At 68.8% G+C, this 57671-nt stretch carries 46 protein-coding genes (1 of these 46 cut by a window edge); 15 read left to right on the top strand and 31 right to left on the bottom strand.

Annotated elements, in window-relative coordinates; translation table 11 throughout:
• Positions 1-273 precede the first annotated feature (273 nt).
• Positions 274-693: a DUF6640 family protein gene (locus tag HNQ61_RS10050; RefSeq protein WP_338088113.1), complete on the top strand. Its 420-nt coding sequence runs from the start codon at positions 274-276 to the stop codon at positions 691-693.
• A 107-nt stretch (positions 694-800) separates the two neighbouring features.
• Here HNQ61_RS10050 and HNQ61_RS10045 read toward each other — a convergent pair whose 3' ends face one another.
• A complete protein-coding gene (locus HNQ61_RS10045) occupies positions 801-1235 on the bottom strand; it encodes a winged helix-turn-helix transcriptional regulator (RefSeq protein WP_170035812.1) in 435 nt (144 codons plus the stop codon).
• Between the two features lie 143 nt (positions 1236-1378).
• Here HNQ61_RS10045 and HNQ61_RS10040 point away from each other — a divergent pair, with 143 nt between their 5' ends.
• The 5 genes from HNQ61_RS10040 (at position 1379) to HNQ61_RS10020 (ending at position 5455) form a co-directional block, all read left to right on the top strand.
• Positions 1379-2314, top strand: coding sequence for an NADP-dependent oxidoreductase (locus HNQ61_RS10040; protein WP_205761696.1), 936 nt, complete (start codon positions 1379-1381; stop codon positions 2312-2314).
• Between the two features lie 20 nt (positions 2315-2334).
• Positions 2335-2997 (top strand): NAD(P)-dependent oxidoreductase, encoded by a 663-nt coding sequence (locus tag HNQ61_RS10035; protein ID WP_205761694.1) that lies wholly within the window; start codon positions 2335-2337, stop codon positions 2995-2997.
• A gap of 4 nt (positions 2998-3001) precedes the next feature.
• Positions 3002-4060: an LLM class flavin-dependent oxidoreductase gene (locus HNQ61_RS10030; protein ID WP_170035811.1), complete on the top strand. Its 1059-nt coding sequence runs from the start codon at positions 3002-3004 to the stop codon at positions 4058-4060.
• Positions 4061-4133: 73 nt separating this feature from the next.
• Complete coding sequence (locus tag HNQ61_RS10025; RefSeq protein ID WP_170035810.1) at positions 4134-4571, top strand: DoxX family protein; 438 nt, start codon at positions 4134-4136, stop codon at positions 4569-4571.
• A 32-nt stretch (positions 4572-4603) separates the two neighbouring features.
• Complete coding sequence (locus HNQ61_RS10020; RefSeq protein WP_170035809.1) at positions 4604-5455, top strand: SDR family oxidoreductase; 852 nt, start codon at positions 4604-4606, stop codon at positions 5453-5455.
• A gap of 367 nt (positions 5456-5822) precedes the next feature.
• On the opposite strand, the gene HNQ61_RS10015 is transcribed toward HNQ61_RS10020, so the two are convergent.
• From HNQ61_RS10015 to HNQ61_RS09970, 10 genes are all read right to left on the bottom strand, one after another.
• Complete coding sequence (locus HNQ61_RS10015; protein WP_170035808.1) at positions 5823-7844, bottom strand: type IV secretory system conjugative DNA transfer family protein; 2022 nt, start codon at positions 7842-7844, stop codon at positions 5823-5825.
• A gap of 3 nt (positions 7845-7847) precedes the next feature.
• On the bottom strand, positions 7848-9176 hold the full coding sequence (locus tag HNQ61_RS10010; RefSeq protein ID WP_170035807.1) for a TraB/TrbI/VirB10 family type IV secretion system protein: 1329 nt from the start codon (positions 9174-9176) through the stop codon (positions 7848-7850).
• 122 nt (positions 9177-9298) lie between these two features.
• Positions 9299-10204 carry a TrbG/VirB9 family P-type conjugative transfer protein gene (locus HNQ61_RS10005; protein WP_170035806.1) on the bottom strand — a complete coding sequence of 302 codons (906 nt, stop codon included), beginning with the start codon at positions 10202-10204 and terminating at the stop codon, positions 9299-9301.
• The gene (locus HNQ61_RS10000; RefSeq protein ID WP_170035805.1) at positions 10201-10986 is read right to left on the bottom strand and encodes a VirB8/TrbF family protein; all 786 of its coding nucleotides are present in this window, start codon (positions 10984-10986) and stop codon (positions 10201-10203) included. Before HNQ61_RS10000 ends, HNQ61_RS10005 begins: the two co-directional genes overlap by 4 nt.
• Before the next feature lie 26 nt (positions 10987-11012).
• Positions 11013-12128: a type IV secretion system protein gene (locus tag HNQ61_RS09995; RefSeq protein WP_170035804.1), complete on the bottom strand. Its 1116-nt coding sequence runs from the start codon at positions 12126-12128 to the stop codon at positions 11013-11015.
• A 97-nt stretch (positions 12129-12225) separates the two neighbouring features.
• Complete coding sequence (locus HNQ61_RS09990; protein ID WP_183685620.1) at positions 12226-13404, bottom strand: hypothetical protein; 1179 nt, start codon at positions 13402-13404, stop codon at positions 12226-12228.
• The gene (locus HNQ61_RS09985) at positions 13401-15926 is read right to left on the bottom strand and encodes a hypothetical protein (protein WP_170035802.1); all 2526 of its coding nucleotides are present in this window, start codon (positions 15924-15926) and stop codon (positions 13401-13403) included. The genes HNQ61_RS09990 and HNQ61_RS09985 overlap by 4 nt, the downstream gene beginning before the upstream one ends.
• Positions 15927-15935: 9 nt before the next feature.
• Positions 15936-16250 (bottom strand): VirB3 family type IV secretion system protein, encoded by a 315-nt coding sequence (locus tag HNQ61_RS09980; RefSeq protein WP_170035801.1) that lies wholly within the window; start codon positions 16248-16250, stop codon positions 15936-15938.
• Positions 16250-16591: a hypothetical protein gene (locus tag HNQ61_RS09975; protein ID WP_170035800.1), complete on the bottom strand. Its 342-nt coding sequence runs from the start codon at positions 16589-16591 to the stop codon at positions 16250-16252. The genes HNQ61_RS09980 and HNQ61_RS09975 overlap by 1 nt, the downstream gene beginning before the upstream one ends.
• Complete coding sequence (locus HNQ61_RS09970; protein ID WP_170035799.1) at positions 16588-17592, bottom strand: ATPase, T2SS/T4P/T4SS family; 1005 nt, start codon at positions 17590-17592, stop codon at positions 16588-16590. Before HNQ61_RS09970 ends, HNQ61_RS09975 begins: the two co-directional genes overlap by 4 nt.
• Positions 17593-18209: 617 nt before the next feature.
• On the opposite strand from HNQ61_RS09970, the gene HNQ61_RS09965 reads away from it, so the two are divergent.
• Both HNQ61_RS09965 and HNQ61_RS09960 read left to right on the top strand, forming a co-directional pair.
• Complete coding sequence (locus tag HNQ61_RS09965) at positions 18210-18839, top strand: RNA polymerase sigma factor (protein ID WP_183685618.1); 630 nt, start codon at positions 18210-18212, stop codon at positions 18837-18839.
• 207 nt (positions 18840-19046) lie between these two features.
• A complete protein-coding gene (locus HNQ61_RS09960; RefSeq protein ID WP_170035797.1) occupies positions 19047-20909 on the top strand; it encodes a hypothetical protein in 1863 nt (620 codons plus the stop codon).
• 487 nt (positions 20910-21396) lie between these two features.
• On the opposite strand, the gene HNQ61_RS09955 is transcribed toward HNQ61_RS09960, so the two are convergent.
• The 3 genes from HNQ61_RS09955 to HNQ61_RS09945 form a co-directional block, all read right to left on the bottom strand.
• Complete coding sequence (locus tag HNQ61_RS09955) at positions 21397-25218, bottom strand: COG1470 family protein (RefSeq protein WP_183685616.1); 3822 nt, start codon at positions 25216-25218, stop codon at positions 21397-21399.
• A gap of 299 nt (positions 25219-25517) precedes the next feature.
• The gene (locus HNQ61_RS09950; RefSeq protein WP_244973938.1) at positions 25518-25970 is read right to left on the bottom strand and encodes a M23 family metallopeptidase; all 453 of its coding nucleotides are present in this window, start codon (positions 25968-25970) and stop codon (positions 25518-25520) included.
• A 326-nt stretch (positions 25971-26296) separates the two neighbouring features.
• On the bottom strand, positions 26297-27622 hold the full coding sequence (locus tag HNQ61_RS09945; RefSeq protein WP_170035795.1) for a hypothetical protein: 1326 nt from the start codon (positions 27620-27622) through the stop codon (positions 26297-26299).
• 135 nt (positions 27623-27757) lie between these two features.
• On the opposite strand from HNQ61_RS09945, the gene HNQ61_RS09940 reads away from it, so the two are divergent.
• Entirely contained in the window at positions 27758-28843 is a 1086-nt protein-coding gene (locus HNQ61_RS09940; protein WP_170035794.1) for a type IV pilus twitching motility protein PilT, read from the top strand.
• A gap of 236 nt (positions 28844-29079) precedes the next feature.
• Here HNQ61_RS09940 and HNQ61_RS09935 read toward each other — a convergent pair whose 3' ends face one another.
• From HNQ61_RS09935 to HNQ61_RS09900, 9 genes are all read right to left on the bottom strand, one after another.
• The gene (locus tag HNQ61_RS09935; protein WP_170035793.1) at positions 29080-30945 is read right to left on the bottom strand and encodes a caspase family protein; all 1866 of its coding nucleotides are present in this window, start codon (positions 30943-30945) and stop codon (positions 29080-29082) included.
• A gap of 2 nt (positions 30946-30947) precedes the next feature.
• Positions 30948-31367 carry a hypothetical protein gene (locus HNQ61_RS28275; protein WP_221305263.1) on the bottom strand — a complete coding sequence of 140 codons (420 nt, stop codon included), beginning with the start codon at positions 31365-31367 and terminating at the stop codon, positions 30948-30950.
• Positions 31368-31410: 43 nt separating this feature from the next.
• Positions 31411-32109, bottom strand: coding sequence for a hypothetical protein (locus tag HNQ61_RS09930; RefSeq protein WP_170035792.1), 699 nt, complete (start codon positions 32107-32109; stop codon positions 31411-31413).
• A gap of 250 nt (positions 32110-32359) precedes the next feature.
• Complete coding sequence (locus HNQ61_RS09925; protein WP_170035791.1) at positions 32360-33226, bottom strand: hypothetical protein; 867 nt, start codon at positions 33224-33226, stop codon at positions 32360-32362.
• Entirely contained in the window at positions 33223-34359 is a 1137-nt protein-coding gene (locus HNQ61_RS09920) for a tetratricopeptide repeat protein (RefSeq protein ID WP_170035790.1), read from the bottom strand. The genes HNQ61_RS09925 and HNQ61_RS09920 overlap by 4 nt, the downstream gene beginning before the upstream one ends.
• Positions 34360-34388: 29 nt before the next feature.
• Entirely contained in the window at positions 34389-35636 is a 1248-nt protein-coding gene (locus tag HNQ61_RS09915; RefSeq protein ID WP_170035789.1) for a hypothetical protein, read from the bottom strand.
• 115 nt (positions 35637-35751) lie between these two features.
• Positions 35752-36342 carry a hypothetical protein gene (locus HNQ61_RS09910; RefSeq protein ID WP_170035788.1) on the bottom strand — a complete coding sequence of 197 codons (591 nt, stop codon included), beginning with the start codon at positions 36340-36342 and terminating at the stop codon, positions 35752-35754.
• 386 nt (positions 36343-36728) lie between these two features.
• Positions 36729-37538: a hypothetical protein gene (locus HNQ61_RS09905; RefSeq protein ID WP_170035787.1), complete on the bottom strand. Its 810-nt coding sequence runs from the start codon at positions 37536-37538 to the stop codon at positions 36729-36731.
• The gene (locus HNQ61_RS09900; RefSeq protein ID WP_170035786.1) at positions 37535-39220 is read right to left on the bottom strand and encodes a hypothetical protein; all 1686 of its coding nucleotides are present in this window, start codon (positions 39218-39220) and stop codon (positions 37535-37537) included. Before HNQ61_RS09900 ends, HNQ61_RS09905 begins: the two co-directional genes overlap by 4 nt.
• 196 nt (positions 39221-39416) lie before the next feature.
• Here HNQ61_RS09900 and HNQ61_RS09895 point away from each other — a divergent pair, with 196 nt between their 5' ends.
• The 4 genes from HNQ61_RS09895 to HNQ61_RS09880 all read left to right on the top strand — a co-directional run bounded on the left by HNQ61_RS09895 (position 39417) and on the right by HNQ61_RS09880 (position 43990).
• Positions 39417-40100 carry an HD-GYP domain-containing protein gene (locus HNQ61_RS09895; protein WP_170035785.1) on the top strand — a complete coding sequence of 228 codons (684 nt, stop codon included), beginning with the start codon at positions 39417-39419 and terminating at the stop codon, positions 40098-40100.
• Complete coding sequence (locus tag HNQ61_RS09890; RefSeq protein WP_170035784.1) at positions 40067-41029, top strand: lytic transglycosylase domain-containing protein; 963 nt, start codon at positions 40067-40069, stop codon at positions 41027-41029. Before HNQ61_RS09895 ends, HNQ61_RS09890 begins: the two co-directional genes overlap by 34 nt.
• On the top strand, positions 41026-42780 hold the full coding sequence (locus HNQ61_RS09885) for a GspE/PulE family protein (protein ID WP_170035783.1): 1755 nt from the start codon (positions 41026-41028) through the stop codon (positions 42778-42780). The genes HNQ61_RS09890 and HNQ61_RS09885 overlap by 4 nt, the downstream gene beginning before the upstream one ends.
• 91 nt (positions 42781-42871) lie before the next feature.
• Positions 42872-43990 carry a type II secretion system F family protein gene (locus HNQ61_RS09880; protein ID WP_183685610.1) on the top strand — a complete coding sequence of 373 codons (1119 nt, stop codon included), beginning with the start codon at positions 42872-42874 and terminating at the stop codon, positions 43988-43990.
• A gap of 556 nt (positions 43991-44546) precedes the next feature.
• Here HNQ61_RS09880 and HNQ61_RS09875 read toward each other — a convergent pair.
• Positions 44547-45164: a hypothetical protein gene (locus HNQ61_RS09875; RefSeq protein WP_183685608.1), complete on the bottom strand. Its 618-nt coding sequence runs from the start codon at positions 45162-45164 to the stop codon at positions 44547-44549.
• Positions 45165-46186: 1022 nt separating this feature from the next.
• Entirely contained in the window at positions 46187-46942 is a 756-nt protein-coding gene (locus HNQ61_RS09870; RefSeq protein WP_170035780.1) for a UPF0489 family protein, read from the bottom strand.
• A 256-nt stretch (positions 46943-47198) separates the two neighbouring features.
• Here HNQ61_RS09870 and HNQ61_RS29850 point away from each other — a divergent pair, with 256 nt between their 5' ends.
• Positions 47199-47588 carry a type II secretion system F family protein gene (locus HNQ61_RS29850; RefSeq protein WP_170036007.1) on the top strand — a complete coding sequence of 130 codons (390 nt, stop codon included), beginning with the start codon at positions 47199-47201 and terminating at the stop codon, positions 47586-47588.
• A 965-nt stretch (positions 47589-48553) separates the two neighbouring features.
• On the opposite strand, the gene HNQ61_RS09860 is transcribed toward HNQ61_RS29850, so the two are convergent.
• Both HNQ61_RS09860 and HNQ61_RS09855 read right to left on the bottom strand, forming a co-directional pair.
• Positions 48554-49864, bottom strand: a complete 1311-nt coding sequence (locus tag HNQ61_RS09860; protein WP_170035779.1) for a hypothetical protein — start codon at positions 49862-49864, stop codon at positions 48554-48556.
• Positions 49861-50799 carry an alpha/beta hydrolase family protein gene (locus tag HNQ61_RS09855; RefSeq protein ID WP_170035778.1) on the bottom strand — a complete coding sequence of 313 codons (939 nt, stop codon included), beginning with the start codon at positions 50797-50799 and terminating at the stop codon, positions 49861-49863. Before HNQ61_RS09855 ends, HNQ61_RS09860 begins: the two co-directional genes overlap by 4 nt.
• Before the next feature lie 1014 nt (positions 50800-51813).
• On the opposite strand from HNQ61_RS09855, the gene HNQ61_RS09850 reads away from it, so the two are divergent.
• Entirely contained in the window at positions 51814-54483 is a 2670-nt protein-coding gene (locus HNQ61_RS09850; RefSeq protein WP_170035777.1) for a tetratricopeptide repeat protein, read from the top strand.
• Positions 54484-54717: 234 nt separating this feature from the next.
• Here the strand turns inward: HNQ61_RS09850 and HNQ61_RS09845 are convergent, their stop codons facing one another.
• The 4 genes in view from HNQ61_RS09845 to HNQ61_RS09830 are tightly spaced (at most 51 nt apart) and all read right to left on the bottom strand, a layout consistent with a single transcriptional unit that may run on beyond the window.
• Positions 54718-55152: a type II secretion system protein gene (locus tag HNQ61_RS09845; protein WP_170035776.1), complete on the bottom strand. Its 435-nt coding sequence runs from the start codon at positions 55150-55152 to the stop codon at positions 54718-54720.
• Between the two features lie 51 nt (positions 55153-55203).
• On the bottom strand, positions 55204-55821 hold the full coding sequence (locus HNQ61_RS09840) for a GTP-binding protein (RefSeq protein ID WP_205761689.1): 618 nt from the start codon (positions 55819-55821) through the stop codon (positions 55204-55206).
• Positions 55814-56467: a hypothetical protein gene (locus tag HNQ61_RS09835; RefSeq protein WP_170035775.1), complete on the bottom strand. Its 654-nt coding sequence runs from the start codon at positions 56465-56467 to the stop codon at positions 55814-55816. Before HNQ61_RS09835 ends, HNQ61_RS09840 begins: the two co-directional genes overlap by 8 nt.
• A gap of 39 nt (positions 56468-56506) precedes the next feature.
• Positions 56507-57671 carry the 3' portion of a hypothetical protein gene (locus HNQ61_RS09830; RefSeq protein WP_170035774.1) on the bottom strand. It continues 470 nt past the right edge of the window, so 1165 of the gene's 1635 nt are visible here — the last part of the coding sequence; its start codon lies off the right edge, out of view; the stop codon is at positions 56507-56509.

Genomic DNA, 57671 nt, shown 5'->3' with positions numbered 1-57671 from the left:
GAGTGGTACGTCCACCCCTGCCCTTCAGCGCCGGCGCAGATCACCGCGCGCACCGCGCACGATTGTCCAGGACGACTGTAGGAACATGGCCGCGATCTCTCCGGCGACCATGAGGTGGGCCAGGCAGAGCGCTTCAGCGCACTACGGTTGCAGGGTGTTGCTCTCGGCGTCGGCCTGGTACAAGAGCACCGTGATTCCTTGGTCCACACATTGCTCGCGTGCCGCGGTCCGCAGCCCGGCATTGTATGGAGACTGTATCCCAGCGGAGGCAAGATGGGGAGTGCCGATCGGATAGGCCGAAGGATTCTGTACGGTGTAGCCGTTCTGACTGCCAGCGGCCCCTACCTGATGGACTGGAACCGCACGCACTTGCTGAACCCGCAGTGGACCGCCCACGCGCGATTCCATGACGCGATGACGATCGCGCTGGGCACTGGCCTCGGCGCTCTGGCACTCCGCGCCTTGTTGCAAGCGGAGCCGGACGTTGAACAGGCCGCTCTCCTCACCGCCCTTTTCTGGGGCTCGCAGGGTGCCGCATACGCCTTTCCCGGTACCGACGGGGCCGCAGCCGACGTCCCGGAGCTTGCCGGCCGTCTGGGGATCTCACCTCGCGCCGAGATGGTGTCGAGCGCGGGGATGCTGGCCGTCATCGGAGTGGGGTACCTGCTCGCACGCCAGCAACGCTCATCGTGAACGCCCTGCCGCAGCGACGGCACCTTCTACCCGCGGTCGCAGATCACCGCACCGCACGGTTCACGACTGATTGACGGTCCCGTAATCGGTCGAACCCGGAGTTCAGATCAATCCTCAGCAGGTGCCCACCCCGGCACCTGCGCGTCGTAGCGAGCCCGCGCCCCATCGATCGCGGGGAGGTTGGCCTGCGACCATTCGACGAGTTGGCCGACGATGCCGCGGAGCGTCATCGCGAGCGGCGTGAGGGCGTACTCGACGCGTGGGGGCATTTCGGGATACATCGCCCGCGAGACCAGCCCATCCCGCTCCAGGCTCCGCAGCGTCACCGTCAGCATCCGCTGGCTGATCCCCTCGACGCAGCGCTTCAACTCGCCAAACCGCAGCGTCCCCGCCTCACCGAGAACGTGGATGATGTAGACCGACCACTTGTCTCCCACCCGCGCGAGGACCTCGTGGGCACGGCAGCCAAGGGGCTCGTGCGCGCGTGTGAGTTGCGGCGCCGCGCGCTGCGGAACCACGGGAGGCGTACTGGTGATGCTCATGGTTCCCTCCATGTGACTGGGGCACGTTGGCGTGCGTTCTTCCACGCGTCCCCAAACCTTCATAGTTTTCGTTCAGTTCCTTTTAGGAACCGACTACGATCCCGGAACCAACGCACGGTGGGAATATGGCATCGAACGCGCCCATGATGAAGGCCGTCGTCCTCCCCGACTTCGACTCGGCGCCGGAGCTCCGGCGGATCCCCGTGCCCGAGCCGGTCGAAGGAGAGGTGCGGGTCCGCGTGCACGCCGCCTCCATCAACGGCTTCGACGTCTCGGTCGCCGCCGGCCGGGCCAAGGGGATGATGGAGCACCGATTCCCTGTGGTCCTCGGGAAGGACTTTGCGGGAACGGTCGAATCCGTCGGGGCCGGGGTGGCCGCTTTCTCGGCGGGCGACCGCGTCTTCGGCGTGGTCACCAAGCCGTATCTCGGCGACGGCTCCCTGGGCGAGTTCGTCACCGTGCCGGTGGCGGTCGGCATCGCCCGGCTGCCCGACACGATCAGCTTCGAGACCGGCGGTGCGCTCGGCCTCGCGGGCACGACCGCCCGCCTCGCGGTGGATGCCGCCGAGTTGTCGGCGGGACAGACCGTGCTCATCGCGGGCGCCACGGGCGGCGTCGGCACCATCGCCGTGCAACTCGCGGCACAGGCCGGCGCACGCGTGATCGCGACCGCGCACGGCGACGAAGAGCGGCGCCTGGTTTCCGACCTCGGCGCGGCCGAGGTGGTCGACTACCGGGAGGACCTCAGAGCGCAGATCCGTGCGGTGCACCCCGAGGGCATCGACACGGTGCTGCACTTCGCGGGCGACCCGGGCGCGGTGCTGCCCCTCGTCCGCGCCGGCGGCCGGCTGGCCTCCACGCTGATCATGTCGGCGGACCAGATCCCGAGCGGCACGGTCACGGTGAAGGCCATCTACGCCGTCCCCGCGGCCGAGCTGCTGGACGGCTTGGCGGACGCGGTGGCGAGCGCGAGCCTCACGATCCCCGTCCAGCGCGCGTATGCGCTCGAGGAGGTTCCGGCGGCCCTGCGCGACTTCGCGCGGGGCGTGCTCGGCAAGCTCGCCATCACGGTGCGCTGATCCACAGCCCAAAGAAAACCATGGCGACAACATTCACACAGCCGCTGCGGGTTGCGGTGTTCGGGGCGACCGGCAAGATCGGCCAGCACGTGGTCAACCAGCTTCTTGCCGCCGGCCACTCCGTGACCGCCTACGTCCGGAACGCCGCCAAGCTCACCACCGTCCACCCGGACCTGAACATCGTGGAAGGGGAACTCGACCAGCCGCCCGCCATCACCCGCGCGCTCGAGGGTGCCGACGCGGTGATCAGCGCGCTGGGGCCGGCGCTGCGGCGGGGAGCGGCCGGCACCCCGGTCACCAACGGCACCCGCAACATCGTCGACGCGATGAGGGCCGCCGGCGTCCACCGCTACATCGGCCTGGCCACCCCCGCCGTCGCCGACCCGCGCGATCGGCCGACCCTGCAGGCGAAGCTCTTCCGGCTGATGCCGCGGCTGGCGTTTCCCAACGCCCTCGTGGAGATCGACGGAATGACCAGGGCGGTGACCAGCTCGGACCTCGACTGGACGATCGCGCGCATCATCAGTCCGAACGACCGCCCGGCCACGGGGGTCATCCGGTCCGGGTTCCTCGGACGGGACAAGGTCGGCACGGCGATGTCCCGCGCCGACATCGCCGCCTTCCTCGTCAGCCAGCTCACAACCGAACGGTACCGCCGCATGGCGCCCGTGATCAGCAACTGAAACGATGACCCAGGAATCCGGGAAGGCGTTCGAGCTTGGCGTCTACACGTTCGGCAACACACCCCGAACCGCGGACGGCGGCTCCGGCAGCACCGCACAGGCGATCCGCGACGCGCTCGAAGCAGTGCACCTCGCCGAGGAGGTCGGCCTCGACTTCTTCGGCTTCGGCGAGCACCACACGCGCTCGATGCCGATTTCCTCACCGACGTCGCTCGTCAACGCCGCGGCTGCGTCGACCCGCAGGATCAAGCTCGGCACCACGGTCACGGTCCTGTCCACCGACGAGCCCGTCCGGGTGTTTCAGCAGCTGGCGACGGCGGCGGCCATCGCGCCCGGCCGCATCGAGGTCGTGGCCGGCCGCGGATCGTCCGCGATCACCTTTCCGATCTTCGATTTCGAAGAGCGCGACTACGACGTGCTCTTCAGTTCCAAGCTCGAGTTGCTGCTCGCGCTCAACCGCGACGATCGCGTGACTTGGAGCGGCGCGCACCGGCGCCGCCCGCTCGAAGACGTGCTCATCGTCCCCCGTCCGGAGCAGCCGCTGCGGATCTGGCTGGGAACCGGCGGCAGCCCGGAGTCGGTGATGCGCGCCGTCGAGCTCGGGGTGCCCATGTTCCTCGGCATCCTGGGCGGGACCCCGGAGCACTGGGCGCAATACGGCCGCGCCTACCGCGCGGCCTGGACCGAGGCGGGCCACCCCGCGGATGCGGCGGCCGTCGCCGTGGCGGTGCACGGGTTCGTCGGCGAGAACGATCGCGAGGCGAAGGCAACGTATCTCGAACACGAACTCCGGATGTTCCAGACGGGTTCGGCGGAGATCGGGCGCCCGGGACGGGCACCGGCGGGGCGGGGGCGCGACATGGAGCGGGGCGGGATGGTGTTCGCCGGCGGACCGGACGAGGTCGCCGAGCGCATCCTTCACCTGCATGACCTCCTCGGCCACTCGCGGCAGATCCTGCAGATGGACGTCGGGGGCATGCCGCACGCCACCTTTCTCAAGAGCATCGAGCTGCTCGGCACCCGGGTCCTCCCGCTGGTCCGCAAAGCGCTCGAAGGGCGATGATGCAGGTCGCCCGCTCCTGCGGACCACACGATCGGTGCACTGAAATCCTTCAACCACGTCGACGGACACGATCATGCCCGCTGTCACGCTGAACGTACCCGCTCGCCGGAGCCGCGCGCTCCATGTCACGCTCTGGATCGTCCAGGTGCTCCTGGCGGTCTTCTTCCTGATGGCCGGCGCCAATCACGGCCTGAAGCCAATCGCCGAGGCCGCACAGTCGTCGCCGTGGATCACGGGTGTTCCCGTGTGGCTCGCCCGCTTCATCGGGTTCGCGGAGCTCGCCGGGGCCGTCGGCCTCGTACTTCCCGCGGCCACGCGGGTGATGCCGTGGCTCACGCCGCTGGCGGCGGCCGGTCTGGCCGTGATCATGGCGCTTGCGGTGCCCTTCCACGTGACGCGCGGCGAGGCCGGCGTCATCGCCTTCAACATCATCCCCGCGCTGCTCGCCGCCTTCGTGGCGTGGGGACGCACCACGCGGGTGCCGATCGCGCCGCGGTCATCACGCGCCTGACCAACACACACCTGCACGAAAGAGAGACTCAGATGCGGATCGGAATCAGCGGCGCCAGCGGGCAGCTCGGCGCATCCACGGTAGCGGAACTGGTTCGCCGGGGCGGGCACGAGGTCGTCGGGATCACGCGGTCGCCGGAGCGGGTCACCGCCCCCGTCGAGGGACGCCTGGGCGACTACGACCGGCCGGAGACGCTCGCCGCCGCCTACGAGGGGCTGGACCGGCTGCTGCTCATCCCGAGTTCGGAGATGGGCCCCGGCCGGCGCGCGAGCCAGTCGCTGGCCGCCATCGACGCGGCGGTCGCGGCTGGCGTCGGGCACATCGTGCTCATGTCGTCTGCGGGCACGCGCGCGGCGGAGGAGCCGGACATCTACGCGTCGTACTGGGCCGCCGAGCAGCGGTTGATCCGGACCGCGCCGCGCTGGACGATCCTGCGCATGAATTACTATGCCGAGTCGTTCCTGCAGGAGGCGCAGATGTCGCTCGCCGGAGGCGTGCTGACCGGCCTGGGCGAGAATCGCGTGGCGTTCGTCTCACGCGAGGACGTGGCCGCGGCTGCGGCCGGCGTCCTGACGAGCGAAGGCCACGCAGGTGCGATATACAACGCGACCGGGCCGGAGAGCCTCACGGGCGCGGAGCGGGCCGCTCTGGTGGCTGAGGCGTCGGGGCAGCCGTTCTCGTTCCTGATGCTGCCCGAGGCCGTGCTCCGCCAGGGGTTGGAGGGGGCGGGGCTGCCGGGTGCAATCGTCGGAACGATCCTGTCCATCCAGGAGAAGTTCGTGCAGGGCGGCTTCGACATCGTTACCGGCGACGTCGAGCGCCTGGCGGGGCGGAAGCCACGGGCGCTTCGGGAGCTTGTTGCGGGTGCGTTCGGGGGGCGCTGAAGCCTCACCGGGGGATGCGGGTCGCGCTCACACCAGTCGCCCGCTGTGTTCGTGGTGGGCGATGAGGCCCCTTGGCGCTTCTCGGGCCGGGGCGTGCCAGCCTGCATTGGTCCAGCACGAGAACAACGTATACCCGGCTGGATGGCCAGCCGGGTATACGCGCGTTTATGCACGTTATTGAGACAGCTGCCTTATGCCAGCGTCTGGGCGCACGAGCGGTGGTTGGAGGGCGCGGGTCCGTCGGCTCATCGAAGTACCCGAAAGCTACACCACGTGTAGCATATCTTGATGTCCGATGCGACAAAACTCATGTCTGACGTGAGACGAAATCCATGTCGCCCAACAGGCGTTCTGTACGATATACCGTTCAGTACATCGGATTTGGAGCGTACAACCCACGCACTTCCGGCATATCCAAGTAGTCCAGCTTATCCACGTAGAGCGGCCGATGCCCGCGAACAAGAAGCAATTGCTTGCTGCGCGCCATGCCCAGAACTTCGTCCGGGAGCAGAAGCTTCCGTCCTTTCTCCGCCATGTTGCTGCCGAAGCTCTTGCCCTTCCCGATCCAGCCGGCGCTGTCCGTGCTCCTACCCTCATTCCCGCTGTCGCTGTAGATCGTAGCGTCGCCGGTCAGCTCCGAGAGCTCCTTGGCGGTCCGGAGGTCGGACGTGCCGAACAGCTGCTTCACCGACGCGTTGGCAAACATCGTCCCCCACGCCTTCCCATACACGTCCTCGACCTGCTGCAGATCCTGCACGATCAGCCAGTACCGAATGCCGTAGCCGCCAACCAGCGACACGCCCCGCCGGACCGCGTCAATCTTCCCCCAGTTCGCGAACTCGTCCAGAATCGCCACGACCGGAAGATCAGGCGGCGCGGTCGTCCGCGTGACGATGTCGTTGATCGCCACGATCATCAGCCGTCCCCAGCCAGCGTACGCTTCCAGGAACGACGGGGGAATGACCAGATACACGGTCATCCGCACCCCGGGCATCTTGATCCGCGACAGGTCCGCGTGCGGGAGCGGATTAGGGCGAGAGTGACGCCCCAGCGTGTCGGGAACGAACTCGGCGAGAACCTCCGCCATCTGGGGCGCGTCCAGAAACGCGAGCTGCGACTGCACGCTGGTCATGATGTTCTGGCGCGTGCGTTCATCCGCCCCGAGAAGGACGTTGGCGACCCTGCGCACCTCCGGGTGATCGGAGATGCTCATGTGCGCCAGCACGGCCTGAAAGTCATCCGACGAGAGCGAGGTCAGGAACCGAAGCGTCAGCAAATCCCGTCCGAACGGCGTCACCACGGGAAAGGCGTTCTCCTGAGTCCGCTTGGAATCGAACTGTACGGCGATGTAGAGGATGAACCCGGTGCCCACCTGCCGTGCCAGCCGGTCCCAGAAGGCGTTCTCCCCCTTGGATTCCAGGATCAGCGTTTCGGTGAGCACGCGGGCCCGCACGAGCGCCAGTCGGCCCTCGGGTCCGAAAGTCGGGATCATCCGCATGGGATTGAAGAACGCCCGCATCCCGTGCGGGTTCTGTCCCTCCAGCAGCGTGACCCCGAAGGGATCGAACACATGGACCGCGTGCCCCAGCCGGTTTCGGCGGTGCTCGGCGGTGACGAAGAAGCACTCCGCCTTCGGATCGGTAAACAGCATCGATCCGGCGTACCCGAGCCCGTTGGTCAGCACCGTGCCGATGCCCTTCCCTGAGCGCGTCGTGGCGACCGTCAGGAGATGACCGCTGGTTTCGGAATGCACGAGCAGCGAGCCGTCGTCGTGCCGGCCCAGCAGGAGCTTGGCCCCGAGCCCGCCCCCGCGGTGAAGCTCCTCGGCTTCGGCTTCGGTGGCGCGGAATTCATCCCCGGTTCCCCAGGCGGCAGAGCCGTGCGAATCGCTGGCGGCTCGAACCCGCGCCGGCCGTACCGCGACGAATCCGGCCGCGCCAACGAAGGCCGAGAGCAACGCGGCAATGACGCGGGCCTGGAGGAGGACGGGCTCGGACTCCGGCCGGCTTCGGAGCTGCGGCCACCACTCGAGGATCCGCGCGGGGTGATAGAGAGGCCCCTCCCACAGCACGGCGAGAAGCCCGGCGGCGAGCAGCAGCATCGGAACCCGCGGCCAGGCCTCGCGATTCTTCAGCATCCGGAGCGCCAGCCCGAGCACGAGCAGGGCGGCCCACCCGAACCAGATCCGCTCTTCCTCGGGCACCGCGAAGATGGGCCGGCCGAGCCGCGGATCGTATCCGAACCCGGAGGCGATCCACTGCGTGGTCCCCATCATCGCCCCGAGCACGGTGAGCATGCCGACCATGACCAGCGCATGCAGCGGCGTCGGCCCGCCTGCCGCCCGTTCCCGGGTCAGGAGGGGTGCCCGGCCGTTGGGTTCCGCGCTCATGGGTCAGGCATCCGCCGCGGCCGGCGCCGCGCGGCTCACCGCGGAGTCCGCCGGCGGCGGTGCGGCCGGACGGTCCAGATCCACGTTGCGGGGAACGATGACGGTGATGGGCTCACCCGGACCCGTCCCGAGCACCGGCCGGATCCCGGCCGCCCGGTCCAGCAGCCGCGTGCCCGCATTTCGGAAGGGCTCCGTGGCCGCGCTCGTGGCCCGGTCCCCGGCGGACGGCGCCGCCGGATATCCACCGGGCCCTCCCCCCGCAGCCTGACCCTCGGCGGGCGACGCGTAGGCGATCGCGGCTCCGAAGGCGGAAAGAAGCGCGGCGGCCTCCAGAATCTCACGCGTTCGCCGGTCCACGTCGCCCGCGATCCCCATCCGCCCCTGCCGGTCGGCGGCCGGGAGCGACGGGAGCATCCACGTGCGCCCGTCGCCGAGCACGACCTGCTCCCACACCACGACGAGTCGCTCCCCACCCGGGCCCAAGCCTTCCGGATAGCGCCCCACGAGCAGCGAGCCCGCGGGCAGGATCACGCAGCGCAGGGCCGCGTCGTAGACGTCCCGGCCAATCCGGGCCAGCACCGGCCCGGCGGCCTCGCTGTTGATGCTGCTGGCGAGCGTAGCGGTGATCACCATTCCGGCCGAGAGCACGCGCTCGCCCCGCCGGCACGGCCGGGTGGAGAAAGAGGCGAACGTCGCCCGCGCTGCCCCGTCCGGCACGGAGCCGGCTCGAGCGGCCGGCTCGCTCAGCTGTTCCCCTGCTTTTTCGGCAGCGCGGCGGTCCTCCTCGATCTCGGCCGCGCCGTAGGGCCGCAGCTCCCCCGCGGCGCCTTCCCCGACCTGCTCCGAACCGCTCCCGCTCCACGGCGCCGGGCTTGTAGCCGTGGTGTCTCCGGATTCCGCTCCCGCGGACTCCGCGCGGGCACCGACCCGCAGGCGGCGTGACGCCACCGCGCGCTGGTACGCCGCCCGGCGGACGTCCGCCGGCGTAAGGGGCGGGGCATCCGTGATCGCGCCTACCGGCGCGGCTGCCCCGGATCCCTCGGCAACGGGGAATGATACGTCACCGCCGCTCCCCCGACCGTCGCGCTCGCCATTCTCTGCATCTTCCCCGGATTGCAGCTCCCGCCCGAGCGGCACGTACTCTCCCGCGTCGACAGCGGTGGGTGTCCCGGGCACCGCGGGAAGCGTGTCGCCGGCCAGCTGGCGCGCCTGCACGGGATCCGCCCACGCGGCGCGCTCCGGGGCGGGCTCGTCGCGGGCATCGATCGCGACGGCGGTCGAGTCCTCGCCCTCCGCCGGCATCGTCTGGCGAGCCCGAGCGCGCTGGTTCATGACGGAAAGCGAGATCAGGAGCAGGCCCCCGAGCGCCGCCCCGGCGAGGTAGGTTCTCCGCCGATGGATGCCGTACCGCTCCACGAACCGCGCAACCGGGGATTCCGCTTTCTCCTCCGCGCTCATCGTGCACCTCGCCGCGATTCGCGCCGTACGATCAGCAGGCGGAGCGGGTCGCCGTCCTGGCCCCCCGCAATTAGCAGGACCATGCGGCGCATGACGCGGTCGGTCAGGATGCATCCATCGCGGACGGCGTAGTGGACCAGCTCGTACCCGCCCCGGGCATCCACCTCGTAGAGCACGGCGAGGTCGCTGTGATACGCCTCTGCGGGAAGCCGGATACAGATCTGCTGGCCGTTGTCGTAGACCACGCGCGGCACCCATGGGAAGCGGCGGTCAGGGATGACCTGGTAGTCGAAGTGCAGGTCGGCGAGGTCGCCCGCGGGCATCCCCGGTTCGGCCTCCTCGAGCTCGACCCCACCCGCGTCAGCCTGCGCGGCGGAGGCGGCTGGCCCGGAATGGTGCCTCACCAGCCGGTCGTCGGGATAATAGAACTTCACATGGCGGTGGTATGGCTGGTCGGGGTTCGTGCTTCCGCCCTGGCCGGAGCACGGCGGCGAGTCCAGGGTCACGTGATAGATCCGCCGCGATGTCGTCACGACCAGATTGGTGGTCTGGTCGCAGGCGTCCGGAAGCGCCACCGGCTTGGTCACGACCAGCGGGGTGGAATCCGGTCCCGCCGCGAAGTCCACGACCCACCGCTCGGGGTCGCCGACCACGGAGTCGATGACGCGCTCCCCCGCCTCGAGCTCGATGGTGCAGACCCGGAGCGCGGCGCAGCGGAGGGTCGGCTGCACGTGGCCATAGGGCACCATCGAGTAGGTGCCGGCATGGACCACGCGCGCGCTGCCCGTCCGCTGATACTCCGCGGTGGCTGCCTGCGCGTTCGCGGAGTCCAGCGCCGGGCGCTGGGCGTGGAGCGCGCCGCTGGCGGCGAGCGCGAGGGCGATTGTGAGGATGCGCATCATGGCGTGGGGCTCGCGGAGTCGGGGCGGGGGGCGCGCTCGGCCCGCCATGCCTCGCGGAGGCGCTGGTCGGCGGCGGCGTCCATCGCGCCCCGCGCGTCGCGCAGGTCGATCTTCTCGCCCTCGCCGATCGGTGCCCAGCTGAGGTCGGTGATGTAGATGCTGAACTCGTTCGCGAGGAGCTCCGGCTCATCCTTCGGCGGAATGACCGCCGTGCGCGCGGTGCCCTGCCACGCGCGCACGGTCGCGGTGCCGCCCCGGAGGGGCACCTCGGACTCCTCCCACCCGATCTCCCAGGTATTCGTGCTTCCGGCCATCCGCCGCACCGTGCGGACGTTCACGCGGCGGATCAGATGGCGGGAGATCGCATGCGGGCTGTTCCCCGGCACGGAGAAGTACTCGTCCACGTAGCTTCGCGCCGCGCCGCGCGTGAAGGTGAAGCTCCGGTCGATCAGGGCGTTCTGCGCGACCGGGTCCGTGGTCACCGTCCTCATCGCTTCCACGAACCGGGCGAGATCGCGCCGGATGTGCCGCTCCGCCGGCGGGGGCACCTCCTCGACCCGGCCGATGGCCCGCGTCTGCCCGAGACGGTCGACCTCGACGATGTAGGGGACGATCCGCGACTGCCTGGCGAGGGTTACCGCGCCATGCACCCCGATGGCGGTGACCGCCACCAGGATGAAGACGAGCGCCCGCAGGTACCGGATCCGGTTCTCCAGCTCCTCCACGTGCCGGTCCCGAGCCCACCGGGCCGCGTGGTACGGCGACAGTGGGGCGGCGTTCACGACCGGTTCAGTCCCCGCGTCCACCATCAGGCAGCCTTGCCGGCGACCGCGGCGGCCAGGTTGAGCCGGACATCGGCGATCTTCGAGGCGTACCGGGCCGGGAAGGCCCAGACCAGATAGACGTAGAAGCAGACCGAGATCAGGACGAGCACCACCGTGATCGGGTTCATGTAGACCACCTCGATCGCGAGCCGAACCGGGCGGCCGTCGATCACCACTTCGGGGCGGAGAGTTCGCCGGGTGACGCCCGCGAGCAGGTTGTTCGACCAGAAGTCGGCCATCTTCACCCCGAGCGCGGCGAGCGGCAGGGTCAGGAAGAGGCGCAGGCCGAGCACGAACGCCTGCTTGAGGTAGGCTTCCGTCATCCCCGCGGTGACCCGGAACGAGGCGAAGCCGGCGAAGAAGACGCCGAACCCGATCAGCAGGATCGCCTCGATCTCCACGAGCACGACCTGCAGGGCGATGAACGCGAATCCCGCCTCCAGCACCACCACGCCGACGCCGACCACGAGGACCGCGAAGACGGCCTCCAGGAGCACCGTCGCGGCGAGAATGCGTAGCGCATGAAGGTGCGCGACCAGGACGCCGACTCCGAGGAAGCCCTCCTCCACGGCGCCCTGCTCGATCAGGTTCCTGGAGATCTCCCACCACGCCGTCATCAGTTCCGCGATCGCCTGATTGGCCGCCCGGAGGAGCACGTCGGCGAGCGCGAAGCCTTGCAGCACGAGATCGCCAGGGAGCGCGCCCGGGTCACGGACACCCGCAACGGTTCCGGCGATGTTCCGGAACAGGGCGATCACCTGGTCGGGCCCGAGAAGCGGATTTATAAAGAAAGCCCACACCAGGGCGATGACGCCGAGCTTCCGCACGGCCTCGCCCACCATTCTCTCCATCCCGATCTGGCGCGTCTGCCAGTCGGCCCAGGACAGGTATCCCTCCAGGGTGAGCAGCGCCGCCAGCAGCATCTCCGCCCACGGGCGGAAGAGCTGCGGCCACTCGGACGCCGCCTGGCGGAACTGCTCGACGATTCCGACCACCACACGCTCGTCCGGGCCGGTCTGAGCCGCGAGCAGCGTCGGAAGCAGCACGGCGACGCCGAGGCCCAGAACTTCGACGGCGGACCTCCCCACCATGCGCTTCATCGGGAACTCCACGGAGTGAGAACAGAGGAGGGGAGGGCCGCTTGGGCCCTCCCCTCCTGATACCCCGCCGCCATGGCGCGGGGACGCGCCTGCCGGGTCACTGCTGCTGCACCACCCCGCCAGGCTGCCCGGCACCCGCACCGCCGACCGGGGGATGCGACGGCGTCTCTTCGGCGGGCTCGGTCCGGCCGCCGCCGCCCGTCGCGGGCTGCGTGAAGATCGGCTGGCCACCCGCCTGCGGATTCCACGGGTCGACGGGCGGTGCCGCCTCCTCCGGCACGGTGGGATCCCACTCCCGCGGACCCTGGCCCGCTTCCGTCCCGCTCATCCCTCCCGCGCCCGCCCCTGCCCCGGCGCCGCCTGACGGGGGACCGTACTCCCACCCGATGCCCTGCGCCCGGCGAGCGCCCAGATCGCGCGGGTCACGAGCCTCGCCGCGCACTCCAGGTCCGCCGCGCACGCCGGCACGCCGCCGGATCGCATCCAGGGAGCGGTCGCGGCCGGACAGGTTCTCCCCGTAAGCGCCGACCACCGCCTCCTCCCAGGCCCTCCAGCGTCCGTCCGCCTGGGCGCCGCGTACCGCGTCCTGCATCTGCCGCTGCGCCTCGCGCGCGTTTGCGGCGGCCAGCTGCTGGTTGAGAGACAGGAGCGTGTGCCGCATCAGCAGGTCCTGCTCGGCCGCGAACGTCTGGACCGCCGCCTGCGCCTGCTGCAGCTGCCGCTCCGTGCCCGCGCCCGTGACGCCGCGCCGCAGCGCGTCGAGGGCCTGCTCGGCCACGCCGATCTGCGCGCCCTGCATCTGCGCGCCCATGACGGCCGCGAACGCCAGGTCCCGCACGGAGTTGAGCTGGTCGGCGTGCGGAATCCGCATTCCGTCCGCGACCCGCGGGACGCGAGGAAAATGCTGACGAAACAGGTTTCCGAGCTCCGGGTTTCCGTAGCCCAGCGCGACGCCCTCCCCCATCGTGCGGCCCGTCTCGCGAAACACGCCGCGGAAGTCGGCGAGCCGGAACTGGCTCCAGCCGCGCGACTGGTCACGGAGGTGCCGTGCCTGGTCGTAGGCGTACTCGATCTGCCGGACCTGTCCCCTTGCCTGCTGGTAGAGTTGCCGGTAGCGCGCGACGGCGCTCGCGTAGTTCACGGGGTCGTAGACCACGCTCGGCAGCCCCGGGATGAGCGACGCGCCCACGGGCTGATGGAGCGCCAGAACCAGCCCGGCGGCCAGTGTGGCCGCGGTCAGTCTCCGGCCCACAGAACCTGCGCGTATCCGTGTCATGATTCCCTCCCGTGCGAATGGTCCCTGATCCACGCGGCGGCCTCCGCCGCGCCCGTCTCGCTGAGCCACACCGCGACCCAGCCCGTTCCGAACTCCGCCTCGAGCTCCCTCGCCCGCCGAACCGTGCCTTCCATCCCCATCCCTTCGCGCGGGAAGTACAGCGCCCGCGCCGCGGGACCGAGCGCGAGCTCGAAACGCCGTGCTCCCGACGGATTCTTGAAGTAGTAGTGGCGTTTGCGGGTCGAGCGGGCGATGAGCGAGATCTCCTGCTCGTTCAGCCCGGCGCCCTCGTAGACGCCCCGGTCCCGCTCGCCCGCCGCTTCTGCGTGGGGGATGAAGATGCGGGTCGGGCAGCTGCTCAGGATGGTCGCGGCGCCTGCGAGTTCCCAGAACTGGTGGAGATCCTGGAATGCCAGCGCCAGCACCACGTTCTTCTTGCGGACCTCCACCGCGTACCGCTTGAACCGCCCTCCCAGAAGGGGGTGCGCGAGGGAGTTCTTTGCCTCGTCCACCACCAGGTACGTGGGCCGTCCGTCGAAGCGCCGCTCGAGCCGGTGCAGCACCAGGAGCAGGACCGGCAGCGTGATGACCTCGCTCAGTTCGAGCAGGCCCTCCATCTCGTGCACGATGAAGTCACTTTCCGAGAGGGGGTCGGCGTCGCCGTCCAGAACGCCGCCGTAGGGGCCCGTCGCCGTGTACAGCTCGAGGGCCTGTCCCATCTCGGGATCCGCCGCGCTGATCTGGGTGACGAAGTCCGTCATCGTCCGATGGCGCGGCAGATCGGCGGCAAGCAGCCCCAGCACACGGTTCAGCGCGTCACGCCGGCCGGGGGTCACGTCCAGCTTCTGCAGGCCGAGGAGGACCTCCAGCCAGTCGACCGCCCAGGCCCGCTCCGCCGGCTCGTCGACGCGCGCCAGAGGCTGGAGCGCGAAGCCCGCCGCTCCGGGGGTGAGGTCCAGATGCTCGCCCCCGGCGGCGCGGCACAGCAACTCGAAGCTCCGCCCCCGGTCCAGCACGAACACCTGGGCTCCTCTGTATCGGAACGCCTGCGCCGCGATGTGCTCCAGGAGGATCGACTTGCCCGCGCCGGTGGGGCCGATGACGAGCGTGTGGCCGACGTCCCCGGCGTGAAGGGCCACCCGGAACGGCGTCGCGCCGTCCGTATCGCCCCAGAACAGCGGCGGCGAGTCCGGCGGGTACAGATCACACGGGTTCCGCGCGGGTCCCGCCCACGCGGAGGCAATGGGCAGGATGCAGGAGATGTTGTCCGTGGAGAGCAGAGGCCGCTGAACGTTCGCCTCCCCGTGGCCGGGCAGCGTTCCGACGAACGACTCCATGGCGTGGATCGTTTCCGCCTGGGCGGTGAAGCCCTGGTCGCGCAGCACGCGCGCGATCTCCCGCCCATCCCGCTCCGCCTCCGCTTCATCCGTGCGGTGGAGCACGACGTAGGAGTTGAACTCGCAGTAGCGGACCCGGCCGCCGGAGTTCAGCGCGATCGCCTCGGAGACGCCCTGCGCCAGGGTGCGCGCGTGCTCGTCCTCCTGCATGCGGTCCCACTCGGGGTTGCCCGGATCGTCCTTTCCGCGGGCCATCTGCGCGGCGAAGCTCTGTGCCCCGTGACGCTTCTCGTAGTGGTGTCGCTGCGCTTCGCGGAGGCGCGCCTCCGCCCGCTCGGGGGAAAGCGGCCGGATGCGGCTGCTCCAGCGGTACTCCATCGCCTGCTCGGTGAGCGCGGCCAGGATCGCGGGCCGCACCTTCGCCGGGTACCCCTGGAACCCGACCACGCGGATCTCGGTCGGCCCGAGACGGGGCGCGAAATCGCCCACGAAGGTTTCGTGGCCGAGGATGGCGTCCAGCCCCGCGCCGTGATGCGGGACCAGCACCTCCTGCCTGCGTCCGGTGAGGGAGCGGTAGAGGTGGGCCAGGAGCTCTTCGGAAGCGAGACGGTCCAGGCGGAGAACGCCCTGGAGCCGATCCTCCAGATCGACCAGCGAGCGCTGGTACCGATCCCACTCCCCGCTCCAGTCCATTGCCGCGCCGCCGGTGGCGAACACGCGGGCCAGGCGGTTCTTGCTCCCGCGTGGCGGCCGGTACGCCGCGGTGACGAAGCACTCCGTCTCCCACTTCCCTCCGCCCTCGTAGCTCAGCCGCCGCTCGTGGTCGATCGCGGCCAGGGCCGGACTCGGGAAGGCGCCCGGTGGCGCGTAGCCCGAAGCGGGCCTGCGGTACAGGTCGACGTGGAACGTCCAGTCGTCCGTAAACGGCACCAACGCCTCGCCCACCCGGTCCGCGATGCGGTTCAGCTCCGCGTTCGGGGCGGCGGTGGGGTCCGGCCCCCGGAAGCGGAAGCCCGCGAGGAAGGACCCGTCCTTCTGCAGCACCACGCCGGGATAGGGGAGGCGGCTCCAGTTCAGTTGATCGGCAATGGGCGGATAGGGGCGCGGCCGCGCCGGCCGGGACAGCCCGGCCAGGAACCGCGCGCCCAGCGCACCCGCCGCGAGCGACAGCAGAGAGGCGAGCATCGCCGGCCTTCAAGGATGCGCGCGGGAAGGGCGGCCGGACGGCCCTCCCAGCATCTGGCGGTTGCCGTACAGGACGGGGCGGCGGATGTACGAGATGAACATCGCCACCGCCCAGGGGTTGTCGCGCGACTTCCACGCGACGAACGGGTGAAGGAGCAGGAACACCACGCCCGTGACCACCCAGCTGGACCAGTGCATCCCCGCACCCATCCACGCGCAGACGATCAGTACGAGTTCCACGGACAGGAACCAGCGCGGCACGCCCAGGAAGAGCGGCGGCCGGAGCAGCGCCTGGACGACGGACGACTCCTTCAGGTTCTCCATCAGAGCACCGCCGCCCCGATGCCCAGGAACGAGCCGGAGCTCAGGATGAAGCCGGCGACGCCGAATGCCGCGACGACGGGCCCCAGCTTCTTCATCACGCCTTCATTTCCCCCTCCGATCCCCCACATGATGATCCCGCCCACGATCGCGAGCGTGGAGAGCATCGGAATGACGCCCATCGCCATGCTGTACAGCTCCTGGAGCCAGTTGAAGTGCTGCCTAGCCTGCTGGTTCCGCAGGCTGCTCGCCGCCGCCGAGGAGGGGAGCGAGAGCAGGAGCAGCAGTACCATCCACGCGCGCGCGCGCACGCGAAGCACGCGTTCCGACCGGTTCGTGTTCATCGTTCCGTTCTCCTGAATGGGGCCCCCGCCCGGGGGCGTGTGAGGCGAAACCGGCCCCGGCTGTCGAGGCCGTCCATCAGGGCGAGGTCGGCGACGCGCCCGCCGACCTCGCCTCTCTTCAGCACCACGACGGCGTCTACCGCGCGTGCGATCAGCTTCGCGTACGAGCCCCTGCGTCCGTCGAGCATCAGGAGCTCCATCCTTTCGAGCGCACCCTCGGCGGTGCCGGCGTGCATGGTGGCCGCGCCCCCGTCGTGGCCAGTCGTCCAGAGGTCCGCCGCGTAGTAGGCGGCGCGGTCCCGGAACTCGCCGCACACGATCCGGTCGGGAGACAGGCGCATCGCCTCCCGGTTGATCACCGGCCCCATCGCCTCCCCCGGACGCGTGCGGTAGAGCACCACGTCGGGAGCGGAGCAGCGGATCTCCGGCGTGTCCTCCACGATCAGGAGGCGCTCCGCGGGCCAGCGCCGGGTGATCGCGTCGATCAGGGCTACGAGGAAGGTCGTCTTCCCCGTCGCCGTCCCTCCCGCGATCAGGACGTTCCGCCGGAGGTCGATCGACTCCAGCAGGAGGTCGTAGTCCGCGAACGAGATCGCCCCCCGCTCCAGGTAGCTTTCCAGCGGGAACACCTCACCCGCGTGCTTCCGCAGGTTGAAGCCGGGTCCGGGTGCGCGCGGCGGGATGTAGCCCTGGAGGCGGGCGCCGTGGAAGCGGACGTCGGGCATGGCGCCCTGGAGGGAGGGCCGCTCGGACGTCAGGGTCTCCTTCCGGAAGGCCGCGATGACGCCGAGGAACTTGAGAACCGCCACTTCCCCGAGGATGAGCCCCGTCGCCTGCCGGCCCGCGCCGCCGCGATCCATCCACACCCGGCCGTCCGCGTTTACGTAGAGCTCGCGCACGCCGGGATCGTCCCACAGGGCCATGAACGCCTCCCCGAGGATCCGCTGCGCGCGGATGCTGGCCGATTCGTCGGCCTGAACCCGCAGTGGATCGCGAACCACCCGCCCCCTCCCTCGGAAATCATCTCCTTCCCCGCTTGCTGGATTGTACCCCGGACGCGCCGCCCGGGAACGCGCCGGGTCGCGCTGGGCGGTCAGATCCCGGAGACCGCACCCGGGTGCAATACCCGCGATTCACAAACGTGACGACCCGCGCCATGTGACCCGCCACTTTGCGGTGTTCCGTGCTCCCCAACCGTCCGTAGTACGCGAATCAGGAGAGTGGCGGCAGACGCGTCACCGCTGAGGCGCACGGGTGCGCACGCACCGCTCCCATGCAGCCACCAAGGCTGCAACTGCTCTGATGTACGACGTGGGGGTGCCTCAAAACGTACCCACCTGCGCCTTACGGCAGGTCGAGGACGGACGTGAGATTATTGCATCTCGTCACGGCGGATAAGACGCGCTCCACGATTGCATTCGAGTGTCATAAGTGCATGTTTTACGGCGTTACTCCTGGAAGAATTCCGAAAACTTCCAGCGATTCCGCGCTATTTTGCCCTGCTCCGAGCCGTCTGAGGTGGCATTCCTGACCGGGGGCTCAGCTGAGCGGCACGGAGTCGCCCTTCCGGGCGTAGTTGCGACGCGCCCCTCACGCACTCTTTGTCATTGTAAAAATGATGACGGGAAATCCGCGTATCCTCGATTCGTCCGTGCGCCCGCACGCCGCGATGACCGATGAACAACTCTGGGCCCGGTTCACGACGATCGGCTGCGAGGCGAGTCTCGCGATTCTCCACGACCGCTACTTCGACCCGCTGCATGCCTGGATCCGGCGCTGCGGCGTACGCGATGAGGCGCGCGCCGCGGACCTGTTTCAGGACGTCTGGGTCCGGCTGACGAACAACCGCGACCGGTTCGATCCATCCAAGAAGTGGGGCACCTGGGCGTTCCACATCGCCAAGAACATCGCGAAGAACGAGGGCCGGCGGCTGAAGCGGCGCTTCGTCGCTCCCGAGGCCGACTTCCGATTGAAGGACGACGAGACGGCGCAGGTCCGAAGCGCCGTCTCGACGAGCCTGCCGGAGGAGATGATGCGAGAGCGCCAGCTCGAGGAGAAGCTGGCGTCCGTCGTCGCGGAGCTGACGCCCGAGCAGCGCACGATCTTCACGCTCCGTTTCGTGGAGGGCCGCTCGAACGAGGAAGTGTCCACCCTGCTGGGCATCCCGCTGAGCGCCCTTAAGGCCAAAGCCAAGCGGGTGCGCCTCAAGGTGCTCACCCAGATGGGCGATTTTCTGGATGGGGCGTAGCAAGGTTGCGTGCCCCGGAGCCCCTTTTCAGATTCAGACCGGATCTGGGGCTTTCATGACGAGGCGTGCGCGCCTCGAGCGCCCGACCGGGAAAGAAGGGTCGGGCGCCCGGGGCAGGCATGGTCTCCCTCCCCCACTCCCCTGCCCTCCGGCATCCACCCAGGCCACGGCCCTGGTCACTGACCTCTTCTTTTCCCCGCAGACGCCATGAACGCCCACACCCGCCTGATCACCGGTGTCGTGCTGCTCTGCGCCGCCGTCTCCTGCGGCAGCCCCACCGGCGGACGGCCGCCACCCGAGCCCCCGACGCCGGCCATCACGGAAAGCCTGCTGATCGCGGGCGGAGAAGGCGTGCTCCGAGGGTCACACCTGGAGACGCTCACCGCCGGTATCACCGTGGACGGAGTGCCGGTGTCCCCCTCGGTTCGCTCATCCGGCGAAATCCGTTTCGTGATGCCGCCCGGCCGCGCCTGCGAGGTGGACGGGCGACCCGTCGCCGTGCAGGCGGGCACGCTGTCGCACGTGGGCCAGCTGGAGGTCACCGGCACGGTGGCGCTCGCGGTCGGAGAAAGCAGGGTCCTCGACCGGGAGCAGATGAGAACCCTCTGCCTTCAGCTCCCCGCCGGCAACGAGGCTTTCGTAGTCACCGCCCTGAACCCGAGCACAGAGCCCGCGGCCTCGCCCGACCCGCTCTTCACCGTGCGGAGCTGGACGGGAACGGCGGGGCCGGCCATGGTCCGCGCCGAACCCGTGGGCGCAGGCGCCCGTCAGCTCGCGGTGCACGCACCCCCGGGTGCGCGCGGGCTGCCGACCGCGGTGGAGGCCCCTCAGCGGTACGCCGATAATCCTTCACCCTTCGATCCGCGCTACGCCGCGGCGACGGTCGGCGACACCCTTCCCTGGGTCGACTGGTGGGGGAGCAGCTTCCCGAACTGCGCGGGTGCGAGAGAGCGCATTCCCACGATCAACATCGTCGTCGCGGCCCTCTCACGGTCGGGGAAGACCGTGATCGCGTATGACGCGCGATCACCGCGGGGCGCGGCCTGGAGGGCTCCGGCCGTCGTGGCGCGGCTCGGACGCATGGCGGAGATCATGGAGCGATGGGCCGTCCCGGCGGTTCGGGAAGCGATGCACCGCGGCTATGAGCCGCTGCGCGGCGCGGGCGGCCGATGGTTCCATGTATTCCGGACGGATGTTCCGGGGTGGACGATCGACAACAACGACGCCCCGCAGACCGCCTGCAGGTACTCCTCCGAAGTGCCCTCCACCATCGGGCCGGACGTGCCGCTGGAGTACGACGCACAGGTCGAGTACGTGGCGGCGCTGGCGATCCACGAGTACGCGCACCATGCCGAAACGGTGTACCGGGTGCGTCGCTGGGGGAGCTACACCGCCCCGATGCGGGTCAGCACCGGGTGGGGTGCGGCGGGGGAGTCGTGGGCACAGACGGTTCAGGAAACGGCCGCGCGCCTGGCCAGCAATCAGGTGACCGCCGCACGATATGCAGCGCTGGGTGGCACGGGCAGCAACATCCCGTCCCCGGATTTCTACTTGAACGGGTATGGAGAACATCCGGAGCAGAGCCTGTGGGCCATCACGCCGGGATCCCGCGGGGGATACTACGACCAGGGGACTCGCTTCCTGATGTACCTTCGCGAGCGGTGGGGGGATGCGCCGCTCGGTGCACCCGGAGATCGCTTCTTTGAGCGCGCGCAGGAGCTCCCCCGCTACGACGTCGCATCCATGGCCGGGCTCGTGGGCCTGAGCGCCACGTCGGCACTCGACCAGTGGAGCCTGGCCGAAGCGACCGACGACCTGGTTGATCCCCAGGCCGCGGATGCGCGTGGCTTGCCGCAGCTCAAGACATGGGTGCCGGACAGTCCACGTCCGCTGCCATCCGTGCGCGTCTCCCGATCAGCCCCGATGGTGCGGATGCTGAACGTGGGCCGCGGCAACTATGGAGCAGTTTACATCCTCAGCGAAGAGGGAGAAGCCGGGAAAGGGATCTCGCTCACCTTCGAAAACTTCGGTTCGGTACCCTTTATCGCGAGGCTGACTCGGGTTCACTGAGCAGCACCGCCACAGCGGGACGGGTTCGCCTGCGCAGTGGAGCAAAGGAGGGCAGGAGTGCCAACGTGGCACCCTGCCCTCCTTTCTTTTCTCTCCGACTTTCCAACGCCGCTGCATCCGGTGACGCTCGAATGGGAGCGCTTTCACCCAATGACGTTCGCCGCGGCTCACGGCCTCGGCGCCAGCCGGGCTGCGGCGGCACGGTCCGGGTTTGCCCGAGCCCAGGCCTCCAGCCAACGGGCAAACGCCGGCATTACAGAGTCAGGGGGGAAGCCGTCCCGGCTCATCGCAAGAACGTATTCGTTCATCTTGCGGTTGACCTCTGCATCCGCGATCAAACCTCGATCGTACAAAAGCTCAGAAACTCGGGCAGACGCCTCCGCGGACGCGAGCGCTTGGCCATTCACTACCGTGCCTCGATCGCACGCAGCGAGGGCCAAGCAGCACGTCGTCGCCCAGCGAATTCCCAGCCAAGCCATCCGCGCCCTCATAGGGGGACCGCCACGATGCATTCCTCCGCTTCGCCACGCACCACCCGGTCCAGCGCGTGGCCGCGCTGGCCACGATCATCGACGTACACGAGCGCGACGTCCACGATTTCGCACGTGCGCGGGCGCACCTCCAGCACCGGTTCGCGCGACGTCCGGGTTTCATACGTGCCCGCCGAATACGAAGAAACCGTCGTCTCCCACCACCAGTCGACCACACGCCCGTCCGGGCTCGATCCCGAGCCCGTGTACCGGTACACCCAATCGCCGAGGTCTTCCTTGCTCATCACCACCCGCGGCTCCTCGCGCGGGGGCGACAGGCGCTCGTAGCCCTCGATGCACCCCCATCCCGAGGTGCCGCCCAGGCACTCGCCGCCACGCCACTCGGCTCGTGCATGGTCGAGCGACGCGGTCTGGCTCGTCACCCCCCCGTGTGCGTCTTCCACGAACAGAGTGATCCAGGCCGTGTTCGGGACCCAATGCGGCCCTGTGTCCCAGACGCCGGTCGCGCTCCCCAGATTGACGTTCAGCACCAGGGGGTGGAGATCCAGGCCGGGTGGACGCGGCCAGCCGAGCGCACTCGTCCCATTCGTGTCCAGCACCCGCCAGCGCCCGCTTTCCACCGAGCCGGACGCCTTGTGGCGGTTCGACATGAAATCGTACGCGAGGGTTTGCCCGCCTGAGACGAGCGTGTACGGGAGCGTCTCCACGTTCCCCGCGTAGCTGAACGCCCGCGCGAAGCGGTCGTCAGTCTGCCAGAATTCGACGCGCACCGATGCCCATGCCCGCCGGATCGGAACGTCGCCCTGCGACTGATTCAAAAGAATCTCCCACCGAGCGTTGCCGTGCGCGTCGGGGCACTGGTTGTCCCACGGCGCATCGAAGCAGAAGTCCGACGGATCGTACCACCAGCCGCGATACCGGAACGCCAGCCGGGCACGGGACTCCATGAGGGTCCTGACCTCCTCGCAGGCGGGTCGGCTGCGACGGCCCGCATCGTCCTCAACCACGAGGCAGACCTGAAAAGCACCGCGATAATCCCATGCGCGCCGCGTGGTGGCCGTGCTCAGTTCGTCCGTTGCCACCCCGCTGCCGCCGGGTTCGAACCGCGTGCCCGTCCACCGCTGGTTGATGAGCCCCCAGGACCAAACATATTTCACGATCCGCGCGCCGACCGGGCTGGACGATTGACCTCCATCGAACTCGGCCCATTTCCGCACGTAGACCGGCGACGGAGGCGTCCATCTCGCGATCGGAGCGGCATCCACGACGGTGGCGAGAAATGCTCCTTCCGCATGACGCGCGGGCTCGTGCCGGTCGTACACCCGCACGGTGGTGCGGACATCTCCAGCCCTGTCCCCACGGAGCGTGTGCCGGAATGAAAACGGCTGCCTCGCGCCCACCGTGGCGCATTGCTCAGCCGGCGACACACCCGCCAACTCCGCGCCGGTCACGACCGTGAGGCAGAGATCGCGGGGCGCGTTGCTCTCGTTGGTGACCGGGTACTCGACCGTCCGCTCCTGGCCCGCCATCCAGATCAGGGGCGGCGGGGTCGCCGGGACGACCAGCGTCGGATCGACCAGCACCAGCGCCGCCGCGACCAGGAACCGCTGCTCCGAGGCGAGCGCCGTTCGCGCGGCGTCGTAGGCGCGCACCGAAACCTCGTTGCTCCAGTTGTGCTCGGCGCCCGGAGCCCCGGTGACCAGCTGCCGCACCGTCGCGCTTCCGTACGGCGCAATCGCGATGCACTCCGGCGCCGCGGGAGACGGAGCCACCACCTTCCCCGGTTCGGCCGTCCCCGCGTGCACCGAGGATTCGAAGCAATAGTCGGCCGCGACATTGCTCCGGCTGGTCAGCACCGCCGAACTCGCGGCAACGTCCCCTGGCATGATGGTTTGTCCCGCAAACGCCGAGAGCACAGGCGGGAGAGGCACGACCGCCACGACCGCGCGGAACGCACTCGCGGCGGCGAGCGCCGGGCGTTGTTCGTCCTCCACGCGGAACGCCAGATCCGAAACCGCCGCGCCGGTCGCAAGCGGGGGGACGACGTACGTGAATGCGACATCGCGCGTGGAGAACGCGGGGATCGTCATGCCGGCCGGATCCGCGGGATCCGGCACGGCTCCCGGATTCGCCGACGCCGCGCGAAACGAGAAGACACGCGGGGCGTTCGAGCAGTTCGAGACGCGGTGGACCACCGTTGCGCCGGTCCCCGGCTGCTGCGGCTGCGGCGGCACCCCGATCGGGCCGGCCACCGTGGGCGCGCAGAGCGCCAGCGCCGTCGTGGTCACGAACGTCTGCGTGGTCGCTTGCCCCGGCGCCGCCGCGTCCGCCGCACGAAGGGCGGGGCGGCTTTCCGCCTGGTACAGGGACGCGCCGCGCACTCGGTACGTGACCTCGGCCGCCCGCCGCTCGAACGGCTGCAGGCGGACGATGCCGACCCCTGTGGCGGAGACCACCTCGACGTCTCCGGCGGGCAGAGCCTCCACCTGGATCTCGCGCTCGCAGTTGCTGGCGTTGGTCACCTGCCAGGTTGCGGTGAAAGACGTACCCGGCCCGTCCGAGCGAGAGCCTGGGGGAGCAACCACGGGCGCGGCCAGAACGGTCGCGGCGCGTACCTCTCCCGATCCGCTTGCCGCGAGCGCGGGTGCGCCCGCGTCCTCCGCCCGCAGGCTCACCCCATGGATGCTCTGGCAGGTGGTGCGCGGCGCAAGGCGGTAGGTCACCGGAAAGCTCGCCGTCGCGCCGCGGGCAATCGTCCGGGAAACGGACCCGGCCGGGGTCACCGCGGCGAGATCCGGGGACACCGACCCGGCCGTGAGGCGGATCTCCCGGGGTGCGTTGCTCCGGTTCGCGATCTGCCACACGATGGTGAACTCCGCCCCAGGCACCTCTGTCCGCCCGGGGACGCCGCTCACCACCGGCGGTTCGAGAGCCAGGCGGGCGGTGACGTGGAACGGCGTGCTCGTCTCGGCGTAGGCGGGGGCGTCACGGTCGGCCACGACCACCCGCGCATCCCACGCGCTGCCACCCTCCGCCCCGGGATCCAGCCGGTACGTCACGGGCATCATCCGCTCCTGCCCGGCCTCGACCGTGACATCGGCCAGCGGGGCCGCGAGCGAGAGCGCGGAGCCGGGCAGGAGCTCGCTCCGCAGTCGGAGCACGCGCGCGGCGTTGCTCGCGTTGGTCACCCGGTACAGAACCGTGAACGTTTCCCCCGCGTCTCGAATCTCCGGGGCTGGCGCTGCGATCCGAGGCCGCGCCAGGGCGAGGGCGGCGCGCACCCGTACCCGGCCCGAGGCGGCGTACCCGCGGTCCCCCGTGTCCGCGGCGCGGAGCTCCACCTCGGTCGCCTGGTCGGCGAGTGCGCCGGGCGCGACCGACACGGTGACCGGAATCCCGGCCTGCTCGGCCGGCTCCAGCCGCGCATCGGCGGGGCGCGCCGGCTCGGGGACCAGCCCGGCGTTCGCGCTCGACACGCCGAACGTGAAGGACCGCGCTTCGGCGCTCCGGTTGGTCAGCGGAAACACGACCACCCGGCTCGCGCCCGGCTCCACGGTCGCTTCCGCCACGTCGCCCACCGCTGGCGGCAGCAGGGTGGGGCGGTGTGCCTGCGGATCCTCCGGCGGACGCACCACCGTGACGGTGTCGCCCCCCGGGGGCGTGATGATGATCCCCGGAGGCCGGGCGAGAGCCGGGTCGTCCTCGCTCCCGCGGCAGACCTTCCGGTTGCGCGCCCGTCCGGTGACGGGCGAGAAATCGATGGCGCACGCGTAGCCCGTCCGCGCGTGCCGGAGGCGGAGGAAGAAGCGGTCATCCACCACGACGACGTCGCTCACCTCCACCTCGGCGCTCCACTCGAAGGCCGTCCCCATCAGGGCCGGGTGGGCCGCGAAGTGCCCCGCCTCGTGCCGGACGGCCATCTGCGCCTGCGCGTACCCATCCAGATCGCCCCGAACGACGCGCTCCGCGGCCCGCCACTTCAGGTGCAGTCTGCTGCCCGCCACCGCCCCGCCAAGCAGGCCGATCACGACGACGACCACCATGAGTTCGACGCCGGTGAACCCCCGGCGATCCTGGTTCGTTCGGTTCACGCCGCCCTCCTCTGGCGCGTTTGTGTCTACCGCGACGGGCGCGCGCCACCCGGGGGCAGGAGGCCCAGCGCGGCGTCCGGCTCGAACAGCAGCGCTGGATCGCGCCGTCTGCCGTGGACGAAGATTTCGTAGTGGAGATGCGGCCCCGTCGAGAGGCCGGTCGACCCGACCCGCCCGATGGGCTGGCCGCGCTTCACCGCCTCGCCTTTCCGCACCATCACGGCGGAAAGATGGGCGTACCGCGTGATGTACTCGCCGCCCCGGTGCGACACGTCCGCCACCAGCCCGTAGCTCGGGTTCGTGGCGACGCCAAGTACCCGCCCGTCCCCCCCCGCCACGACCGGAGTTCCGAGGGGGGCCGCGATGTCGACGCCCCAGTGAGGACGGACACGCCGGAGGATGGGGTGGACCCGCCGCGAGGTGTAGCTGCTGGTGAGGCGGCCCTGGACCGGGATGCCCGTCGGAATAGAGGCGAGCATCCGGCTCGCGTGCTCGGCGGCACGAAGCTCCGCCTGCCGCAGAGCCTGGTAGCGGGCGCGAAACGCCGGAGACCCGTCATCCCGCTCCCCAACGCCGCCGGAGCCGCTCTCCGGCATCCCCGCGGCTCTGTGTGGAGCGACCCCGGGCGGCGCGTCCCAGGCCACTCCGGTCGCGACACCACTGGCGAACACCGCCGCCGCGACGACCAAGCGGGCGATCGCGACAGGGGCGCGTGCCGGAACTGCGGAGAGGATGTGGGCCGCACGCCCTCTCATCCACCTGCCACCCTCCAGGGGCCGCGCCGCGATCCGCACGCGCGGGGTGATCATGGGACCGGCAGAGGCGTGCCGTTGATCGACACCCGGACCGAATCCCCTCCGATCCGAAGCCAGCGCGTCATCGCCGCCTCCTCGCGCCGGGTAGCGGCACGGGGCGCGGGTGCGCCCGTGCCTCCCGCGCGCGGCGGCGCCGGAGCCGCGGCGTAGGCGCCGCCGGGGTGCACTCGCGGGGCTGAATCCTCCTCGCCCCAGCGGACGAGGACCGTGGGACCCCGGGCCCCTAGATGGTACGAGAGAGGGAGCGCCTGCTCGCCGCCGCGCTCCCAGCGCGCGCTGTCGGTCACCTGGAAGTGCCGGTCGGGACGGAGCGCGATGCGCGACGTGAAGACCTGGTCTCGCATCCGCTCGACCAGCCACGATCCGGCTTCGACGGAAAGGTCAGCGAGGGGGAGGAGAACGGCCCCGCCGTCAGCGAGTGTCCGATCCTCCTGGCCCGCGAAGACCGTCACCGGGAGCCAGCCAAGCCGGACCCTCGCCAGGGTTGAGACCGTGCGCGGGTATCCCGCCGGGAAGAAGCGCTCCGTCGGGCCCACGCCAAGCGACGCGAGCGTCTGCTCCAGGGGAATCCGCATGTCGGGGAGCACGGCGCCCGCCGCGGGCAGGACATGCACGGGCCCGGTCCGCACGCGCCGGCCGGCGGACGCGACCTCGAACCCGTCCGGGATCGTGAACGCGGGCACGGCGTGCGGCGCCTCGAGCACGACCCACACGAGGTCCAGCGTGCCATCGTCGTCCGGAGATCCGGGAATCCCGTCGGCCCCATTGTTGTCGAACGCGCCGAGGTCGGTCTCCCGCCCCCACGATTCCAGCGCCCGCCGGATGAGGGCCGTGATCTCCGCGGTCGTCGGCTGGCGCTCGTCGAAGGCGGCGGCAGGGTTCACCAGCGGGGGGAGGACATGGCTCTCCAGCCGGAACGCGCCTCCGCTCTCCCGCAGCAGCGCGTCCCCGAGCGTGCCGACGACACCCGGACCGCCGAAGTAGCCGCCGGAAAGCACCTCCTCGGTGAGCGACGGAACCCGCGTCCCGAGCCCGAGCGGCACCACGACCGCGCGATAGGCGCCGATCCCGGCCAGGCGCGCCCCCGGGAGCGGTGCCCTGCCACCCTGGCCCGTCAGGCCGGCGGGAAGCCCGGCGAGTGCCCCGGACGCCGGAGTCGCGGAGGACCACCGGTTGGAGGCGCGGGGCACCCCGCCGTTGTCGGGGCCCAATGGACCGGGCCGGAGGAACGGCCCGTCGTCGCGTGCACCCCCGCACGCGCACGCGACGACGGCCAGCAGAGCGGTGATCGTGAGAGTCGAAACGCCACGGGGCATGGGACCGGGAGGCAGGGGTGAGCGGCCACGCGCGCGGCCAGCGGGGTATCACGGAAGACGTGGAGCCGGCCCGACGAGCCCGGTCCGCCGTGTCCTGTTCTACCCCGCCCACACTCCCCGGGGACGGTGATCGCCATGACGAACGCGCTTCACATTCTGCTGGGCGCCGCTGCCGAGCGCGGCGCCAGCGACCTTCATCTCTCGCCCGGAGAGATGCCCTGGCTGCGGATCCAGGGAGAGATGACCCCTCTGCCGCTGGAGACCGGACCGCTCGCTGGCGACGAGATCGAACGGATGCTGCACGCCGTGATGGCGCCCGAGGACCTGGGCCGGTGGAACGGCGCCGAAAGGAGGAGTGTGAACTTCGCCTACGCCGCGCCGGAGATCGGCCGCTTCCGCGTCAGCCTCGCCTCTTCTCTCGCCGGCAGCGCCGCCGTGATCCGCCGAATTCCGCCCGAGGTCCCCAGCACGGAAGCGCTGGGGCTGCCCGCGGCCGCGACCGATCTCGCGGATGCGCCCGCGGGCCTGGTCTTCGTGACCGGCGCGTCCGGCGCGGGAAAGAGCACAACGCTGGCGGCCCTCGTTGACCGGATCAACCAGACCCGAAACGGGCACATCCTCACGATCGAGGATCCCGTCGAATACGTGCACACCGCGAAGCGCTGCCGCATCACGCAGCGCGAGGTCGGCATTCACACGGCATCCTTCACCAACGCGCTGGAAGACGCGCTTCGTCAGGATCCCGACGTCATCGTTGTGGGTGAGGTGCGCACCGCCGAGCAGCTGCAGCTGATCCTGCAGGCCGCGGAGACGGGACACCTCGTGATGGGCTCGCTGCACACCATTACCGCGGTGAACGCGATTTCCCGGATGGTGGGGATGGTGGAGACGGCCCGGCAGGGCCAGGTGAGGGCGCAGATCGCGGAGTCGCTTCGAGGCATCATCACGCAGCGCCTCGTACCCGCGGTGGACGGGCAGCGGGTCGCCGCGCTGGAGATTCTGGTCAACTCCGCGGCGGTCGCGGCCAACATCGAGGCGGGGAACACGGTCGAGATCCGCTCCGCGATCGAATCGGGGCGGGCGGGGATGCGCACCTTGGAGCAGTCACTTGCCGGGCTCGTGATCTCAGACCAGCTGAGCTACGCAACTGCGAGAGAGCATGCGAACGATCCGAAAGCGCTGGACCGGCACCTATGGGCAAATACACGCGAGCCGATCTAACGTTGACCGGTTTGAAGTTGGACGTCTACTACGAGTTCCACGCGCGGAAGAGGGCACGGCAGCATCGTCGAATCTCACTCCCGGCCAGGACTTTCAACTTGGCTAGCCCAATGACGTTACACCTGCGCCAAGAACAAGCCTCTATGGAGCGCCGAACTCCACGTGGCCGGGCGAGGAACCAGTAGGGTTCATAACAGAAGAGCCTCTTTGAAAGCAGAACAGCGCGCGCGCCTCTACTAGGGATCGCATGCCACGGCAAAGCCGTGGCGTTCATCACCCTGACGCTCGGGATTGGGATCCTCGGTGCCCATATAGCTGATGAAACACTGCCCTCGGGAATGAGTGAGTTGCAGCCGTGCACCCGCCCGTAGACGATGCTCACGATCATCGAGGGCAACCAGGATGGACGTTTGATCAATGTTTATCCCCCATCCCCAATGCCGAACTCCGAAAAAGTGCTGTCCGTCACCTATCCTGACAGTCTGCCCAGTGCGCAGCTGTAGGTCTGGCTTTGCTAGAGGACCTTGCCCCGCCATGCGGATCTCACCCCCATCGCAGAGAACAGTGAACCCGTGGTGCTCATCACCTTCGATTCGAATATCGGGGTCTTCTGTTCGCACGTAGCTGATGAAACACTTTCCAGCGCCACCAGGCACCTCGAGGCGATCCCCCGCCCAGAGCTTGTGTCGCTCGCCGTTGAGCGAAACATCAATGGAAGTTCGCCAGACGTTGATACCTACTCCCCAGTTGAGAACACCAAAGAAAGTGCGTCCATCGGTCAGACTTGTCGTCTGTGCCACACGCAGCCAGAAGTCCGGCTCCCAAGAAGAATTCTGGCGCCGAGAAGGGGGAGGCCAACGTGTAGCACCGCGTGGTCGACACACCAGCGAGAATCGGTGTAGCTCGTCTTCCTCCACGTCGGGATCTGGATCAGCGGTGCTCAGGAACCGGACGCGGCACGCTCCTCCAGAATGAGTGAACTCGAAAGACTCGCCCGGCTCCAGTGATCCCTCCTCTCCGTTAAGCCGCGCGGAGAGGTGCCTTCCACCGGCGTGCCAGACACCGAAAAAGGTCTGGAGGTCTCCCACGGGGGTAGTCTCACCCGTCCGCAGCACAAACTCACCGTCTACGGGTGCCCGTCGTGCTGCTGGCTGGGCGCTCACTTGATTGCGCGAAACGGGAGATGTCGGCACCACCCAGCGATGGCGACCACCCGGCGAACTGGTCGACATTGCAAAGTCGCGATCGAAGATCGGGGAGGCGACCGGATCCTGAACCTGGTTGAAGAGAACACGTGAATGCCGGCTCACGTTGCTTTGTAGAAAATCTCGCAACTCGTAGGCACGAACAATCCCATCCTTTTCGGGGCTGTTGGGCGAGAACCCATCAGCCTCGCCGCCGAGCCCCCGGAGCAGGTAATGCGTGAAGAGGCCATGGCCAAGCAATGGGTGCTCGTAGGAGAGTTGCCGGGCCTGTGCTGAAAAGAATCCCATTACGAGACGCTGTTCGTTCGCGTTCATCAGCGCAGATTCCCGCGTCCACACGGTGGTTAGCGCTTGGTTGATATCCTCGCCCCCGCGAGCAGCTACCCCCTCAGGGTCCATAACTGCCCCGGAATTGCACGCATCTACAAAAACAACGACACGGCTGGCTCGCCCATAGAGCTCCGCGACTTGGCGGAGAAAGCCTGCGGCGGTAATCCCGTTCACCACCGGCAGCTTCTCGTCGCCGTCATACGGCATCAGGTAAGCCACTCCGTCGGATCCCACTACACTGTGTCCGGCAAAAAACACGTAGACGATGTCGCGATCGCCCACATTAGGCGCAATACCATTTAGCGCACGATAGATAGCTCCCCTCGTGGCCTCCTCGTTGGTCAGGAGAGTCACATCGAAGCCCCCGCCTTGCGGCGTACGGAGAAACCCCGCAAACGCCTCGGCGTCGTCGTCCGGAAACTGCAGCCCAGGCCGTACATTGGGATACCCGCTGACTCCAATGACAACGGCGTGCGCGCGCAGGGTAGCCCGTTGCGCGCCGGCTTGGTCGCCTATCAAAAGAGCGCTCAGTAGCAGGGCACCGGCGATAAAATGGGTCCAACGCATGTCTACTCCGTTGATTCTGGTCGTGCAAAAAAGAACGCAATCGCTGGGGCAACAACGGGAGATCCGTATGCGGAGACAAGCTCGACAAAGGGCACCGCATCTTCGACGTTTTGTATAGCCAATGCAATCGATACGATAGAGCCAAGTATGAGGAGGTTGAACCCTGCTGACAGCCCGCTTGCGACCCACAGTGCCGAACGCCGCGAAGAATTGCCCGTGAGTCTGCGATTACTGAATGTGAACGCTATTATAGTGGTCAGATAGACTAAGTAGGTCTGGCTCAGTTCGGCAGCGAGCATCATGAAGCCCTCTCGTCCGATCCAGTTCCCCCACCACAGAAGAAGCGAAAGAAAGACGGAACCGACAAACGAGGAGAACCAAAGGCCGGCGAGCACACGTCGGCCAAGCTGACTTCCAGCCATTGTCGGCGTAGCAGCGCCACTCGAGGGCCGCAGCATTCCGGAGTCAGTCATTGCGAATTCGGTCTATGAGATAGACCGCAGCACGGGGGTGCAGTTCGGAATCGTCAGGTTCCGGATACCACGTCGACTCGCCTGCGCGTTGAAACTGCACAAAGCTACTGATTGAGCAGTTGACGCGGCCATCGCGCAGGGTGGGAGCGATACGGACCCGGAAATAGACTCTCCTAAGGCGGACCCGGCGCTCCGGCGAAGGAGCAATCACCCTTGAAGACCCGTTTCGGGTTTCCAAGATGATCTCGTCCAAGTCTCCACGTCGCTCGACGGGTTCAATCCAAAGCGAATCCTGGAAGACTGTGTAGATGCGCTCACGTACATGATTCACAGAACGAGAGACAGTCCCGCAACGGCGGGTATACGGAAACGTCATCTCCGAAACGTCTGGCCCGTCACCCCGGGCACCATTCACCCGCACGGTAGACGAGCGCACTTCCGCATGACCGTCGAACTCGGCGGAAAGTACATAGGTGACTTCAAACTCACTCGGAACCACACGTGCCAACCCGGAGCGCGACGCCCTCCCTACGCCTGTGATGAAGACGCTGGAAGCACCGGGTGCACTCCACGAAATCGTGACGGTATCGCCAATCGAAATTTCAGCCGGGTGCACGTTGAATCGTATGCTATCCTGCCCCGTCGACATTATCGCAAGCGCGGACAGCACAAGAACGGAAGCAGAAGGCACGGTACTGGCTCCTAGCCCAGGAATCGTGGAGGAGTCGCCACCGTTCGAACGATGGGCAACCAAGAAACCTTACAACTCACCACAGAGTGGCGCAAGTTGTACTTGGTAACGGCTGCGGGGAATCTTGCCGAGCGCCGCGGCGCACGCTCGTGTACTCGCCAAAACTTCGCCACCAGAGCGAGTGAAGCGGGTGCATAGAGTGAGCATTCACCGCAATCGTGACAGGCCTCTCACGGCTACACAACAACGCTCACCGGGCCCGGATCCGTCGTGCCCGTGCGCTATGACCGGCACGCTCCTGCATCTCTGCGATACGTTCCAACTCCGCGGGCGTACGGGCTGAAGTGACCGCGTAGAGATACGCGTCGGCCGCGTGATTGGTCTTGCCAATACGGCCCAATCGGTCCCCCGCTGACAAAGCCCAGCATCCGCCCTCTTGGTCGCGGGTAGCCGCCGTCGCCAGCGCATCGACGGCGGCGGCCGTGTCGGCCCGTGCGATGTAAGCGGAACTGCGGACTAGCCATGCCCGTGCCGTAGCGTCCTCACCCAAGGGCTCCAGCACATGAAGCGCGAGGTCGGCGTTGCCGGCCGCCAGCGCGCGTTCCGCACGATGGATGGGGTCCCCGCGGACGGCATCGAGGAGCGCAACATGCGACCAATCGAAGCGAGCCGCGCCGGTGAGGAGAAGCGCCCCCGCGGCGGCCGCCGTCACGAACCAGGTACTTGGCCGGGCTCGCGCGCGCACCGGGGCCGCGGCATCGCCGACGCCACTCTGCCAGGATCCAGCCTGCGACGAGGCCGCCGGCACCGCGGGAGAACGGGGCTCCCAGGTGATCCGGCGCAGGGGAGCGGCACCGCCGCCGGTTCCCGCGATCCGCACGACCAGAGCCTGTGCGGGGTCCTCGTGCGCGGGCGGAGCCATTCGGTCACCGTTGGGCGACGTGGCGGGCGGGGCGAGGTCGGCGGCGGCCAGGAGAACCCGCTCCTTCTGCTCGTCGGGCGCAAAGTCCAGCGCAAGGCCCAGGCACTCGAGCATGCGTGCCGTATCCCCTTCCCGCGCCGCGGTCTGCGCGTCGGAAAGGAAGAAGCGGTAGAGCGGGGCCGCGACGTCCCTCACAGCGCAAGCAGGGTCTGGAGCCGGCGCTTCGCCTCGACCAGGTCCGGCGCGAGCTGCAGGGCGGAAGCATAGTAAGGAACCGCGCCCCCCGGATCGCCCTTCTCCTCGCTGATCTTGCCCAGCCAGTAGAAGAGGGGCGCGTAGGCGGGGTCCGCCAGCTTGCGTCCCAGGGGAACGGCCTCCTTCAGGTACGCCTCCGCCTGCGGAAGACGACCCAGCTCGAACAGGGACCGGGCGAGAAGCTCGAGCGCACCGATCCGCTCGGGATTGTCGATCGAGGCGACCGGGAGGAGCAGGTGCGCCGCTTCCTCGAACTGCTCCTGCCCGAAGAACTCGACCCCCATGTCGTACGAGTGCTGGAGTTCGGCGGGCGAGGTGCGCCGGGCCTGCTCCTGCGCGTACCGGCGCAGCAGCTCCCGGCCGCTGGCCCCCGGATGCTCCGCGATCACGCGGTGGATCTCGTCCGTTCCCCGCAGGGCGAGCTCGGTCCCCGCGAGAAGCGGAAGCCCTTCCCCGTCGTCCTCGTCCTCTTCGAGCAGCGCCTGCACCCGCTCACCCGCGATCGGGGAGCGGAGCTCGTCGGCGGTATAGAGCGCCGGCTCTCCATAGAAGAGCGCGGCGGACTCCGCGTCCGGAGTGCCGGGATCATCAAGATCGTCGTCCTCCTCGTCCGCACCGATCGCATCCAGCAGGCGCCGGACGGACGATGCCGGCCGGGGGTCCTCCGGCTTCGGCGAGGGGGGCACTCTCCGGGCGAACGCCGCCTCGGCCCGTTCCAGCAGTGCATTCTCCCAGACGGCGTCCGCGCGGTGGCGCACCCACACCATCCGGATCCGCTGGCGCGCCTCCCCGATCGGCATCCGGGACGCCAGTTGGTCGACCGCCGCCTCGGCGCGGGCGGCGTCTCCCTCGATCACCGCGATCTCCAGCTTCAGGTCCCACGCCTCGGCGGCGTCCGGCTCCCGCAGGGAAGAACGTACAAGGACGCTCTCCACCAGGCTCGTGGCCCGGGGGAGATCGCCGCCCGCCGCGGCGGCACGGGCCTCGAGGAGGAGGACGTCGGCCTGGGTTTCGGCCCAGACCGCGTCCGCGTGCGGATCATCTTCGGGGGGATTCGGGACGGACACTCCCATGATCAGCTCTCCGAGCCGGGAAAGGGTGCTCACCTGCCTTCAGCCTCCAAGTTACACGACCAGTCGGAGAGCGACAGATCGAACGCGACGCCGTACCCGCCACGGGAGCTGCGCCGCAGTCCCGCGGTCCACCGCCGGTCGCAGCGGCCGCCGGAAACCGCGGCGGAGACGACGTTGCCCGAGCCGCCCCAGCCGTACGATGCGCGAAATCGTCCCGCGGGGTTCTGCCACGCCAACGTCCGGCCGGGCTCCCCTCGCGCGACCTCCAGCCCTCCGGTGCGGAGCGTCTCGCTCACCGCGGCGGCGAGCGTGCCCCATCCCGCCCGCCAGGAGGCCCCCGCCCGGATCACGGAGGGATAGCGGGTTTCTTCCCAGAGATCCCGGGCGGCGGCGAGCCGCTCCGGGTCAGGGTCGTCAGAGCGGATCTCCGGGCTGAGCGTCTCCCGGAACCGGACCCCGCCCCCGGCCGCGTCCACCACGTCTACCTGCCGCGCCCGCGGCGCGCTTCCCGGCCGGAACGTGGCCGTGTACACATTGGACGCCGAAACGGCGTACCAGAGATTTCCCGTGGCCAGCCCGGCTACTCCAATGTCCACGCCGAGGCCGCTCGCCTGGCCGAGTGCCGTCTCGCGGTACACAGCGCCGGCCGGGAGATCGGCCAGGAACGAGCCGCGCGCGTACTGGTGGACCCACCATCCCTTCGCCGCGGCACCTGTCCACACCCGGCCGAGGACCGGCAGCTCACCCAGGTACGCACCCCGACCGACCGCGAGGACACTCGTGAGCGATCGCGCGGCGCGTCCGTCCTCCTGGGCGTCGGCGTCCGTGCCCGGGATTCCCAGTTCCCCACCGAGCGCGGCGGGAGCCCGCACGTCGCTCGCGAACCGGGTGTCCAGCGTGAGGGCGAGGCCGCGGCTCTGGACCGCGACCCATCGCAGCTGGAGCTCCGCGTCCGGCGACGCGCCCGGAAGCACTCCCGCGAACTCGAACCGGCGATCCTCGACCCGGCCGCTCAGCAGCCCGAGCCGGGCCGCGCCCTTCAGGCCGTCCCCGCCGGGAATCAGGCGTGCGTCCAGCGCGGCCAGCGACGTGGTGCGCAGCGGACCGTCGTAGACGCCGAGCAGCGCCGGGTTCCAGGCCAGGGCGTCCGCCCGGCGCGCTTCCGTGACCGCGGCCCCGCCCAGCCCGGCGGCCGTGCCGAGCGACGCGGGGGCCTGCGCGGCCCCGGCGTGGGACGTGATGAGGAAGGCGAGCACCAGGAATGACAGGATGCGCATGGCCGTCGTACGGGTCGGAGGGGAAACGAGGCAGGCGGATCCCCACGTCCCTTGGGCCAGGGTTCCGAGTACGTGATACCCCGCCCGCCCCATCCGGGGACGGCGGCCGCGACAATCAGCCTGCGCCGCGCGACACGCGGCGGATCCTTCCCCCCGCCTCCACCGCCACCCAGATCACCTCCCCGTCCCATGACCCGAGCAGGCGCACCGAGGTGCCGTCCGGCGCGGCGGTCGCCGATCGCAGCGTGGCTTGTCCTCCTTCCAGACGTGCGGCGACGACCCGGCTCCGCGCGGTGGCCCACACCTCGGCACCGCGGACCACCACCCGGTCCGGACGTTCACCCGGGAAGAGCGACTCCAGCATGGCGACCTCCGCCGGCCGGGCGGCACGGGCGGCGATCCACCGGGAAGAGGCGGCCGCGCAGTGCTGGCGGGGAACCACGAGTGCGACGTCCCAGGCGGGCGAACCCGCGGCCTCCCCGATTCCCCGGAGGACGCCGAGCCCGGGGGCGACCTGCTCATACACGAGCCGGACGCCGTGCCTGCAGTCGCCCGGGGATACCCACTCCCCGACCAGCGAGGCGCGGCTCGCTGGGGCGTCCCAGGCGCTGTAGAACGACACCCGCCCCGCCCCGCGCCGGGTGGCGACCAGCGGCTGGCGGAGCGCGGCGTCGCGGGTGAGGCCCTGCGCCGGAGGAAGCGCCACCCGTGCCGGCTCAGGCCGCGGAGGAGGCGCGGCGAGGGCTGGGGCCGCAGCGGGGCTGTCGGTCGCGGGAGGCGCGGCGGCCCAGTCAGAGCCATCCTCGTTCTCCGGGGCGGCGGGCAGCGTGTCGGCCGGCCCACCGACCAGCGGGGCGTACCCGCCTCCGTCTGCACCCCAGGCGGTCGTGTCCGCGGCAACGGGAACGGCAGACCCGCCTGCGGGGGACACTTGGGCCGGGGCCGGCACGGCCCCAATGTTCGGCACCTGCACCGTGGCAACGCTGTCGGGCGGCGGAGCCGCCGTGCGCGTCCGCTCCGGCCCCAGGCGGGTCCCCAGGACGATGCCGAGCCCGACCGCGGCGGGAAGCGCCCAGGCCCACGGCGGCGGCCTCACCCCGCGGCTCCGGCGATCGCGGCTCCCACCCGCGAGCGCGCTTCGGCGAGCGCCGCGAAGACGTCCGTGTCGCATGCCGTTCCCACTCGCGCGCGAACCGCCCGGGCCGCGACCTCCGCCTGCAGGCGCGTCATCCCTCGGAATGCGCCGTACACCCGGTCGGCGTCCAACGGCTCCCGGCCTCCGCCGGCGTCCGCGGCCGCCCGGAGATGGCGGATGGCGTTCTCGTAGCGCAGTGCCGGGGTGTCGGGCACGCCGACCGCCGGGCCGAGCGCGGCCACCCCGCCCCACGCGGGCCGGCTGCGGGGATCCAGGTCGAGCTCCACCAGCAGCGTGGCTCCCCGGACTCCGAGCTGGACCACGAGGCCGAGCAGAATCTCCGCGGCTGCGGGACGCTCCAGCTCGCTCGCCAGGCCCCGGACGGAGAACAGGGCTCCATCCAAGGGATGCCGATCGGCCGCCGCCCTTCTGCCGCCGCCCAGCTGCTCGCCAAGGCGGATCAGCTCATCCAGCACGTCCACGCCCGCCTCGGCGCTTTCCGGCCCCGGAAGACCCAGGCCGAAGGAGTATCCGTACGCGGTCCAGCGGGCGGTGCGGGTCCACCGGGCGACCACCCGCTCGGCGGCAGAACCGCTCATGGCGAGGTCCGCGGAGGCGTCCAGCAGGGCTTCGATGGCGCGGACCGCCCAGAGCGCGTCGGGCTCGACAACGAACACGAGCGGCACGGCCAGTCCGACCGCCTCCTCCAGCGTCAACGGCACGGTCCCGGCCGCCTGCCCGGCGCCACGCGGCGGAGGCGCACTCATCGTGCGGCTCCGCCCACGCGGAGCGGGTCGCTGCTGTGGACCCATTCCGGAAGCACGTCGCCGGGTGCCGAAAGCTCGACGACGATGTCCCGGAACCGGCGTGCGGCGTGGGTCTCCCCCGCGCGCGCGGCCAGCTCGTACAGCACCCCGGCACGCCGGGGGGTCCGCGTCCAGTCCTCCCCCTGGCTCTCGATCCAGCGCTCGACCACGCCCCACGCGTACTCCGCCTGCGCACCGTGCGCCCGAACGTCCAGCAGGAGCGCGGCGAGGGTGGCATCGACATGGCGGCTCCAGCGGTCTCCGGCGAGGTCGTCGGAAAGCCGCCCGGCCGCGTGGCGGAGCCGGCCGGCCGCCTCCCGCGGATCGTGCTCCACCGACAGGTATCCGAACAGCAGCTCCTCCTCGACGCTCCACGCGCTCGCGCGCTCCGCCGCCCTCAGCAGCTCGTGGGCAAAGCGAGGCTGGCCCCAGGCGAGCAGTTCCTCCGCGACCCGGCTCGGCCGCACCTCTGAAGCGGGCAGCGGAACCTGACCGGGTGGCACCCGCTGGTGGCGGACCTCGTCCAGCGTACGGCGGATGTCGAGGTCCACGGTGTCCACCAGCACGTCCGCCGCCCAGGCGCCGGGCGGGCGGGGCGGGTCGCTGGAGACGAACAGGGCGCGGATGCCGGCCCACAGGCTCATCGCCCGAATGCGGGCGAGCACCGTGCCTGGGGCCTGATCCTCGGCGTCGCCCAGCCGCCACGCGCCCCCGACCCGCCCCTCCGCTCCGTCGAGCGCGATCCAGCCGAACCTCTCGTGCGTGAACACGAGCAGGAAGCCCGCTCGCTCCCACGACGCGGCCGCGCGGACGATGTGACTCAGGTCGCGACCGTCCGCGTCGACCAGGGAGATGAGCTCGCGCTCGGGTCCCCGCGTGGGCGCCCCGGTGAGCATGTCCCTGGCGGCGGGCCACGACGCCTGCCGCACCGCGTCGGGGACCGCCTCGCGGGAGGTTCGGACGACGTCACCCGCCCCGATCTGCCGGGCCGCCGCGATCTCCGCCGTGACGGCGGGCGCACCCACCAGGACGAGAGACGCGCCCGCCGCACGGGCACGCGCGGCGAGTCCAGAGACCGCGTCCACGTCGGTGTCGTCCAGGTGCGCCACCAGCCCCGGGCGCGGCCCCGCCGGAATCGGCGCTCCCTCCATCCCTCCCCGCCCCGCCTTCCAGACCGCACCCACCGTGTAGCCGAGCACGCGCAGCCGGACCGCGGCTTCGGCGGCGACCACCGGCGCCCGGTCCCCGTCGGCTTCCATCACCATGACCCACGCACCCTCCATCGCAGCCCGCGCCGCGAGCGCCGAGGCCATCGCTGAGGCGCGGGAGGGGGGAGCGGGGAGCTGGCGTGTGTCGTAGATCAGCCCCGCTTCATCGAGCCGGGCGAGGAACGCGGCCGGCAGCCGGTCAGGATCGACGTCCCCCACGACGACCCACCGGCGCCTGATCGTCTGCTGGAGCATCCAGGAGGCCGCGCGGAGCGGCACGAGCCCGACCGCCTCCGCTGGCGCGCCGTCCAGGACCGCCTGGCCGTCCGCGACGCCGATCCCGAGCTCCGAGGCCGCGTCCGCCAGCGCACGGCGCACCGGCTCCGCGCGGCGGAGCGGGCCCACGTACAGCGGGCTGTAGTGCTCCTCACGCATCGGAAGCAGCCTCCGGAACAGGGCGCGGAGAACGACCCGGACCTCTTCCTCGGTAGGCGATAGCGGAGCGGGGGGAGCGGCGGTGGGCATCGGGCAGGTGTCTCCGGCGGGTCCGGGCGGGGTATCAGGCGTCACGTGCTTGTACCCCGGCCGTCGTCGGCGGGGACGGATCTCCCCCCCCCCACTCGTTCCAGCGATGAGCGTGCTCCGCCGTGCGTTCGGCCCGCGCACTTCCCATCTCGCGGCGCTACGCGTCGACCTCCTGCGCGTCGACCGAACGCTGCTGCGCGGCGCGGACCCCGCCGCCGGGCTCGCCCTGGCCGCCCGCCTGGCAACCGGCGGCGATCCCGACCCCCACCATGGCACCCGCGTCGGGTCGCTCGCCGTCCGCCTGTCCGGCCAGCTGGGGTGGACCGCGTCCGCCGCCCGGCAGCTGGGCGCGGCGGCGGCGCTCCACGACATCGGCAAGCACGCGCTCCCCCGCTCACTTCTGGAAGAGCCGGGCCCCCTCAGTGCGCGACAGCGAGCCCAGCTGGTGCTGCACACCCAGGCGGCCACGTGGCTCCTGGGCGGCCTCGTCCACCCGGTGCTCCAGCTCGCCGCCACCGTGGGACGGAGCCACCACGAGCGCTGGGACGGCCTCGGCTACCCGGACAGGACCGCGGGGATCGCCACGCCGCTTCCCGCCCGCATCGTCGCCGTGTGCGACGTCTGGGACGCACTGACCCACCCGCGCCCGTACCGCCCCGCGTTTCCTGAGTCCCAGGCCCGTATCGCGGTGCAGTCGATGGCGGGAACCGCGCTCGACCCCGAGCTGGCCGCCGCCCTCCTTGCTCTGGACCCTCCATGCGAAACCATTTCTCCCTCGTCAGCCCCGTGACGGGAGCCGCGGCACTGCTCCTTGTCAGCATGCCCCTGTATACCGCCGCCGCCTTTCGGGCGGAATCTCCGGAGCCCACTCCCCCTTCCCGCGCAGCCACAGGCAAGGCGCTAACGAATCCCCCGCGGCGCACGCCGGTCCCGGAGCCCGGACGCGCGCTCCGCGCCGCGCGGGCCCGCCTCGAACAGACCGGGCGCGGGCCGGCGGCCGAGGTGGACCGCTGGGCGATCGGGCTGGCGACCGAGCCGGAGACGAGCCGGGCGGCGCTCGCGCGGTTCGGGACCTATCGGCCCCTGATCGAGGACGCGCTCCGCCGCCATGGCCTGCCGCTCGACCTGGCCTTCGTCCCGTGGGTGGAATCGGAATGGCGGAGCGGGGCGACGAGCCGGGCGGGAGCCGCGGGGGTCTGGCAGCTGATGGCGCCGACCGCGCGCGGATACGGCCTGGAGGTCTCCGAGTACGTCGACGAGCGGCGGGACCCCGTGCGCGCCACCGAGGCCGCGGTCCGCCACCTGGCCGACCTCCACCGCTCGACCGGCGACTGGCACTGGACGCTCGCCGCCTACAACGCGGGGCTCGGCCGGGCGCGGGCTGGACGCGCCTCCTTCTGGCGCGAGCGCCGGCGGCTGCCGCGGGAGACGCGCGCCTACGTGCCCCGGGTGCTCGCCGCCGCGCGTGTGGGCCGCGAGCCCGGCGCGTGGGGAATTCAGGCGCCCCCCGCGGCGCCGCTCCGCTTTCGGGAAGTCTGGACCCCCGGGGATACGCCCCTCGACCACGTCGCCGCCCGGATCGGCGCGCCGCCCGCGCGGCTGCGCGAGCTGAACCCGCACCTGGTCCGCGGACGGACGCCCCCGGGCCGGGCGTGGCGAGTCAGGATCCCCGCCGGGCCGCTCCCCGGCCCGGCGGCAGTGAGCGGGGGCCGCCGATGACCCGCCCGGGGCGGCAGGACGCGGCGGTGGAGTGGCTCCGCGCGCGGGGCATGCTCTCCGACGGGGACGTCGGCCAGGCGGAGGCCGCGCGGGCCGCGGACCCCGGCAGGCCCGAGCTCCTCGACCACCTGATCGGCGCGGGCGCCGTCAGCCGGGGCGACGCGCACGCCGCGCTCGCGGCCGTCTTCCGCGGCGAGAGGGTGGTGCACCTGGGGGATGACCACCCCCGCTCCTCCGAGGTGGAAACCCTTCTGGCGCCGGAGGTGGCGCGGAGGCTGGGCGCGGTTCCGCTCGCCCGGTCGGGCCGCTTCGTCGAGATCGCCGTCTGCGACCCGTACGATCTCGGTGTGAGAGCGGAACTGGAGGGGGCGCTCGGAGAGGGGGTTCAGCCGCAGATCGTCCTCGCGGACGCCCACGCCATCTACGGGCGGATCGCGGACGGCGCTCTCCGCGGGGACGGCGGCGCCGAAGAGGTGCTGGACGTCGGGGATCTCACCCAGCGCGCCGCGAGCGAGGCGGGTCCGCGCGGCGGCGGCGGCGACGGCTCGGTCGACCGGCGCGTGCGGGAATCGGCCGTCTCGCAGCTGACCGACCGGATTCTGAATGACGCGGTGCGCCAGGGCGCGAGCGACATCCACATCGAGTTCTTTCCCGGCTACGGCTGGGTGCGCTTCCGCCTGGACGGGGTGCTCCGGGAGTGGGCCAAGCTGCCGGCGGAGCTCGAGAAGGACCTGGTCGGGCACATCAAGGCGCGGGCGGTCGGGATGGACAGCGTCAACCGCCTGTCGCCCCAGGACGGCCGGCTCACGATGCACGCGTCCGGCCGGGGGGGCGCAAGCCGCGCGGTGGAGTTCCGGGTTTCGACGATCCCGACGGTGACGGGAGAAAAGGCGGTGCTCCGGGTGCTGGACCGGAACACCCAGTCGCTCTCCTTGGCCGACCTCGGCTTCACGGGGGCGAGCCTGGACACCCTCCTGCGCGCGATCCATCAGGCGTGGGGGATGGTGCTCGTGACCGGCCCCACGGGGTCGGGGAAATCCACCACGCTGTACAGCATGCTCGCCGCGCTCGCCCGCCCCGAGGTCAACATCATTACCATCGAGGATCCGGTGGAGCGGCGGATTCCCATGGTTACGCAGGTGCCCATCCGCCGGGCGGAGGACCAGAAGACGAGCCTCACGTACGCGTCGATCCTCCGCTACCTCCTCCGGCAGGACCCGAACATCCTGATGATCGGCGAGATCCGTGACCGCGAAACCGCCGAAACGGCGGTGCGGGCCGCGATGACCGGGCACCTGCTGCTCTCCACGCTTCACACCAACGACGCGCCCTCCGCGGTTTCCCGGCTCCTGGACATGGGCGTCGAGCCCTACAACGTGGCCGGCACGGTCCGCCTGGTGATCGCGCAGCGCCTGGTGCGCCGGATCTGCGGCGCGTGCCAGGAGCCCTGTGATCCCGATCCCGCGATGCTGTCCCTGGCCGGGGTGGAGCCCCGGCGGATGGCGAGCATCACGTTCGTTCGCGGCCGCGGCTGCGACGCCTGCGGCGGCACGGGCTACCGGGGCCGGGTCGGGATCTTCGAGATGCTGGAGGTCGACGAGCCCATCCGGCGGCTGATCGCACAGGGGCGCTCCGACCGGGAGATCCAGGCGGCCGCGCTCGCCAACCACATGCAGCCCCTCCGGCAGGCGGGGTGGGCGCGAATCCGAGCGGGGGAAACCACGCTCGAAGAGATCCTCAAGGAGACGTGAGGGAGAGACGCCCATGCCGACGTACCACTATTCCGGCTTCGACCCGCTGGGCACCCCGGTATCCGGATCGATCCGGAGCGTGAGCGAGTCCGTGGCGCGCCAGGCCCTCTCGGACGAGGGCCAAGTACAGGTCACCGTGCTCCGTCCCTCGTTCTTTTCCCGCGAGTGGGGACCGTCCAGACCGAAGCCCGCCTCCGTCGTCCTCTTCACCCGCATGACCTCGTCGCTGCTCCGCAGCCTCACGCTGCAGGAGTCGCTGGAAGTCACGCGCGACGACCTGGGCGATCCGCGCATGGAGCGCGTCCTTTGGGACGTGAGCGTCGGAGTCAAGCGGGGGCGTGCGTTCGCGGACGCGCTGGCGGAGCATCCCGCGGCCTTTGATTCGGTCTATGTCGCGGCGGTGCGCGCGGGCGAGCAGGCCAACCTGCGGGACGTGCTGCACATGCTTGCGGCGAGCCAGAAACGGACGCAGGAAACCCGGCGCAAGGTCGCCAAGGGACTGGCGTATCCCGCCACAGTCCTCGGCATCGGCATGCTCGTGACGCTGGTCATCCTCTACGTGGTCGTGCCCCGCTTCGCCAAGGCCGTCGCCGATGCAGGCGCCGAAGCACCGCTCATCATGCGCGTCATGCTGGGCGCGAGCCACGTACTCCGGCTGGTCGGGCCGGCGCTGCTGGTGGCCGCCGTGCTTGCCCTGTGGCTCGTGGTCCGTGCGTACCGCGCGGGCGGCGGATTTCGGCGGCGCGCGGACGGTGCGTTGCTCCGCGTCCCCGTGCTGGGCACACTTCTGCGCCAGGCGGCGATCGCTTCATGGGCGCGGCTCTTCGCGATTCTGTACGGGAGCGGGACCGCCGTCTCAGCGGCGGTCGAACTTGCCGCCGAGACCGTCGGAAACCTCGTGCTCCGGAGCCAGATCATGGCGGTCGCACGCGCGCACGCAGACGGGCGGCCGCTGTGGGAGGAGATGCGCCGGGTGGGCATTCCGCCCATCGCGACGAAGATGACCCGGGTCGGAGAAGAGGGGGGCCGGCTTGCCGAGATGATGAACGAGTTGGCGGAGTTCTACGACGAGGAAACGTCGTACTCCGTTGAGAAGCTGACGAGCAGGCTGGAGCCGATCGCGATCGTGGTGATCATGATCCCCATCGCGCTGCTGGTCGGGGGCGTGTACGCGCTTATGACCTCGTCGATGCAGGCGGTGACAGGATGAGCGTGTGGTAGAAACTCTCCAAGACCAGCGACGAGCTACCACGGTCCATGATCTACTTTCCCAATTCTCACGCGCACTAACGAATTTCGATCTGCACGCCGACCTGCGGCCCGTTTAGCTGGGCGGTAAAGACAATTCGCGTTGGATCCGGAGTGACTTGCTGAGTCTGAATGGTCGTGCTTGCTACGCTCTGTCCACCGGGGATCGTGATCGCAGTGGGCCGAACAACTAGTGCATCGGTGAGACCAGTGGTGGTGATACTGCTGATCCCGATCGTGATCCCACCCGGCGGTGCGCTCTGAGAAAGGCGGAACGTTAGGGTGAATGCTTGTCCCGCATTTACTACGGATGGAGAGGCATCCAACGCAACTAGCCGTACTGGCGCTGTCGGCACGCCAGGTGATTGCGACGTCGAAGCAGGCGCGGCGGGGGCCGGCGCGGCGGGAGGTGGTGGTGGTAGCGCGGTAGCAATCCGGAATGGATATCGGGCCGGGGGCATCTGCGCCGTGCCGGATTGAGCCCAGAATCTCAAGAGGCGCCCGGCGGCCATATCGAGCTAATGGTCGTCCTGAACGAACCCGACTCTGTCTCCGCTCATCAGCAGGCGCCAGATGGAGCTTGGCTGTACGACCTCGGCCTTCACGCCCTGTATCTCATGCTCAGCGTTGGGGGCGTAGAATACTAGCTCCGTGGGTCCCTTACAGGTGATTGCCAGATAGTCACCGTTCCGAAGTACCCCCCCGTTGAAGTCGAGTAGCACCACCACCCGTACGTCGGGGGCTGTATAAGCTGCAATCGGAGAAAGCGTGTGTATGCAGACTCCCCGTCCACCCGTAATGAACAATTCGGGATTGTTCACGATCTGCAGGTAGACCGGTTGGTGCGCGGCTGTGCGTTGAACGTCGATGAAGTGGATCTGCGCTGGCGGGCCTCCTACACGCATTTTGATTGTCTCTGACTCCCCATCGTATTGGAGTACTCGGCCTTGGGAATCCCGGAGTGTGAGCTGCCCGTCTGACGAGCTACCGGAGATGTTCCCGGCGAGGAATTCAGTACCCTCTGTCCAACCTATAACCTCTTCGTCCTCAGGTTCCGATCTCCAATATTCACCATTTGAGCAGCGAACCTTGAGGCGGTCTCCGGCTTCGATATTTCCGCCGTCCAGATCGTACACCCAGGCAAACTCGTCCGGTGGTGGCAGGTCATCGGTCCACGGCTCAAGGCCCAACCTGCCCAAGCAGACGGATCCTACAAGATCTGCTCCGCCTGATCGCAGCGTCATGATTCGAGGAGGTGCCTGAGCGCTTAGCGTCTTCATGCTGAGAAGCACGACGCACAAAGCGCAAGTTGCAGTAGTCATAAAGGAGGGATAATGGCGGAGGGTGGGCCACCTGCTCACACCTGCAACAATAGCGTTCAGGTTTCGCTACTACCAGCATCGTGATTTGGAAAGCACTTCTAAGACTCTTGTCCGAGACGCAATTCTCTTTATCTCTTCTAGCGTCGGAGACTACATTGTGGGTTCACCCATGTCACAACGAGGTGTCTATGCACACGAATGACTCGGGCGAAGGTGCTGACGCGCGGCTGAGTGATGATCAGGCACCAGTCGAGGGTGCCCCCGAAGGAACGGGCGAGTGCACCGTCTGTGGCTGTTCCGGATTCCTCAACACCCAAGACGGTAACGACTGCATCAACTTCAAACCGGGAACAATCATCCGGTGCGGACACTCCAAATCTGTTCACAAGTAAATCGAGTAGCGCCACTGTTAGGGCCGGGTAGCACTCTTCGGTGTTTCACCCAAAGCCAAGCGCTGACGACGGGGATTCCGATCGGTGACACAAGGGGTGCCGCAACAGCTGCAAGGTTGCGGCACTTCGCTTGGTGCGGCTTGCGGCGTTCGATAACTGAGCCGCATTTGGAGACGATCAGGTGGACGCGCCAGCAGCACTCACGGAATTGAGCACATTCGGCTCGAACCGTCAGCCGTCCAATGACGAGCGGCTAGTGATCTGTGTAGACCCTGAGAGTCGAAGTGCAGTTTCGCGCAGGAGCAGGCTACGAATCCCAAACGGCACGTTGCCGTTCAGAGTGCCGGTGCGGTCGTCGAGGAAGGGAATGCATATGCCCGACCGAATGTCCAGTCGGGCGAACGTCCATTTCAGAACGCTCAGCACAGAACTGTGCTTCGTGGCTCAGTCTTCTACGATGTATTCGCGGAATACTGAGATGAGGTGGTCCGCTGCGGTCGGCGTGTAATCGGGAGACTGTGCAAGGACGACGAAGTCGACCGGTTCCGGTACCCGATAGTCCCAGCAGTAGTCGGAGAAAACCACAGGGATCGGGGGCTCCAGCCACAGTGGTCTGGATCTCGAAGGATTGCCGCCATGAGAGGCGCGCCACTGCATGTCGGCGAGGTCACAGCACTGGAGTTCGAGAAGATCTGTCGAAAGATCGTGATCACGGAACCAGTGAGGGGGCCGGTCTTCGTGATGACTGGGATGCCGAACGAACTCGATGCGGGAAGGCCAACGGCATGCGGCGACGTACGACAGGTAACTCCCCGGCGTCACTTTTGTCCTGTCCGGAACCCATCGTTGCTCTACGGGGCGGTGAAGCAGCTCACCCATGATGTAGACATGGGACGTGTCGCCCATCCCCAAGTCCGAGTGACTATCCACGTGTGAAATGACGAAGGGCGTCTTGAGAAGTTCCCTCCGAATCAGCTCTCGCCAGCAGTAGAACGCCTCGTCGTGATGGCGCACGACGCGACCAGGCGTCTTGCGTTCCGTAGACAGCCCACAGGCGGTCGTGAGAAACCTCCGGAACGACTCCTCATCCCACGGGGTGTAGAGCGACTCGCCCTCCTCCGTGTCCAATCGCAGGCCCTCTGGGTGACGCGACGGCGCGCAGTCTAGGAAGAAATCCAGGTCGAGGTCGAGGACGTGCACGACTGCCTCCGGCTTGCAATAGCTGATGTGCTCCGAGCATGCAAGCGGCTCCCCGCCGCGGGCCTTCCGACGAACTGCATATTCACGGCCGACACATACCGCCCGGCTCAATCGGTGTGCTGGCAACGAATCGTCATCCTGTACGTCGTCGTGCCGCGCTTTACCAAGGCCGTCGCCGACGCGAGCGCCGAAGCCCCGGTGATCACGCGCGTCATGCTGGGGGCGAGTCACGTGCTGCGGCTCGCCGGGGCCGGCGCTGCTCGTTGCAGGTGCGGTTGCCCTGTGGGTCGGAGTCAATGCGTATCGCGCCGGAGGTGGGTTCCCGGCGGCGTGTGAACCGGGCGGTGCTTCGCGTACCCGTGCTCGTAAACTTCTTCGTGGCCAGGAGGCGATCGCATCGTGGGCGCGCTTCTTCGCGATTCTTTACGGAAGCGGGACGCCGGTATCTGATTCCGTCGAGCTTTCTGCCCAGACTCTAAGAAACATCGTTATCCAGGACCGTATGACGGAGGTCGCACGCGCGCACGCACAGGGGTGTCCACTGTGGGAGGAGATGCGCCGGGTGGGCCTTCCGCCCATTGCGACAAAGATGACGCGGGTCGGAGAAGAGGGGCCGGTTAGCCGAATGATGCAGGAGTTGACGTAGTTCTACGATGAGAAACCGATCATTCGGTTGAGAAGCTCACAAGCGGGCTGGAGCCGATTGCGATCATCATGAGTATGATCCCAGTCGCGCTACTCGTCGGGGCGTGTACGCGCTGATGACGTCGTCGATGCAAGCCGTCACACAGTAATCCTGGCTGTAGCGCGACGTGAGTTTTGTCCCAGTCGAGAGTTTCATTTTGTCGCGCACGACATCCAGTTTGTCGCAGTCGCGCAACCGCGACATTCAGTTCCGTCGTAGGGTGTAAGTGGCTGTGATAGTCTAGCTTGAGGCGAGGGCGCCAGGGGCAACCCTGGCGCCCTCTGCTGTTCAGCCGTTTGCATTCGGATTCGGGGAGCAGCCTGCCGCGATCAAACTGGATGTCACGGGTGCGCCAGAAGAAGCCGATGTCGCAGTCAGTTTGCATTGCGGCAAACTCCGCATTTCTTCAGCACTTTCTCTGCACGGCAGACCACTGAAGGTGGGTGTGCGACATCGAGTTTTGTCGTGGATGCGGTTCATTGCAAACACCGTTCAACAGCAGTGCAAATTGTCGGATGCGAGTGAGCGCTCTCGACGGGATCAAGACCCGGATCGCAGCGGCATCGCACGCGGGATCTCGACCTCCGCGGACGACCTCGCCGCAAGCTGATGGCGTACATCAGCGGACACAACGAAAGCTGCCGGCCGTTCAAGTGGATCTACTCAGACGCCAAACGGCGCATCCAGGGACGTTGCCGGCGGGCTGCGTCCCGCAGAGAACAGCTTTCCGAAGGCCAACATAAGCGGCCACCCCGTACCCGGTCCCCCCAACACCTGCACTCTGCCGCTGCCGAAGCTTCGACATCGACTGAACCGCGCGACTGAACGAACGGCCCCGCCGCCCCTACTAGGGTACCGCACGGCCGTTAACACGGGGCTCGACAGCCATTGCACCCCCGAACGAGCTCCGCCAACGCCGGCACCGACTATGGAGTCCTGGCGGAACGGATAGGCGATGTGACGACGACTTCTACGAACCGGTTACCCGTGAAGCCGTTGTTGCCGCGAATGGTCACGAGGCCGCCAGTGCGGGTTCCCGCCCGTCCAAGTCCTTTGGGCGCCCATTCGTCGAACCAAGAGGGTCGCGTAGTCCACTTGACGCTCTCCCACCCCGCATGTCTTGCGGTGACGGCGACGAGCAGGTGCATGCTGCCAAAAAAGTCAGTGAACATCTGCATGGACCACGCGGCCTCACGGTAGACACACGTGAACGTTGAGGCACTGTCGGACGAGGTGAAGGCGCAATTGTCCGGTCCTAGCATCCCCGCAGGCATCGCGATTCGACGAAGCGAATCGCCGCTCACCGACGCGGCCTTCAGGAGCGCCACAAAGGAGTGGACGAGCGGTGGTACCGTGTCCGCCGTGACCCGGATCGATCGTGCGGCGACGAGCCGGGTCGCATGCTGCCACGTCGTAGCCCACGTTCCGGCCTCCCCGCGAAACAGCGCAGTATCCTTCACCTGCGACGCATAGTACGCTTTCGTCGCGGAATCGACTTCGGCGTGATAGCTGCGCAGCGAGCGTAGCTGCAGCCCGATCTGCAATCCCTGCATCGCGCAGGCCCGCCGTTCCATCCTGGTGGGATGGCTCTCCGGTGGCCCGTACCAAGCAGGATGCCCTATCTGGTAGGCGACCGACACCGCAGTCAGCATCCGACTGAATACGCCCGCGACGGTACTAGGAATCCAGCTCGGGCGGATCGGGCTGCTCGGGGGGGAGCGCGACAGCAGCGAGTCGACCAGAAAGCGTTCTGCGCGAATCCCCGCCCAAATGTCCGCCTCGCACTCCCGGGCGCGAAAGTTCGACGGACCCGCGCGCGTCGCCGGATCCGGCAGACCGAACTGCGCGACGTGGGCGAACTCGTGCGCGAGGACGAACTCGATCAGGTCCGGAAACGCCTCGAGCCCCATCTGGAGCCGAAGCGCAAGTATCTGGCTCCGATCGACACCGATCGCGTCGGACCTCGCAAACGTCCCTTGGCCCTCAGCGGCCCAGAACACGTCCGGCGTTTGGCGAAAGAACTCGCTAAGCCGTGGTATGGCGCGCCTGGTAAACCGATCGACAATGGACGAATCGGTCGGCGAGATTGCTCCTACGCGACGCCGCACCTCGGCGAGTGGTGCTGTGAGAAACTGCTCGCGCGAGGCGAATGGCTGGTCGGGCGCGGCCTGCTGGGCTGTCGCGGGCAGCGCCGCAGTTGCGATCAGCCAACACGCCGCGATGGCGTACAGCTTCATGGCGTCGTCGCAATCGGGTCACCCGCCGCTTCCACCCGCTGACACTCGGCTGGCTTCCGGGCACCCGACTGGGCGCGGCACCAAGGGTAGAGGATCGCACGCAGCACCTGCCGGTTGGACAGATATGTGCCGATCGCGTGCCGGTCTCCCGGAACGTTGATCGAGATCTCGCGCGGCCGTCGCCTCGAGTCGCTCACGCTAACCGAGTTGCGAACGTCGAAAGCGAGCCGGTCGTTACGATTCTTGAAGTTTGCCCAACTTCGAATCGTGCGCGGCATCGGGACGGGCGGCTGGAGGTAGGTCCCCACGATCCCCTTCAAGATGAGTGGGGTTCCGACCTGCGTACCCAGCGTGACGTAGCGCTCGATTCGATAAAGTCGCGAGTCGTCGAGTGTCTGAGCGTTCTGTCTCAACGACGAAAAAGAGACGATCCCTCCCATGCTGTGCGCGACCAAGATGAGGGGGCGAGCCGTAAAGCCGCGCGCGCGTAGCTCGACTCCCAACCGAGTGTCGGCCTCACAGCGGGTCTGAGCGGACGAAAGATACTTGTAGGTGTCTTCGGTGATCAGCCTGAGCGCTGGACCGTCGAGATTCAGCGACTGGGCTAGGGTCATGAGTTCCGACCGGAGGTCGATCGTGTCCCCCGACGCCGGGGCGGCGCTGAGCGGCGCACATGTGGCGCTCAGCGCCGCGGCACTCCCCGGAACGATCGCGTCGGCGTACCACACGAAGCCGATATCGGACGCAGGAACGATTGCTCTGCCCAACCACAGCCGCTGGCTCTGCTCGAACGCGCCCACAAACTCGTTGCGCACTTCCGCCCGGCTCCTCCCCTCCTGGCCGCGACCGTGGACGAAAACGATGGCGGGTGATTGAGCACCGGCGGTCGTGGAGAAGGTCAACGCCATGATGGCGAACAGCCGCGGTGCGTTCATCGATGCAAGAAGGTCTAGGTAGGGATGGGAGGCGGACCTGCGGACCTGCGGACCTGCGGACCTGCGGACCTGCGGACCTGCGGACCTGCGGACCTGCGGACCTGCGGACCTGCGGACCTGCGGACCTGCGAATAGTGAAAGGCGTGACGCACCCGCGCAATAGGGACGATCTGATATGAGCCCGCAGGTGCACGGGTCAAGCGGACGATGCCGGTGAGTTCGGCCTGCTCTTCCGGGGTGAGCCGACGTGGCTCCACGGTGGGATTCGGGCCCACCAATACACCCATTATGCGCCACTAGCGAAAATTTAGAATAGTTACACTAGAATCCAAGGGTGGCGTTGTCCGACTCAACCCAGGACACCCCCCGAACTCGCGGGGTACTTAGAGGACGCACAGCTGCGGCACTCGGGGCAGATACTTCGCCCCAATCAGCCCGCCGGCCCCCCAACCACGAGCCGACCGCATTTCCGTGCCGGCCGTCCTGTACTGGCTCGTCCCGGATACAGTCGCGATGCTGCCCCCGGTGATTGCCCGTCACCGGACACATCGTGGATGCATCCGGGTTCCTTTCGGCGCTTTGGTTGTCGGATGGAAAGCTGCCGATGGTTGCGTCTGCAGCACCATCGTGAGTGTCGAGCGGCGCGTGCTTAAGGGAAGAGCCCCGCCCGAGCCGTGGCTCTGATCCGAATCCTTTAGGAGCATACTGCAAGCGGCCGCGGCAAGCCGCAGCCCGGTTCGGAAAAGTACGACACGGGACGATTAGAGCGGATTGGCAATGACGTCTTCGAACTGCCCTATCTAACTGCGGCGATCTTACGTGTGCTCCGTGAACCAGACGCCCCGGACTATTCGGGGTGTTCGTTCCTCTAGGCACGACCACCTATGCGGAGCAATGACAACGTCGGGGTACTCGGCGAACACGCGAGACAAGAAACGCGATCCCGGCCCGTTCCGTGCCTCGACTGTGAGCTGTGAAATCTAGCTGAACGTCAGCGTCCCCAAGACGAGACAGATGACAAACCCCGCGCAGACAGACCGTAGCGAAGTCTGGCAACTCATCCACGCGATGGCGGCGCTCTCGGGCGCCGAACTGGAGGACTTCGGCGTGCGAGTCGCGAGCATGGCCGCAGGCGTGACGCTCCGGCATCGTGGCGTTGGGCTGAAGGGCAACCCGCAGGGGCACACGATCGACGCGTACTCCGATGATGGCGTCGTAGGAGCTCAGTTCGGTACGGAGGCCGGTTATTTCGACAGCCTCAACAAGCCGAAGGCCGATCTCGCCCAGATCAGGAAACAGGTTCCCTCGGTGACTCGCGTCTACCTGATGAGCTCGCGAACCGCCACTGCAGCGCGTCAGCTCGAATTGGTAGCGTGGGAGATTGAGTCCGCCGCACAGGGCATCACCCTGCACGTGTTCGACGCCGCACGGGTCGCGGAGTTCATCCTGAACACCGTGATGGAGCAGGAAGCGGCTTTCGAGAGCATCGTTGATTTCCTGGAACCTCTCAGGTACCTGCGCGATCTCCGCCCGGCGTCACACCGGCTACCTCCCCTCGCTGAGGGCTTTGTGGCTCGTGAGGACGTCGTCCGTGACTTCATCACTCGTCTTGATATCCACCGGGTCGGCCTCCTCTGGGGGATGAGCGGGATCGGAAAAAGCCAGCTCGCGATCGCGGTGGCGAACGACCCGTGGAGAGCGTTCGATTCAAAAGTATGGGCGCGAAACACCCCGCTTCAGAGCGCCGCCGATCTCCAAGCCGTCGATGTCACCGGCAGGGGAATTCGTCATAACCTGCTCGGGATGATTCGCTCGCGGTCCTGTCTCGTGATCCTCGACGATCCCCAGCTGGATCTTCCGTTGGACCTCTTGCTAGAACAGGTCCGCGACAAGTGCGGCGACGAAGCGCGGGTGATCGTGACGTCTCAGCGAGGGAGCGACGCCCCGTATTCCGTCCACGTTCCGTTCATGGACACCACGGAGGCGAGGCGCGTACTGGAGCGCGGGGCAGCTCCCTGCCCTGACGACGCTTTCCATACGATTCAGCAGGCGGTGGGTGGCCATCCCATGGCGCTCCGGCTACTCAACGCCCTATACCGGCCGGGACGCTCGTGGTATGACGTTGCGGAGGAAGCGCACCGGATCGGCAATCTCGCCGACGACGAGCGCTCAATCCGGCTGGCGGACCGAGTCATCGCGGATCGGCGTGCAGTGCTCCAGGAACCGCTGGCATTCTTCCAGTGGTGCCGATCGCCCCGGCTTCACTCCGGGCTCCTGCAGGCCGTCGCCGGCCTGCAGGCGATTGATCGTTTGCCGTCGCTGGGACTCGCTTCCACGGATCAGCCCGACACAATTCGCCTGCATGACATCGTCTGGACGAGCCTCTCGGAGCTAGACCCCCCGCTGGTGGCGTCGGAGCGAGACTTCGAAGCGAAGGTGGACAGCTACGTACGGCGGCTGGCGAGACACGAGAGCGGATCGTTGGCGGCGAATCATCTCGCGCGTGTCCACCAAGCGCTGTTCGCGCGGCTGGTGTTCGGCGACCGCCCCCGCGACGGGCATCTTTATGCTTGGCTTCACCACCGAGGCCCTGGCGAAGAGATGGCACGCCGGCTCCCCGACGCCCTCGCCTTTGCCAAGCGAGTCGCGGCGGGTGAAGGGGATCACTTCACCGTCCAGACCGCCGTCGAGCTTGCGGAGGCGACGGTGAAGGTCTCGACCACCAAGGACGCCACACCCGATGTCGCCCATCTCCTCGCGCCCTTCGACGAGATGCTCGCAAGCGATCAGGTTGACAAACTCGCGAGAGTCCGAGTGCGCCACCACCGTGCAAAGGCACTCAAACGGCTGCGAAGACCGATTGAAGCAATCCACGAACTCGAGGCCATCGTGGGGGAGTTGGGCGAAGAAGCCACGCCAGCGACTGTGCGCCTTCTGCTGGCTCGGACGCTGGCGGAACTGAAGCCGCATGACGAGATCGATCCGGGTGAGCGGCCCAGAGAGATGCTTCACCGCCTCTTAGATGACGCGCGTGAGCACCCTGGGAACGTGAGTGACTCTGTCATTCTCGCTATCGCCGAGCTCCTTCGCTGGCGGAGCGTAGAGGCAGGGCAGTTCCTCAACCAGTTCGGTGACCTCTTCGAGGAGAAGATCGTTAGCGCCTCCCAGCGAGGACTCGAACAGGGAGCTCTGGCCTTCGCAGGCGTGGCGGCCAAATGGCGCGACACCGATCCGGCGCGTTTCTGGAGGATCTTTGGATCGCTGCCACTACCCGCAGCAAGCGACCTGCACGATCGCAGTGAAATCGAAGCTTGGGGAGAGATCCTGAGCAACGCGGCGGATCACGATGCGGCTGACCGGGAAGAGCTGTTGAATCATTCGCTCGCGTTCTTCTCGCGCTCGCCCTCCCGCTACGCGAGGACACACCGGGCCGACGTTCTGCGCCGCCTGAACCGGGCGGCCGAAGCACAGAGTGTCCTGAAAGCACTTCTACAAGAATCCCCCCCACCGAGGGATCGGGCTTGGGCGCTGTTTCGGCTGGGGGAGACTCATGCCATGCTGGGCAACACAGCAGAAGTCCAATCGTGCTGCACGGAGGCGATGGCGCAGGTCGAGCCCGGCTCGCGGGACTGGAAGCACTTCAGAACGTGGTTGGACGCGCAACCAGGGACACAGGTGGACTAGTCCCTGTCCAGCGAAGCGGCAGAAGTGGCATGAGCGGCCTTCGATTGGAATAGCCCATCCCGTGCGGACAGAATCGGAGTGCCACCCACAGGTTTACGGGGGCACAATTCTCTTATCCGGCTCGCACGACCGGATGTCGGACGAACCGCAGGAATCCATTGCTGTCTGCAGTTGGAACGGCGAGGTACCCGTGTCCGGGCACCTCGCCGTCGTCAACCACGGGAGATGGACTTGCTACACGCAAACCGGCCGCGCCGTCCCCGACGGGCGCGCCGTGATGCTGCAGGTGTAGCCCGGCTTCTTCGGATTGGTGACGTTGATCGTCACCTGCGTGGCGGTCCCGCCGGCGGCGACGGCCAGCACGTTGCCCTCGCTGGCGTCGAACAGCATGGTAGTCGCGCTGGCCGTTCCGGTGCTCGCCGCGATCGAGGACGGGAAGCGGTTGTAGTCCACGTAATGCTCGACCAGCGCCGTGTGCAGCGACTTGGCGTCGGACTTCATGTTGGCGTCGATCGAGTTGCCGATCAGCTTCGTGGACGCGAAGCCCATCGCGGTCGCCAGGATCGCGATGACGACCACGACGATCATCAGCTCGACCATGGTGAAGCCTTCGCGCCCGCGCGGCAGGTCCCGCATGCGCCGGCCCTTCTCCTTTTCCGTGTCCTTCATCGTCTGCCTCACTGGTTCCAACGGGTATTCGCGGGGACGGCGGAGTTGCCGTCACACCGTCGCCGCGCGGGGCGGCAAGGCCTCGGCGAGGTATCGCCGGGCTTCTTCCATGGCGAGTCCGAGCGCTTCGTGGAGCGTCTCGAACACGCCGATTCCATCGATGGCCACCGCGGAGACCGCGGGCGCGCCGGCGGGGTTGAGCCCGGCGTCCAGCTCCGCTACTGGGACAGCGCCGGCCAGGTCGCGCTTGTTGTACTGGAAGACCACACGGGTCTCCGCGGGATCCCGCCCCTGCCCTTCCAGCAGGCGGGCGACGTCGTCCAGCGCATAGCGGTTGGCGTCCATGCGCAGGGGATCGCTGTCGGCCACGAAGACCACAACGTCGGCGGCCTTCAGCACCGATGCGCGGCTCTCCGCGTACTGGATCTGGCCGGGGACGCTGGACAGGCTCACCTTCAGGGTCCACCCGTCGATCGGCTCGGCGCCGAGGGCGACGGGGAGGAAGTCACCGCCGAGCGTCCGCTCGCCCTCGGTGGCAAGCTCGGCCATGCGGTACTCCGGGAACTGCGCGGCGACGTGCCGCAGGTTCGTCGTCTTGCCCCCGACGCCGGGTCCCACGTAGACGATCCGGACGGCGATCTGCTTCCGGCTGGCGATCAGGTTAGGCATGGGCGTCCTCCGCACTCAGCGTGAGGAACTCCACGCCCCGCTTGAATTCCGGGCCGGCCCAGCGATCGAGGGCCTCGAGGAACGGGGACGGCTCAAAGGCGTGCCCCCCGCGCGCGCTCTCGCGGCGGAATAGCTCCAGCTGCCCGTTGAGCGCCACCAGCGCTTCCGGCCCGCTCTCCGGACGCCCGAGGTGGCGGAGCGCCAGGAGCGTATCGCCCACCAGGGTGGCGCCGAGCCAGCGCACCCGCTCCGCGTCCGTCGCCGCGGGCACGCTGAGACCGCCCGCCCCGCCCGCGGCCACCCGCATCCCTTCCCCCGCGCGGGCGGTGAGCGCCATCAGCGTTTCTCCCTCGCGGCGCACCACGGGCTCCCGCTCGGCCATCCCCCTCCCCACGCGTTCCCCGGACCCGCCTTCCGCGCGCGGGTCGGGATGGACCGGCCCGCCGTGCGAGCTGGACTGGCGCCCATCCACCCGCGCGCCATGATCCGCGTCCACGGCGGGCACCACCCGGAGCCGCCACCCCGCCCCGTCACGCCGGATCCGCGAGACCCGCAGTCCTGCTGGCGCCAGCAGGCGCTCCAGCGCCTCGCGTGCGGCGCCTTCCGCGCGGGCGTACGCCGCCAGCGCCTCGTTCACCTGGCTCATCCGGGCCTCCGCCTCGTCATGGTGCGACCTCCTCAGGGTTCAGGGTGCGGGGATCCGTGCGCTCACCAGGCCGTCGCGGTCCCGGGGCGCGGCCGCGGCGACCAGCTCTCCACCCGTGCGCCAGACGACGAGCAATCCCTCTCCCGTGGAGCCGAGCGGAAACCGCGCGGCTTCCCGCCTGCGGGCGGTGTCGTAGAGAACCACGCCGCGATCGGAGGCCACTGCGAAGTGGTCCGATCCGGGTTCCGGGCCCTCCACCCAGGCGATGGCGCTCGCACCCGGCACCTCCACCGTCCCGCGGAGCCGGAGATCCGCGTCCAGCACCTGCACGGCGTCCGCGGTACGCACGAGGACCAGGGCACCGTCGGGAGAGACGCGCAGTTCCAGCACGCGCCCGATCCGGTCTTCGCCCAGCTGGTTGCGGCGCGCGAGCGCGCTCAGCCGGGGGCGGGCGGATGCGGCGTCGTCGACCCGGGTCAGCCGCGTTCCGTCGCCGCAGGCGGACTCGTCGGCGGACGCGGCGTACAGGACGCCCGGCCGCGCCGGCGACAGATCGAAGACGCCGTGGCCGAGCACCGTCGTAGCGCAGCCGAGCCCGTCCTCGGTGAGATGAACGAGCGAGTCGCCGCCGGATGAGGCGGCCGCGAAGATCCACACCCGCGAAGGGGCGGTGTCCTCCGCCGCCCAGCCGGGCTGGAACACGGGGATGACCAGCGGGGCGGCCGGTGTGGCCGCGAGCGGAACGCGGCGCAGGACCGCACCCGCCGCGGCGGGGTCGGTGCCGGCGAGTCCGCTGGACGCGAACGCCAGCGGGCTTTCGCATTCCCCGTCCGGGCACCCCCACGCGAGGCCGGCCGCGTAGGGGCGGACCGTAGCCCGGAGCGTGTCCACCTGGGCCGGCGTGTCGCCCTCCGCGGCGGGCCGCGGCGTCTGGATGTCCAGCACCAGCGTCGGAAGCAGCACCCGGTGGGCGAGCGTGAGCGCGGGAGCCGCCCGGAACACCGCGAGCTCGGTCCCTCCCGAGATCAGCGCCCCGAGCCGGCCGTAGTGGAAGCGGAGCGCGACCGGTCCGGACGGAACCGCCGTCCCGTCCTCCTCCCGTCCGCTCGCGAGATCCACGACGCCGATCACCGCGCGGCCCGGGGCGGCGAAGTAGAGCCTGCCCCCGATCGGGTCGAGCGCGAAGCTCCGCGGGCGGTCGGCG

The organism is Longimicrobium terrae (assembly GCF_014202995.1).
Classification (GTDB): domain Bacteria; phylum Gemmatimonadota; class Gemmatimonadetes; order Longimicrobiales; family Longimicrobiaceae; genus Longimicrobium; species Longimicrobium terrae.
The sequence above is the reverse complement of the archived record's forward strand: the minus strand, read 5'-3'. Positions and strand labels throughout refer to the sequence as shown.

Coding starts and splice junctions, on each gene's coding strand:
- HNQ61_RS09900 (WP_170035786.1), bottom strand. CDS start 39,220: ATGCGTGAGGAGCACTACAGCCCGCTGTACGTGGGCCCGCTCCGCCGC.
- HNQ61_RS09840 (WP_205761689.1), bottom strand. CDS start 55,821: ATGCCTAACCTGATCGCCAGCCGGAAGCAGATCGCCGTCCGGATCGTC.
- HNQ61_RS10030 (WP_170035811.1), top strand. CDS start 3,002: ATGACCCAGGAATCCGGGAAGGCGTTCGAGCTTGGCGTCTACACGTTC.
- HNQ61_RS09945 (WP_170035795.1), bottom strand. CDS start 27,622: ATGCCCCGTGGCGTTTCGACTCTCACGATCACCGCTCTGCTGGCCGTC.
- HNQ61_RS09935 (WP_170035793.1), bottom strand. CDS start 30,945: ATGCGTTGGACCCATTTTATCGCCGGTGCCCTGCTACTGAGCGCTCTT.
- HNQ61_RS09860 (WP_170035779.1), bottom strand. CDS start 49,864: ATGAAGCTGTACGCCATCGCGGCGTGTTGGCTGATCGCAACTGCGGCG.
- HNQ61_RS09855 (WP_170035778.1), bottom strand. CDS start 50,799: ATGAACGCACCGCGGCTGTTCGCCATCATGGCGTTGACCTTCTCCACG.
- HNQ61_RS09995 (WP_170035804.1), bottom strand. CDS start 12,128: ATGAAGCGCATGGTGGGGAGGTCCGCCGTCGAAGTTCTGGGCCTCGGC.
- HNQ61_RS09890 (WP_170035784.1), top strand. CDS start 40,067: ATGCGAAACCATTTCTCCCTCGTCAGCCCCGTGACGGGAGCCGCGGCA.
- HNQ61_RS09960 (WP_170035797.1), top strand. CDS start 19,047: ATGAACGCCCACACCCGCCTGATCACCGGTGTCGTGCTGCTCTGCGCC.
- HNQ61_RS28275 (WP_221305263.1), bottom strand. CDS start 31,367: ATGGCTGGAAGTCAGCTTGGCCGACGTGTGCTCGCCGGCCTTTGGTTC.
- HNQ61_RS09885 (WP_170035783.1), top strand. CDS start 41,026: ATGACCCGCCCGGGGCGGCAGGACGCGGCGGTGGAGTGGCTCCGCGCG.
- HNQ61_RS10015 (WP_170035808.1), bottom strand. CDS start 7,844: ATGAGCGCGGAACCCAACGGCCGGGCACCCCTCCTGACCCGGGAACGG.
- HNQ61_RS09990 (WP_183685620.1), bottom strand. CDS start 13,404: ATGACACGGATACGCGCAGGTTCTGTGGGCCGGAGACTGACCGCGGCC.
- HNQ61_RS09850 (WP_170035777.1), top strand. CDS start 51,814: ATGACAAACCCCGCGCAGACAGACCGTAGCGAAGTCTGGCAACTCATC.
- HNQ61_RS09845 (WP_170035776.1), bottom strand. CDS start 55,152: ATGAAGGACACGGAAAAGGAGAAGGGCCGGCGCATGCGGGACCTGCCG.
- HNQ61_RS09985 (WP_170035802.1), bottom strand. CDS start 15,926: ATGCTCGCCTCTCTGCTGTCGCTCGCGGCGGGTGCGCTGGGCGCGCGG.
- HNQ61_RS10010 (WP_170035807.1), bottom strand. CDS start 9,176: ATGAACCAGCGCGCTCGGGCTCGCCAGACGATGCCGGCGGAGGGCGAG.
- HNQ61_RS10025 (WP_170035810.1), top strand. CDS start 4,134: ATGCCCGCTGTCACGCTGAACGTACCCGCTCGCCGGAGCCGCGCGCTC.
- HNQ61_RS09980 (WP_170035801.1), bottom strand. CDS start 16,250: ATGGAGAACCTGAAGGAGTCGTCCGTCGTCCAGGCGCTGCTCCGGCCG.
- HNQ61_RS10050 (WP_338088113.1), top strand. CDS start 274: ATGGGGAGTGCCGATCGGATAGGCCGAAGGATTCTGTACGGTGTAGCC.
- HNQ61_RS09895 (WP_170035785.1), top strand. CDS start 39,417: ATGAGCGTGCTCCGCCGTGCGTTCGGCCCGCGCACTTCCCATCTCGCG.
- HNQ61_RS10005 (WP_170035806.1), bottom strand. CDS start 10,204: ATGATGCGCATCCTCACAATCGCCCTCGCGCTCGCCGCCAGCGGCGCG.
- HNQ61_RS10020 (WP_170035809.1), top strand. CDS start 4,604: ATGCGGATCGGAATCAGCGGCGCCAGCGGGCAGCTCGGCGCATCCACG.
- HNQ61_RS09975 (WP_170035800.1), bottom strand. CDS start 16,591: ATGAACACGAACCGGTCGGAACGCGTGCTTCGCGTGCGCGCGCGCGCG.
- HNQ61_RS09940 (WP_170035794.1), top strand. CDS start 27,758: ATGACGAACGCGCTTCACATTCTGCTGGGCGCCGCTGCCGAGCGCGGC.
- HNQ61_RS09920 (WP_170035790.1), bottom strand. CDS start 34,359: ATGGGAGTGTCCGTCCCGAATCCCCCCGAAGATGATCCGCACGCGGAC.
- HNQ61_RS09950 (WP_244973938.1), bottom strand. CDS start 25,970: ATGCTCGCCTCTATTCCGACGGGCATCCCGGTCCAGGGCCGCCTCACC.
- HNQ61_RS09915 (WP_170035789.1), bottom strand. CDS start 35,636: ATGCGCATCCTGTCATTCCTGGTGCTCGCCTTCCTCATCACGTCCCAC.
- HNQ61_RS09905 (WP_170035787.1), bottom strand. CDS start 37,538: ATGAGTGCGCCTCCGCCGCGTGGCGCCGGGCAGGCGGCCGGGACCGTG.
- HNQ61_RS10035 (WP_205761694.1), top strand. CDS start 2,335: ATGGCGACAACATTCACACAGCCGCTGCGGGTTGCGGTGTTCGGGGCG.
- HNQ61_RS09835 (WP_170035775.1), bottom strand. CDS start 56,467: ATGAGCCAGGTGAACGAGGCGCTGGCGGCGTACGCCCGCGCGGAAGGC.
- HNQ61_RS09965 (WP_183685618.1), top strand. CDS start 18,210: ATGACGGGAAATCCGCGTATCCTCGATTCGTCCGTGCGCCCGCACGCC.
- HNQ61_RS10040 (WP_205761696.1), top strand. CDS start 1,379: ATGATGAAGGCCGTCGTCCTCCCCGACTTCGACTCGGCGCCGGAGCTC.
- HNQ61_RS10045 (WP_170035812.1), bottom strand. CDS start 1,235: ATGAGCATCACCAGTACGCCTCCCGTGGTTCCGCAGCGCGCGGCGCCG.